The following is a 57,671-nucleotide window of genomic DNA, read 5'->3' on the forward strand; positions in this document are numbered from 1 at the left end:
CACCTCCCGCCTCTCCTCTGCCCAGCCGACCGCTGGCATGGGTTACGAGCTGGACGCCATCGCCGCCGTGGTGCTGGGTGGTACCAGCCTGATGGGAGGCAAGGGCCGCATCATGGGCACCCTGATTGGTGCGCTGATCATCGGCTTCCTGAACAACGCCCTCAACCTGCTCGATGTCAGCTCCTATTACCAGATGATCGCCAAGGCGAGCGTGATCTTGCTTGCCGTGATGGTCGACAACAAAAGTACCCGATAACAACGTAAAACACGCCACACACAAGGAATGAAATGATGAAAAAGCTCAATACCCTGCTCGCTGCCGCCATCATGTCCGTGCTGGGCACCGCCCAGGCTGCTGACCATACCCTGGCGATGGTGGTCTCCACCCTCAACAACCCCTTCTTCGTCACCATGAAGGAGGGAGCCGAAGCCAAGGCCAAGGAGCTTGGCTACGAGCTGGTGGTGCTGGACTCCCAGAATGACCCGGCCAAAGAGCTCTCCAACATGGAAGATCTCACCGTGCGCAAGGTCAACGCCATCCTGATCAACCCGACCGACTCCGAAGCGGTGGGTAACGCCATCCGTCTGGCCAACCGCGCCAACATCCCGGTACTGACTCTGGACCGCGGCGCCGCGCAGGGTGAGGTCAAGGCTCACATTGCCTCCGACAACGTGGCGGGCGGCAAGCTGGCCGGTGACTTTATCACCGAAAAACTGGGTACCGGCGCCAAGGTCATTCAGCTGGAAGGGATTGCCGGCACCTCCGCCGCCCGTGACCGTGGCGAAGGTTTTGCCCTGGCCGTGGCGGCGAACAAGCTGCAGGTGCTGGCTTCCCAGCCGGCCGACTTTGACCGCACCAAGGGTCTGAACGTCATGGAAAACCTGCTGGCGGCCCATCCGACCGTACAGGCCGTGTTCGCCCAGAACGACGAGATGGCGCTGGGTGCCATCCGTGCGGTGCAGGCCGCCGGCAAAGAGGTGATGATCGTCGGCTTCGACGGCACTGACGATGGCAAAGCCGCCGTTGCCAAGGGTAAACTGGCCGCCACCGTGGCCCAGCAACCGGCCCTGATCGGTGCCATCGGTGTCGAGACTGCCGACAAGGTGCTGAAAGGTCAGCCGGTCGAGAAATCCATTCCGGTACCGCTGCAAGTGGTCAGCAAGTAAGTTCTCGAGGGGAGGTTCGCCTCCCCTTTTCCCCTCAATTGCGGTGCCTCCCGGCTTGAGCTCACTCAGTTATTGTGTTCAAGCCAAGATGCATCAGGAGTAGTCAACATGAATCGTCTCGTCGTTCTGGGCAGTGTCAATGCAGACCATGTGCTGCGCGTTCCCCACTTTCCTCGCCCGGGTGAAACCCTGACCGGCCACAGCTATCAGGTGGTGCCCGGTGGCAAGGGGGCTAATCAGGCAGTCGCTGCCGCCCGCCTTGGCGCCCCCGTCTCCTTTATCGCCCGCATCGGTGATGACGCCATCGGCCACCAGATGAAGAGCGGTTTTGCCAAAGACGGTATCGATGTGAGCGCCGTCGAACTCGATCCCAAGCTCCCGACCGGGATCGCCATCATCTATGTGAGCGATGAGGGGGAGAACAGCATAGGTATCTCCGCCGAAGCGAACGGGGCCATCACCCCTGCCGTGGTGAAAAACCACGAAGCGATGATCGCTGACGCCCACACCCTGCTGTTGCAGCTGGAAGTGCCGCTCGAGAGCGTCCACGAAGCTGCACGCCTGGCTCGCGCCCACGGCACCCGGGTGGTGCTCAACCCCGCCCCTGCCCGTCCGCTCTCAAGCGAACTGTTGGCACTGGTCGACCTTATCACCCCCAACCAGACCGAGGCCGAGCTGTTGACCGGCATCAAAGTCACCGACGAAGCGAGCGCCCGCGAGGCGGCTGCCCGTTTCCACCAGATGGGCATTGCGGACGTGATGATCACCCTGGGCGCGCAAGGGGTTTACTGCAGCAACGCCCAGCAACAACAGCTGATCTCGGGCTTTCGGGTCAAGGCGGTGGATACCACTGCCGCGGGCGATACCTTCAACGGCGCCCTGCTGGCGGCGGAACTGGCCGGTGCCGATTTCCACAGCGCGGTTCGCTTTGCCCACGGGGCTGCGGCGCTCTCCGTCACCCGATTCGGCGCCCAGAGTTCTATCCCGAGCAAGCAGGAGGTCGACACCTTCCTGCTTGAGCAGACTGCGCAGGGGCACTGATGGCCAATATCAAGGAGGTGGCGGCGCTGGCGGGGGTGTCGACCACCACCGTCTCCCATGTCATCAACGAGACCCGCTTTGTGGCCGAGGAGACCCGCGAGCGGGTCTTTGCGGCCATGCGTGAGCTCAACTATGCCCCGAGTCTGGTGGCCCGCAGCCTCAAGGTGAAGGAGACCAACAGTATCGGCATGCTGGTCACCACCTCCAGCAACCCCTTCTTTGCCGAGGTGGTGCGCGGGGTGGAGCGTTACTGCTTCGAGCAGGGCTACAACCTGATGCTGGGCAACACCGAAGGTCAGGCGGAAACCGCCCTCTCTTACCTCAAGATGATGCTGCGCAAGCGGGTCGATGGCCTGCTGATCATGTGTAGCGAAGGACAGCAAGAGGTGTTCAACCAGCTCGACTGGCTCAAGAGCCTGCCGGTGGTGGTGATGGATTGGGGGCTGGTCAGTGAGGATGTGGATCTGATCGCCGACAACTCCTTCCACGGCGGTTATCTCGCAACCCGCCATCTGATTGAGCTGGGCCACACCGCCATCGGTTGCATCACCGGCCCCCACAGCCGCGCCCCCGCCAACCAGCGCCAGGCTGGCTTTGAGCAGGCGCTGCAGGAGGCAGGACTCACTGTCAATCCTGACTGGATCCAGGAGGGGGACTTTGACTGCGCCAGCGGCCATCTGGCGATGACCCGTCTGTTGGCATTGCCCGAGCGGCCCACTGCCCTCTTTGTCTGCAACGACATGATGGCGATGGGAGCAATCAGTGCTGCCCATCAGGCGGGGCTGGTGATCCCAGGCGACCTCTCCATTGTCGGCTACGACAATGTGGCGCTGGCTGAATTTATGTCGCCGCCACTCACTACCGTCAACCAGCCCAAAGAGGAGCTCGGCCGCCTCGCCGTCACCCGGCTGCTGGCTCGCATCAACGGCGAAGCGGTGGCTGACCACCTGATCACGGTTGACCCCGACCTGGTGATCAGACAATCCTGCGCCCCCCGGCCGTCGGCGCAAAAGTAGATAACAACAAAAAAGGCGACTCATAGTCGCCTTTCTCTTTGCCGCCGCCTCTAGCGGTCGCGCATCTCCATCCAATTGTGCCCCTCGATCTGCTTGGGCTGATGGATGCCACACACTTCAAGCAACTCATCCACGTAGGCCGGCACCAACAGGGAGGCTGGCCCGTAGCGTTTTTCATCGAACTGGCTGCCCACCTCGCTCGGCTCGAGATTGAGCTCTATGGTGTGAGCACCATTCAACCCCGCCTCGTGCACAAAACCGGCAGCCGGATAGACAGCGCCCGAGGTGCCGATGGAGATAAAGAGATCACACTGGGCCAGCGCACTGTAGATGCGATCAAGCCCGATCGGCATCTCGCCAAACCAGACCACATGAGGACGCAGTGGCTGGGGGAACTGGCAGCAGGAGCAGAACTCCTCCTGATGAAGATCGCCACGCCACTCGATCACCTGACCGGACTCGGGACAGCGGGCCTTGAGCAGCTCGCCATGCATGTGGATAAGGTTCTTGCTCCCTGCACTCTCGTGCAGGTTGTCGATATTTTGGGTCACCAGAGTCACGGTGCCGGGAAAAAGACGCTCGAGGCGAGCCAGCGCATAGTGGGCGGGATTGGGGTGTACCTGGGGTTGCTGGAGCTGTTTGCGGCGGGAATTGTAGAAGCGCTGCACCAGTTCCGGATCTCTGGCATACCCTTCCGGCGTTGCCACATCCTCGACGCGGTGCTCCTCCCACAAACCATCGCAGGCGCGGAAGGTCTTGATCCCCGACTCGGCAGAGATCCCCGCTCCGGTGAGGATCACGATATTTTTGATTGTCTGCCCCATAACATGCTCCGTCTCTCCCTGCGCATTAGGTGTGACCTTAGCACAGGGTAAAAAGTGGCTCTATTCGCCCTTGGTCTTAGTAATGGCGTTGACAACCTCTGCTGGCAGCCACTCGTCCAGCACGCTCAAATCGAGGCGAGCGAAGACCATCTCGCGACCGGTCACCAGAGTCAGCGGCAGCCCCAACCGCTTGAGCATCAGCAACATGGGGCGATTCTGGGCCAGCACTTCGGCCGTCCACTCGGCAATCCCCTCGGCTCTGGCCAGCAGTGCCAATGCCAGCAGGATCCGCCGCCCCGCACCACGATGCTGAAAGTGATCCGCCACGATACAGGAAAACTCAGCCCGATCAGGATGAAGGCGGCGACGAATGGATTGGGCCTGTGCCAGCGGACGTCCCGCCATATCCGTCAGCAACAGGGCAATCTGCTGCTCCGGGTTGTAGTCAAGAAAGTGTGATACCAGCTCTGGCGAGGGGGTTCTCTTGGCCCGCATGAAGCGCAGATAGATGCTCTGGGCGCTGAGATCCTCATAGGCGGCCAGCATCTGCGCCGGCTCGACCCCGAGCTGCTCGCGCAGCAGACAGGCTTCCCCGGAGAGATTCATCTCAATCGGCAGAGCCGAGCGGGCCACCGGATAAGGCCACCCCTCCAGCCCTTTGGCCAGACGCTCCCGCTGCATGGGCCAGCAGAGATAGCGGGGCATGGGCTACCAGCGCCCCGCGATACCGCGCTCTTGCCACATCTCGACATCAAGCAGGTTGTAGGGGTCATCCAGATAGATGTCGACTCCGAGTTCCCGCACCCGCGCCATAAAGCGGCCAAGCAGCGAATCGGCGCTCAACGACTCGATATCGGAGAGCATCCCCTGCCCCAGCAGCAAGGATTGCAGCGGCAGCCGCTCCAGCAGATCGAACGGCAGATGCTGGTTGTTGTCGAGCAGTAGCGCCAACTTGCTCCCCGCCAGACTGGCCTGCAGCACCAGCGCAAAACGATCCGGATTGCTGAGCAGGTGATCACGGCGATGGATAAGCAACGTCAGCTCGGACGGGGTTCGCGACTGCTCCGCCAGCCACTCCTTGAGCCGCTCCCAACGAGGGGGCAAGCCGCTCACGGCCAGCCAGACCGGTGCTGAAGTGGTGGGGCTTGAGAGCAGGCCGAGTTGTCCCAGTACCTGACCCTGCCAGGTCGTGATGGTGCGGCGCTGACCGCTCAGCCGGCGCTGGCGCAGCGGGCCAAGATAGAGACCACGCAACAACCTGAGCAGTTCATCGCAATCGAGCGGTTTGGCCAGCGCCGCCAGAATATTGAAGCCAGCATCGTGCAGCAGGCGACGAGCACCGTCGATCAGGGTCTGCTCATGGGCGGAGAGCAAAATGATCGGCAGCCCGTCTGACTGCAACTGTGGCTGGCCCATCAGCAGGCTGATGGCATCCTGATCCACCAGGCTGAGATCGCAGATGAGCAGACGAGTGCTCCCCTCACCCAGCGCCGCAAGGCAGGCTTGCTCATCCTGCACCCAGTGACAGGTCAGCCCCAGTCCGGCGATGGTTTGCTGCAACTGCATCCCCTGAAACGGGTGATCTTCCAGCAGCAGGATCCGGCTGGCAGCAAGCCAGTTGCTCCACGCCTGATAGCTTGATAGCAAACCTCCCTGCCAATCCTCTTCGATGGCGTAGATACCGTTATGCAACTGGAGCTGGGGAAAGTAATCCGCCGTACGGTGCGAGTCGGGATCATAGAGCGCGATGGCTCCTGCCGAGAAGAGCCCCTCCCACTGCCAGCAGGCATCAGGCTGGGTGCGGTGCAGCGCCACATAATTTGGCAGCGTCGCCTGCTTGGCCATCTCGTAAGAGGCGCAATCGAGAGCATAGAGCGCAATAGGACGAAAACCGGCCAACCCGGGATCTTCCGAGTTAAGCAGCGCCAGCAGTTCTTCATCAGTGATGATCATCTTCAGCCCTCTTGGTCAAATGCTGGCTGACCCCATCCAGCGCCCGGGTTAACCTGACAGCCAATTCGCTGTGCTTCGATTGCTGCCACTCGTCAATGACAGTGACGATGGCGGTTGCTCCTACCATTCTGGCGGCCCCTTTCAATTTGTGTAAAGCGGCATTAACCCCTTGCTCATCCTTATTTGCCAGACACTGCTCCAGAGCCGCCAGATCGGCTCTGGTTGTATCCAGATAGAGCTGTGCCAGCTCTTTTGAGAGCAGCGATGAAGCCGCTGCAGGCTCGGCAATCCTCCCCTCTTTCTTGCCAAGCTGGTGCAGCATGGCGGCCAGCTCCCTTAACGCGACAGGCTTGTCGAGATGCCCGTTGCAACCGCACGATTGCAGTTCGATAGCCGCTTGTTCACTGAGATCTGCAGTAATCACATAGGCTGGCAGAGTGCGCCAGCGAGGCGAGCCACGCAGCTTGCGGCAGAGATCGGCGCCATTCATAACCGGCATCTGCAGATCGGTCAACACCAGATCCACCTCGTGATCGGCCAGTACATCGAGCGCCAGCTGGCCATTGGCAGCGGTCAGCACCTCGGCCCCCAGCTGTCCCAGCTGTAGCTTGATCAGCTCCCGATTGACATCGTGATCTTCTACCAGCAGCACCCGCATACCAAGACCGGGGCGGGTTGCCGAAGAGGGCTCTGTGACATCCAGCCTGGGTTGCAACAGATTGATAACGGTACCGGGCACCCAGGGCTCCCCCTGCCACTCCCAGTAATAGAATCCCTTCTCGTCGACCTGAGCCTGCAACCTGTGGTTTGCCGTGCCAGATACCTCAACCCCGAATCTTGCCAACCAGGGAGCAAGCTGCTTCACCTCATCGGGAGGCAGTGAGAGCGCCAGCTCTCGCACCTTGGGCTGCCAATGATGCGCCTGTTTGAGCAGTTTGAGCGGCAACTCGCAGAAGAAGCGGCTGCCACCTCCCGTTCTGGGTTCGACATCTATGAGCCCCCCCATCTGCTCGATAAGCTGCTTGCAGATGGCGAGCCCGAGGCCGGTCCCCGGCGCCCTCAGCTGCCCGGCCACCGCGAACTGTTCAAACGGCATGAAGAGGGTTGGTCGCATCTCGTCGGTAATACCCGGCCCCTGATCGTCCACGCCAAAACGCAGGGTCGAGCCCACGCTCTCGGCCCAGAGCACTACCTCGCCACGGTTGCTGAACTTGATGGCATTGGAGAGCAGGTTGTGCAGAACCTGCTGAACACGATGGGGATCGAGGGTCTGCAAGGCGGGCATCGCCGGATCAAGCTGCAAACGCAATTGCAGTTGCTTGGCTCTAGCCTTGGTCCAGTGCACGGCCGCCACGTGTTCGCACAGCTCGGTGAAATCTGTCGGCTGGGGCGAGAGCGACAATTTGCTGTTCTCATTGCGGCTGAAATCGAGCACGTCGTTGAGCAGGCCGAGCAACTCGTCCCCGGCCTGACGGATCCGGGCCAGCGCCGAGCCCTGCTCCTGGGAAAGCGGGGTGCTGGCGAGCCACTCCAGCAGGCCGAGAATGGCGTTCATCGGAGTGCGGATCTCGTGGCTGATGGCCGCCAGAAAACGTCCCTTGGCCTGCACAGCCTGCTGTGCCTCTTCATGAGAGAGTTGCAGAGCCTGCTCCTGTTCAACCCGCGCTGTCACATCCTGCATGACCGCATAGATGCGCCACCCCTGTGGCTGGCTGCGACCACGCCCACAGAGCTGCAACCAGCGCAGACCCTGCTCGGGATGGTGATAGCGCAGGGTACAGACGAAGGGCTTGCCCTCATGCAGCATGGCGAACATGGTGCTGCGCGCCAGTTGCAAATCTTCGCGCTCCAGCAGGTCAAGCACCCGAGCCGGTTCACGGCGGATCTGCTGGCTGGCCAGCCCCAACAACTCGTAACAGCCACGGCTGATGAACTCGATGGTGCCCACGTTCTCCTGAACCAGAAGGAATTGCAGCACCACCCCGGGCACGGTATTGGTCAAAGCACGCAGCCGTCGCTCAGCCTGACGCAGGATGCGGGCCTGCTGGCGCAGGGCGCTGATATCGGACAAGGCGATAAGATCGGTTGCTGGCGCCTGCTTCTCCAGTCGCAGCGGATGCTGCACATAGGCAAACACCTGCTCGCCAAGACTCAGCTCCCCTTCGCTCTTTTGTGATTGCACCTCGGGCAGCAGCAGTTCCGTGCCGTAACGCAGTGAAAGCCGGTGCCCCTGCTTGTTGGATTTGATCACCCTTCCCTGTTCATTACGTAAATAAACGGGCACTGGAAGGGCCTGAAACATGGTTTCGCGCAGCTCACTTTCGATGGCCAGCGCTTTTTCAGCCGCCTGCCGCTGAGCGACCTCGCGGGCCAGCTGCTGGCGCGAACGCCAGATCACCCCGATTACGATGCCACTGATCAGCAGCGCCAGCGCGATGGAGCCAAACCAGGCACCATAACTGACTCCGGATTGCTGCATCACAACCAGACGGCGCCAACGCTGGTTAAGTTCGTCGATCTGGGTATTGGTCAGGGCCATCAGGTTTCTGTCTATCACGCCAGCCAGCTCGGTCTGATCCTTGCGAATGGCAAAGCCGAGTCCGAATCTGTCATCCAGCTCCTTGATCTGAAGCCCTTCCAGCAGATGGGTACGCTGCGGATATTGCAACTGGTACAGCTCGCTCAACATGGCGTCAGCCTTGCCTTGCTGCAGCAACGCGATGCCCTGGCTCAGATCATCGGTACGGACCCATTCCTGATCACCCAGCTGTGCCAGCAGAGAGGGATCGTAGAGCGATTCCGGCACCAGGATCCGCTGTTTGCCCAGCTGGGAGAATTTGTCTGCGCTGATGGCGTGCTTGCTGATCAGAGCAAAACGGTTGATGGAGATCATCCGGCTGAAAGTAAAGTCATCGGCAAGCTCGGGAGACTCCGGCAAACCGGCCATCATGTCGGCCTCACCGCTGCGCAGCTTCTCTATCGCCTCGGCCTTGGTGGCCGCCGGCACCAGCATATATTTGAGGCCACTCTCCTGAGTTACCCAATTCAGAATATCTGCGCTCCACCCTTTTGCTTCACCCTGATCGTTGATGCCACTGTAGGGCATCAGCTGCGGGTTCATCACCAGACGCACAACCCGCCTTCTGCCAGAAAGCCAGGCTTGTTCGGCGTCATTGAAATGGAGCCGGTTGATATAGAGCGCCCCCTGATCCATATAGCGGCTCAGGTCGGTATAGAGGGTACCGGCGGGCATATAACGAATGAGCGTATCGACAAACTTGGCCAGCTCGGGATCGTTGCGCATCATCAGGCGATAGCTGACCACCCGCTCATCACCCAGCAGACGGCGCAGACGCAGGCCGTCGGCAGGATATTCGCGCATCAGGTAGCGCAGCTGGAGATAGTCCCCCAGATAGGCGGAGTTCCTCTCCCCCTCAAGAGCTGAATAGATACTCTCCCCTCTCCTCAGGGTTCTGAGCTCAGCCCCCGGATGCAGTTCACGCAAAATTGCGCTGGTATCCGTGGCGGAAGAGACCAGAAAAATTGCCTGACGAAGATCGCCCCGATAGAGAATGGCCGCATCCGTCTCCATCATGGGACGGCTGACCAACAGGCCGGTCTCCTCTCTACCCAGGGTGCCGATATGAGGGATAATGTCGCATGCACCACGCTGCAAGGCGGCGCGGGCAGCCTGCCAGTCGGCCATCTCGGAGAGTTTCAGTGGCACAGGCAACATATCGGCAAGACGGAGCAGGCGATCTTTTAGCAAGCCACCATCAGGAGTGACATAAGGCGGGGGAAGTGCAGCGGGGTAGCACACCTTGAGCTCTTTGATGGAGCGAAGATAGGCCTGAGTCGCCGGATCGAGGGGAAGCATCATGGCCTGCACTGGCATAGCCAGCATGGTTCCCAGCAATAATAGAGATTTTTTTATCATCGATAAGTAAAAGCCAGGCATTTGCCTGGCTTTTTATCACTCGTTGGGTTCAACATTTTCTACCCTGGCCTTGAGTTTCTGGCCAGGCCGGAAGGTCACCACGCGACGGGCACTGATAGGAATATCTTCGCCTGTCTTGGGGTTACGTCCTGGACGCTGATTCTTCTCACGAAGGTCAAAGTTACCGAAGCCTGAGATTTTGACTTGTTCACCACGCTCAAGCGCTTGTCTGATCTCTTCAAAGAAGGCTTCCACCATATCTTTGGCTTCACGCTTGCTCATCCCGAGCTGGGTGAACAGGTGCTCTGCAATGTCGGCTTTGGTAAGCGCCATAGATCAATCCCTCAAGGATGCATTCAACTCTTCACCAAGGGCCCGCACGACATTGTCTACGGTCTCGGCAATCTCTTTCTCCTCCAGGGTGCGCTGGGTATCTTGCAAAACAAGACTGATGGCTAGGCTCTTCTTGTCCTCAGCCATACCAGCACCCTGGTATACGTCAAACAAGTTTATTCCAACTACCTGATTTCCGCCAACTTTTTTAATTACTGCCAGAACATCCCCTGCCAGAACCTGACGATCAACCACCACGGCGATGTCACGACGGTTGGCCGGGAACTTGGATACTTCGGCAGCAACCGGCACTTTGGCCGGGGTCAGCTTGTCCAGCTCCAGTTCGAACATGACGGCGCGGCTCTTCAGACCCAGCTTCTTCTCGAGGCTCGGGTGGATCACGCCGATGTGGCCGATGACCTCGCCATTGCGCAGGATCGCCGCGCTCTGGCCCGGGTGCAAGGCACTGTGCTCGGTACGTTCGAAGGTGAAGGTGGCACCTTCGGCGGTCAGATCCAGCACCGCTTCCAGATCCCCTTTCAGATCAAAGAAGTCGGCTGCGCGGCTCTTGATGTCCCAGTGCTCGTCGCTCTGGTTGCCGGTGATGATGCCGGCCAGCATCGGCTCCTGACGGATGCCGTTCTCGGCATTTTCGTCCTTGATGAAACGCAGGCCCTGCTCGAACAGACGCACCCGCGGCTGCTGACGGTTCTGGTTATAAACAACGGCTTGCACCAGACCCGGGAACAGAGAGACACGCATGGCGGACATCTCGACCGAAATCGGGTTCGGCAGCACGATGGCATCGCTCTGCGGGAACAGGGTTTGCTGGGTCTTGGGATCGACGAAGCTGTAGGTGATCGCTTCCTGGAAACCGCGATCAACCAGCAGGTCGCGCACGCGCTTCAAGGTCACCTGCCCTTCTGCCTGCTCTACCATCGCCAGAGATGCGGCGGGTTTCAGATTCGGGATGTTGTTGTAGCCGTAGATACGGGCCACTTCCTCGATGAGGTCTTCCTCGATGGCGATGTCGAAACGCCAGGAGGGGGCCAACGCGGTCCAGCCGTCAGCGTCAACGATTACCTGCATGCCCAGACGGGTCAGGATCTCGACCACCTGAGCATCTGCCACGCTGATACCGATCACCTTGTCGAGCTTGGTGCGACGCAGCTTGATGGGTGCCGCTTTCGGCAGATGAGCATCGGATTTGACCTCGATGACCGGACCCGCTTCGCCGCCGCAGATATCCAGCAGCAGGCGGGTGGCACGATCCATCACCTTGGCCTGCAGCTCCGGATCCACCCCACGCTCGAAGCGGTGGGAGGAGTCGGTGTGCAGACCGTAGGCACGGGCACGGCCGGTGATGGAGAGCGGTGCGAAGAAGGCGCACTCCAGCAGGATGTCGGTAGTGGTCTCGGAGACACCGGTGCGATCGCCACCGAAGATACCGGCCATGCAGGCAGGTCCTTTGGCATCGGCAATCACCAGAGTAGTCTCTTTGAGCTTCACCTCGTTGCCGTCGAGCAGGGTCATCGGCTCATCGCTATGAGCGCGGCGTACCACCAGTTCCCCTTCCAGCTTGGCCAGATCGAAGGCGTGCATCGGCTGACCATATTCCAGCAGCAAGTAGTTGGTGATGTCGACGATGGCGTCGATGGAACGAATACCGCCACGGCGCAGCTTCTCTTGCATCCAGAGCGGGCTCTGGGTCTGCAGGTTCAGCCCCTTGATGACTCGGCCCAGATAACGGGGGCAATCGGCAGGCGCTTCAACCCGGATCGGGAAGGTAGCGTCGATGGTGGCAACCGCAGGCGCCCAGGTCGGCTCGACCACGTCAACGCTGTTGAGTACGCCAATTTCACGAGCCAGACCCGCGATGCCGAGGCAATCGGCACGGTTCGGGGTCAGATCCACATCGATGCTGACGTCGTTAAGTGCGAGATATTCGCGGATATCGGTCCCGATGGGCGCATCAAGCGGCAGCTCGATGATGCCATCGGCTTCAACGTCGATACCCAGCTCACTGAAAGAGCAGAGCATGCCGTGGGACGGCTGACCGCGCAGCTTGGCTTTCTTGATGGTGAAATCACCCGGCAGGGTCGCCCCTACTTTGGCCACGCACACTTTCAAGCCTTGGCGGCAGTTTGGCGCACCGCAGACAATGTCCAGCAACTCGGCTTCACCCACGTTGACCTTGGTCACCCGCAGTTTGTCGGCATCCGGATGCTGGGCACACTCGACCACTTCACCCACAACCACATTGTTGAACTGGCCAGCAACCGCTTCCACGGCGTCCACTTCCAGACCGGCCATGGTGATCTGCTCGGCCAGTGCATTGTCACTCAACTCGGTGCGGACCCACTCCATCACCCAGGATTTACTGAATTTCATGTTCTCTCGCCCTTACTTGAACTGCTTGAGGAAGCGCAGGTCGTTTTCGAAGAAGGCACGCAGGTCGTTGACCCCGTAACGCAGCATGGTCAGGCGCTCAACGCCCATGCCGAAGGCAAAGCCGGAGTATTTTTCCGGATCGATACCGACCGAACGCAGTACGTTCGGGTGCACCATGCCGCAACCCAGCACTTCCAGCCACTTGCCGTTCTTGCCCATCACGTCTACTTCGGCGCTCGGCTCGGTGAACGGGAAGTAGGAAGGACGGAAGCGAATGGTCAGGTCTTCCTCGAAGTAGTTGCGCAGGAAGTCGTGCAGAATGCCCTTCAGTTCGGTAAAGCTGGCATGCTCGTCGACCAGCAGGCCTTCGACTTGGTGGAACATCGGGGTATGGGTCATGTCGTAGTCGTTACGATAGACGCGGCCCGGCGCGATGATGCGGATCGGCGGCTGCTGATGCTCCATGGTGCGGATCTGCACACCGGAGGTGTGGGTACGCAACATCAGATCAGGATTGAAGTAGAAGGTATCGTGATCGGTACGCGCCGGATGGTGAGCCGGAATATTCAGCGCATCGAAGTTGTGGAAACCATCTTCAATCTCGGGACCACGGGCAACCTTGAAGCCCATCTCGCCAAACAGGCGCTCGATACGCTCGATGGTGCGAGTCACCGGGTGCAGACCGCCATTCTCGATGCGGCGGCCCGGCAGGCTGACGTCGATGGTCTCGGCAGCCAGCTTCTGATTCAGCACAGCGATTTCGAGGGCTTCACGACGCTCGTTCAGGGCATCCTGAACCTGCTGTTTGGCCTGGTTGATCACGGCGCCCGCGGCGGGACGCTCTTCGGCAGACAAGGCACCCAGGCCCTTCATCTGCTCGGTAAAAAAGCCCTTTTTACCCAGATATTTGACCCGGATTTCGTCGAGGGCGGCGATGTCGCTTACTCCCTCAATTTCGGCTCTGGCTTGGCCGACTACTTCTTCAAGCTGTTGCATGTCTTCCTCGTCACCACTCCCGGTACAGGAGCCTTTAGGCTAAATAAGGTCAAGAGGGGAATAATACAAAAAAAGCCCCTTCGCTGACCATAGTTAAGGCCCCCTTTTCTCCCTAGAAATCATTTTGTTATATCAAGTGAGTCTCGAGTTACCCCTACCCTTGTTCCAAATAGTGTTATCAACATCAAGTTTGTTGGCATATTTTGATGTTTGAAGACCCTATAAAATCGTGTTGTATTGACCCATCCGACCTTATGAGCATGAACGTGGAAGCCAACGGATCGCCATCAAACACAAAGAAATACAAAGGTTCCACATACCAGGTAGAGTTCCTCCTACCCTCCACGTTAGCGACATCTGGTCTGCGGTCTTGTATCACGGCTCTGATGCTGGCGCGAGGCACTGCTGATGTCTCCATAGGGCGAACCAGGGTGATAGATACTATACAACCCGACAGTTAACACAATAATCGCTTATAAAGCGCATCAATCCCCCCTCCCCTGTTTGGCTACGGCAATACAATCACGGGAAAGACCTGCTATAAACCACAAAATATCAACGTTGATTATCTGTCGGAGACGCTATGAGATCTACCACCAATAAAAAGAGATGATGCCGATAACTCAACATCATCTCTTGTATTATTTTATTTAAAATAACAAAGTGAATTAATAACTCTCGTTATATCCGAGTGAATTAAATTATGCATCCTTTGCCAAAAGATATTTTATCAATTGGGTGAACTGCTCTTGTGAGTTGATAGACTCAATCTTTATCATATACGTGCCGTTGACAATAAATGTCGGGGTACTACGAATATTATATTTCTCTGTGTGATGATCGAACTGGCTTACCATGGATGAAACTGCAAAGCTATCAACCGTGTTATCAAATGCCTCTACCTGTACACCATTCTCTACAAAGAGCTTTTTAATATCATCACGATTTTGTGGCGCTTGGCGCTGTACCTGGATTTTATGAAAGAGTGATGGAGTTAACTTGCTTTCAACATTAAGTAGTGTTGCGGTTGCATAAGCCCGTTGCATCTCCTGGGCCATATCGCGCCCAAAAAAAGCGACCGGATTCTTCTTGATAGCTACCTCTTTGGGGAGGTCATGTTGTAACTGCTCAACGATGGGTTCAAATTTCGCACATGGCGGGCAGTAGTAAGAGAAAAACTCCAATACTTCTGGTTGAGCAGTAGCTGTTTGCTTGAGGACATCATAGTTGACCCCCTCTTTGAACTCTGGAGCCGCATTAGCGCAGGGAAGCATAAAGATAGCAGCAAGGATCAAAAGAATTTTTTTCATAAAATTTCCAGTTGATGGTCAGACAAAAATTTCATTATAGGAATTTCGACCTTGCTAAAAGCTGAACAAACATCAGCTCTTGTACAAGAATACTATTGCATACGAGGATAATAAATTGTTAATTTAAAAATAAATCTATCCCTGTTTCAATATGATTGCCGAACTCCCGCAGACTCTGGACTTGCAAACCTAGCAGTTATTAAATAATGCAAAGAATAGTTTAGATATAAACTATATATAACCAGAATCGGTACCAAGATGAACATTGATGGGAAAACGCAAATGCAGCGTAACTATAGGTTTTGGAAAAATATTGCGTTATAAAAAACAGATGAAACTTGATTTGGAACTCTGAATTAAAAAATATCAATCTTGATTTAATTTGTTAGAAAATATATAAGTACTGGAATTAAATATTACACCAACAAAAAAGGAGGCCTGAGCCTCCTTTATTTTTTATAACAGAGCTGGATTAGACCAGAGCTGCTTTAGCTTTTTCAACCAGGGCGGTGAAAGCCAGCTTGTCGTGAACGGCGATATCGGACAGGATCTTGCGATCGATCTCGATAGAAGCCTTCTTCAGACCGTTGATCAGACGGCTGTAGGACAGACCGTTCTGACGGGCAGCAGCGTTGATACGCGCAATCCACAGTTGACGGAACTGACGCTTTTTCTGGCGACGGTCACGGTAGGCATACTGACCAGCTTTTGTTACCGCTTGTACCGCTACGCGGTAAACACGGGAACGGGCGCCGTAGTAACCCTTGGCGGCTTTCATTACTTTCTTGTGACGAGCACGAGCAGTCACACCACGTTTAACTCTTGGCATTTTTCACATCCCCCCTTATGCGTACGGCAGACAAGCGACAACACGTTTGTGGTCGGCAGCGGAAACAAAGAACTTCGGTCCCAGCTGACGCTTACGCTTACTGCTCTTCTTGGTCAGGATGTGACGCAGGTGGTTGTGCTTGCACTTGAAGCGACCTGAGCCAGTCTTCTTGAAGCGCTTTGCGGCGCCCCGGTTGGTTTTCATCTTCGGCATTTCATACTCCGCATTGTGAGTGACAACAAAATCGCAAGGCGAACCAACTCATGGAGCGAGCCCCATGAGTCAATTTCTTGTGGGCCTTAAGATTTCTTCTTAGGTGCGAGAACCATCACAGCTTGACGGCCTTCGACTTTCGGGAACGATTCGACTACGGCCAACTCTTCCAGATCGTTCTTGACGCGCTCCAGAACCTTGATACCAAGTTCCTGGTGTGCCATTTCACGACCACGGAAGCGCAGGGTGACCTTAGCCTTGTCCCCGTCTTCCAGAAAGCGAACCAGGTTGCGTAGTTTTACCTGATAGTCGCCTTCGTCAGTGCCAGGACGGAATTTGATTTCCTTAACCTGGACGACTTTCTGCTTTTTCTTCTGTTCTTTGGTGGTTTTGCTCTTTTCGTAGAGGAATTTGCCGTAATCCATGATCCGGCAAACGGGCGGCTCAGCGTTCGGACTGATCTCGACCAGATCCACTTCGGCCTCAGCGGCCAAGTTCAGTGCTTCCTGGATAGAGACGATGCCAAGTGCTTCGCCATCCAGACCAGCCAAACGAACTTCTTTCAGACGGATCTCTTCATTGATCCGGTGAGCGCGGGCTTGCGGTTGCTTGCCCAGTTTTTTTCCGCCTTTTATAGCTTATTCCTCCACTTTCTTTTGTCCGCGGGTCTGAACTTCCTGGGTCAACAGAGCAATGAACTCTTCAACAGGATAAGTGCCCAGGTCAGCCCCTTTACGAGTACGTACTGCAATCTGGCCGGCTTCAACTTCTTTATCGCCACAGACCAGCATGAAAGGTACTCGCTTCAAAGTATGCTCGCGGATTTTAAAGCCAATCTTCTCATTTCTCAAGTCCGCTTTTGCACGAAGGCCCGCATCATTCAATGCTTTGGCTACTTTCACTGCATATTCGGCCTGATTGTCGGTGATATTCATGACCACTGCCTGGGTCGGAGCCAGCCAGGCCGGGAACAGGCCTGCGTACTCTTCAGTCAGGATACCGATGAAGCGCTCGATGGAGCCCAGAATCGCACGGTGGATCATGACTGGCACGTGGCGCTCGTTGTTTTCACCTACATAGGTGGCGCCCAGACGGCCCGGCAGGGCAAAGTCGAGCTGCACGGTACCACACTGCCACGCACGATCAAGACAATCGTGCAGGGTAAATTCGATCTTCGGACCGTAGAAGGCACCTTCACCCGGTTGCAGATCGTATTTCAGACCGTTGAGCTCCAGCGCTTCCGCCAGTGCCTGCTCGGCACGATCCCACATTTCGTCGGAGCCGATACGCTGTTCCGGACGAGTGGAGAGCTTGACCACGATGTTCTCGAAGCCAAAAGTACCGTAGACGTCATAGACCATACGAATACAGCCGGAGACCTCTTCCATGATCTGCTCTTCAGTACAGAAGATGTGCGCGTCATCCTGAGTGAAGCCGCGCACCCGCATCAGACCGTGCAGGGAGCCTGACGGTTCGTTGCGGTGGCAAGAGCCAAACTCGGCCATACGCAGCGGCAGATCGCGGTAGGATTTCAGACCCTGGTTGAAGATCTGGACGTGACCCGGGCAGTTCATCGGCTTGATGGCGTACTCGCGGTTCTCGGACTGGGTGGTGAACATGGCCTGGGCATATTTCTCCCAGTGACCTGAACGCTCCCACAGGACGCGGTCCATCATGAACGGACCTTTCACTTCCTGATAGTCGTACTCTTTGAGCTTGCCGCGGATGAAGGTTTCCAGCTCGCGGAAGATGGTCCAGCCATCGTTGTGCCAGAACACCATGCCCGGCGCCTCTTCCTGCATGTGATACAGGTCGAGCTGTTTGCCGATCTTGCGGTGGTCGCGCTTGGCGGCCTCTTCCAGACGCTGCAGATAAGCCTTGAGCTGCTTCTTGTCAGCCCAGGCAGTACCGTAGATACGCTGCAGCATCTTGTTGTTGGAGTCGCCACGCCAGTAGGCGCCGGACATCTTCAGCAACTTGAAGTGGTGGCAGTGACGCATGTTGGGCACGTGCGGGCCACGACACATGTCGATGTACTCTTCGTGATGATAAAGACCGGGCTGGTCATCACGGGCAATGTTCTGATCCAGGATTTCGACCTTGTAGGTCTCGCCACGGGCAGCGAACACGTCGCGCGCTTCCTGCCAGGAGACCTTTTTCTTGATAACGTCGTAATCCTTGGCTACCAGCGCCAGCATGCGCTCTTCCAGGGCAGCCAGATCTTCATCGGTCAGGGTACGGTCAAGATCAACGTCATAGTAGAAGCCGTTGTCGATGACGGGACCGATGGCCATCTTGGTCTGGGGCCAGAGTTGCTTGATAGCATGACCCAGCAAGTGGGCGCAGGAGTGGCGCAGAATGTCCAGACCTTCTTCGTCTTTGGCAGTGATGATGGCCAGCGAGGCATCGGCTTCGATCAGCTCGCACGCATCCACCAGTTCACCGTTTACCCGACCGGCAATGCACGCCTTGGCGAGACCGGGACCGATGTCCGCAGCCACATCCATGACGGAAACAGAGTGGGCAAATTGACGTTGGCTGCCGTCAGGCAGAGTAATGATTGGCATTATATGTTTCCTTATACAGTGGTGACCCCTACCAAAGGTCACATGCGGGATGGAAAAGAGATTCAAAAAGGTGATGTTCTGGTTCTCCACAGCACTTTGCGAAGACGGCCCGCCATCCGAACGAAAGGTTCAAGGTGACAAACCAAGCCAAAACGGCCCCATGCTACCAGAAGTAACCGTGGCTGTATCGGGTTTGATGAGATTTTCTACAGTTAAATGAGACGCTTGCCGACTATTCACCAAGCAGCGGCTGCCAGTTGAAGTCAAAATCGCTGGCCCCCTCCTCGGCCAGGGCCAGTTGCTGCAGCACGTGCAGCGCCAGTTTGTTGCCCTTTTGCGCCGCCTGATAGAGCCACAGTTTCCCCTGCGAGAGATCGACACGCCCGCTCGCCCCCATCAGATGGAGCACCCCGACTTTCAGCATCGCCGGCACATCGCCATTGCGGGCGGCAAGATCCATCCAGTGAAAGGCTTCGCGCAGATCACGCTTCACCCCGGCGCCACGCAAATAGGCATCCGCCAACCGGTACTGGCCAAAGGGATCGCCCGCCTGCGCCGACTGACGATAGAGTGTGATGGCCCGATTGATATCCTGCTCACTCCCCTGCCCCACTTCATGGCTCCAGCCCATCAGCGCCTGTGCCCTTGGTTGCCCTTGCTCGGCCAGCGGCGACCAGATCCGGGTTGCCTCATCAAAATGGCCGGTTCGCCAGGCACGGTTGGCCGATGCCAGCTCCTGCTCCGTGGTGAGCGGAACAAGCCGCCAGATAACCAGGGCGATCAGCGCGATGAAAAGCCAGCGAGTAGTGGTTGGGGTCATCTTGATTTCCGTGATCCAGTTCGCATTTTGTTTATGTAAACGAAATGTAGCCGCCGGATCAAGCCAGAGATGCCCTACCGATGCAATTTAAAGTCGGGTAGTGACAAAGAGACTTGTCTTTGGTGAGCGATGATCACAGAATAACTGTATGCACATACAGTAAAGATGAAATTCATGGCCGGACGAGGCAGCAACCACAATATCGACCACCGTTTCAGCGGCCCGCGGATCGAGACGGTCGACGATGGCTGGCACTCTTCCGATTGGGATGCCGCCTTCACAACCTCTGCCCCCGGCACAGAAGTACGCGAAATAGAGGCCCGCAGCATTATCAGTTACAACAGCTCGCCGGATGTGCCCTTTGGCCGCTCCATCAACCCCTATCAGGGGTGCGAACACGGCTGCATCTACTGCTATGCAAGGCCGAGCCACGCCTATCTGGAACTCTCCCCCGGCCTCGATTTCGAAACCAAACTGTTTGCCAAGCTCAATGCGGCCGAGTTGCTGCGCCGGGAGTTTGCCAAACCGGCGTATCAGCCACAGAGCATCGTCATCGGCGCCAATACCGACCCCTACCAGCCTGTTGAGCAGCGCTATCGTCTCACCCGTCAACTGCTGGAAGTGATGCTGGCCCATCGCCATCCGGTGGGGCTTATCACCAAAAGCGCCATGATATTGCGCGATCTCGACTTGCTGAGCGAACTCGCCAGAGAGGGCCTCTGTCAGGTGATGGTGTCGGTGACAACCTTGAATGAAACCCTGAGACGCCAGCTTGAACCAAGAGCCAGCACGGGCGCCGGTCGCTTGAAAGTGGTCGAGAAGCTGGCCAGCGCCGGGGTACGGGTTGGCGTGCTGGCAGCCCCGATGATCCCGAGGCTCAATGAGCCGGAGCTGGAGCAGATCATCAAATCGGCTGCCAACGCTGGCGCCTGTTGCGCCGATTACATCCTGCTGCGCTTGCCTCACGAGCTGGCGCCGCTGTTCAGTGACTGGCTGGATGAGCACTATCCCGGCCAGAAGGAGGCAATTCTGAACCAGCTGCGGGCCAGCCGCGGTGGCGGGCTCAACAGTGCAGCCTTTGGCACGCGGATGCGTGGTGAGGGACACTTTGCCGACCTGTTGTCCCAGCGCTTTCGCCTGATCAGCAAGCGGCTGGGTCTTGGCAAGCGCCATGTTCAATTAAGGGAGGATCTCTTTATCCGCCCGGGCGAACAGCTGACACTCTTCTAAAAAACCAAGGGCTGCGATGTAACATGCAAGCCTTCAGGGTGCGCGCTCATCCCTGCCCTGCTCCAACAGTTCTGCCGGGAGTCGTGACGGCTCATGGGCCACTTCCAGCGACTCTTCACCACGGGTTGGCAACTCTGCTTCACCCCATACCCGACTCCACCAGATCTCCCAGGTTATCCAACTGGTCATATGCAGCTCCTGTGCGGTCAATGTGAACCACGCTGAGTGTGATGTCAGGATGCATCACTCGCCGGACAAGATAACGCGCTGTGATGACACTCCAGTGACAAACAAATTACTAAAAAACGTCACCTCGGCAGCATAGCAACCAGAACCATTGAAATCTGAAACTGCTCACAACTTCAGCGAACTCACCTTGAAATCCATCACAAATCCACCGGAATGCGATTGCGATTGACCCTGGTTGTGCCAAAGCTGCTCTGCCCATTTCAGGCATAGTCACAACAACAAGAAAGGGAAATAACAATGAAACACACAGCGGGAATGCTGGCGATCGCAGGTATGCTGATCGCCCCCTTGGCGCACGCCGATGTCATACTGCACGCCTTCAACTGGAAGTACAGTGAAGTGACAGCCAAAGCTGATCTCATCAAGAGTGCCGGCTATAAACAGGTGCTCATCTCACCGCCACTGAAGTCCTCGGGCAACGAGTGGTGGGCACGTTACCAACCCCAGGATCTGCGCCTTGTCGACTCCCCCCTTGGCAACAAGCAGGATCTCGAGCAGCTGATCGCCGCCATGAAGGCGCGAGGTATCGCCGTCTACGCCGATGTGGTGCTCAATCACATGGCCAACGAAAGCTGGAAGCGCAGCGATCTCAACTATCCCGGCAACGAGCTGCTGCAGAGCTACGCCAGCAACCCCAGCTACTTCGAGCGCCAGAAACTGTTTGGCGATCTGGGGCAAAACTTCCTCTCCGGTCAGGATTTTCATCCGGAAGGGTGCATCACCGACTGGAACAATCCGGGCCATGTACAGTACTGGCGGCTGTGCGGTGGACCCGGTGACAAGGGCTTGCCGGATCTTGACCCCAACAACTGGGTGGTGAGCCAGCAGCAAGCCTACCTGCTGGCGCTCAAGGGGATGGGAATAAAGGGCTTTCGGGTCGATGCGGTCAAGCACATGAGTGATTACCAGATCAACGCCATCTTCACTCCCGAAATCAAACAGGGGATGCACGTCTTTGGCGAGGTGATCACCACGGGGGGAGCCGGCAACAGCGACTATGAAAACTTCCTCAAACCCTACCTCGACAGCAGCGGTCAGGGCGCCTACGACTTTCCGCTCTTTGCTTCCCTGCGCGGCGCCTTCAGTTACGGTGGCAGCATGAACCTGCTGGCCGATCCGGGTGCTTATGGTCAGGCGCTACCGGGCAGTCGCGCCGTCACCTTTGCCGTGACCCACGACATCCCCACCAATGACGGCTTCCGCTACCAGATCCTGAACCAGACAGACGAGTCGCTGGCCTATGCCTACCTGCTCGGGCGCGATGGTGGCTCGCCACTGGTCTACTCCGATCATGGCGAAACCCGAGACAAGGATGGCTTGCGCTGGCAGGACTACTACCTGCGCGCCGATCTCAAGGGGATGATCCGCTTCCACAATGCGGTTCAGGGCCAACCGATGCAGCTGATCGGCAGCGACAACTGTTTCGTACTGTTCAAACGCGGCAAACAGGGGCTGGTTGGTATCAACAAATGCGGGCAGGAGCAGGAGTACTGGCTCGATACCACCAAATACGAGCTGAACTGGTATCGCAACTACCGGGATGTGCTCGATCAGAATGCGGTAGTCAATGTGCAGAGTCAGTGGGTACGGCTGGCGATCCCTGCTCGCAGCGCCAGAATGTGGCTGCAGGAGTAATGATGATGCCACGGCATCTCGGGCCAAAGTGAAGAAAACATCCAAACGAAGAAAATAAAAGAGCGACCGCAAGGTCGCTCTTTTTATCTGCTGCAGCAAGGGGGGAACGATTACTCGTCGCCCGGTTCGCCATCAACGGAACTGGCGGCGTCTGCTGCGGTATCAGTGCCTTCGGACACCTCACCCTCAGCAACCACTGCATCGTTCTCGTCTTCATCGCTTTCGGCGATGCGCTGCAAACCGACTACGGTTTCATCTTCACCGGTACGGATCAGACGCACACCACCGGTGTTGCGACCGATAATGCTCACCTCGGCCACACGGGTACGCACCAGAGTGCCGCCGTTGGTGATCAGCATGATCTGATCGGTCTCTTCAACCTGGATGGCATCGATGACCTTGCCGTTGCGATCGTCCACCTTAATGGAGATAACGCCTTGGGTACCACGGCTCTTGGTCGGGTACTCATCGAGTGCGGTACGCTTGCCGTAACCGTTCTCGGTGGCGGTGAGGATGGCACCTTCGCCGCGCGGAACGATAAGGGAAACCACCTTGTCGCCAGCAGCCAGCTTGATACCACGAACACCGGCGGCGGTACGGCCCATCGGACGCACGCCCTTGAAAGTACCCTTGCTTTCAGTGCCTTCGCCGTTGTCGCTGCCATCATCATCGTTGCCGGCATCGTCGTCGGTTTCGACCTCATCGCTGGCATCCGCATCGGCGCGACCGCTGCCTTCAGCGAAGCGAACAACCTTGCCCGCATCGGAGAAAAGCATGATCTCATTGCTGCCGTCGGTGATATCCACACCTATCAGCTCATCACCTTCTTTGAGGTTGATGGCACGGATACCGGAGGAGAGCGGACGGCTGAAGTCGGAGAGGCTGGTCTTCTTCACGGTACCGTTGGCGGTCGCGAAGAAGACGTACTTCTCGGCATCATACTCCTTCACCGGCAGAATGGCGGTGATGCGCTCACCCTCTTCCAGCGGCAGCAGGTTGATGATCGGACGACCACGGGCGCCACGGGACGCTTCCGGCAGCTGATAAACCTTGAGCCAGTAGACCTTGCCACGGGTAGAGAAGCACAGAATGGTGTCGTGGGTGTTGGCCACCAGCAGACGTTCGACGAAGTCCTCTTCCTTGATCCGGGTCGCGGACTTGCCCTTGCCGCCACGGCGCTGGGCTTCGTAATCGGAGAGCGGCTGATACTTCACATAGCCCTGGTGAGACAGGGTGACCACCACGTCTTCCGGGGTGATCAGATCTTCGATGTTGATCTCGGCACTGGACATGCTGATCTCGGTGCGACGCTCGTCGCCATACTGCTCACGCACAGCCAGCAGTTCATCGCGGATCACTTCCATCAGACGAGCCGGGCTCGCTAGGATGTGCAGCAACTCGGCGATGAGATCCAGCAGAGATTGGTACTCTTCCAGGATCTTCTCGTGCTCGAGGCCGGTCAGCTTGTGCAGACGCAGGTCAAGGATGGCCTGGGCTTGCTGTTCGGTCAGGAAATATTGACCTTCACGGATACCAAACTCCGGCTCCAGCCACTCGGGCCGTGCCGCGTCGTCGCCCGCTTTTTCCAGCATGGCGGCCACGTTGCCGAGTTCCCAGCCCTTGGCAACCAGGCCCGCTTTCGCGTCGGCCGGGGTCGCGCTGTGACGGATCAGCTCGATGATGGGATCGATGTTGGCCAGCGCAACCGCCAGACCTTCCAAAATGTGCGCCCGATCCCGCGCCTTACGCAGTTCGAACACGGTCCGGCGAGTCACCACTTCGCGGCGGTGCAGCAGGAACGCATCCAGGATCTCTTTAAGGTTCATCACCTTGGGCTGGTTGTTATCGAGCGCCACCATGTTGATGCCGAACGTGGTCTGCATCTGGGTGTGCTTGTAGAGATTGTTCAGCACAATCTCGCCGGACTCGCCGCGCTTGATCTCGATAACGATGCGCATGCCGTCTTTGTCAGACTCATCGCGCAGGGCACTGATGCCCTCGATCTTTTTCTCTTTGACCAGCTCGGCGATCTTCTCAATCAGTCGAGCCTTGTTCACCTGATAGGGGATCTCGTGAACGATGATAGTCTCGCGACTGGTCTTCTCGTCCACTTCCACTTCAGCCTTGGCCCGCACATAGATGGAGCCACGACCGGTACGGTACGCCTGCACAATGCCGGAACGACCGTTGATAATGCCACCAGTGGGGAAATCCGGGCCGGTGATGTAGGTCATCAGCTCGTCAATGGTGAGGTCGCCGTTTTCGATCAGCGCCAGGCAGCCGTTGACAATCTCGGTGAGGTTGTGAGGCGGAATGTTGGTCGCCATGCCCACCGCAATACCGGAGGAGCCGTTGACCAGCAGATTGGGAACCTTGGTGGGCATGACAGCCGGGATCATCTCGGTACCGTCATAGTTCGGCACCCAGTCCACGGTCTCTTTGTCCAGATCGGCCAGCAGCTCGTGGGAGATGCGTGCCATCCGCACTTCGGTGTAACGCATGGCCGCGGCGCTGTCGCCATCGACCGAACCGAAGTTGCCCTGACCATCGACCAGCATGTAGCGCATGGAGAAATCCTGCGCCATCCGGACGATGGTGTCATACACAGCGCTATCGCCGTGCGGGTGATATTTACCGATTACGTCACCGACCACACGGGCCGATTTTTTATAGGGCTTGTTCCAGTCGTTCCCCAGCTCGTTCATTGCATACAGAACGCGGCGGTGAACCGGTTTCAAGCCATCACGCACATCCGGCAGAGCTCGTCCTACGATCACGCTCATGGCGTAATCAAGATAGGAACTCTTGAGCTCTTCTTCGATGTTGACCGGCGTGATCTCTCTGGCCAGATCGCTCATAGAAAGCCTTAATCCCTAATTAGTTGTTCTTTGGCTTAAACAGCGCGACATGGTAACACACCAAGGCGGATTCCTTAAGCCACAAATCGGGCTGGTTTGACAAAGTCCGTCCGTTATAATGCCCGCCAGGACAATAGATTGCGCGCGAGTCACCCGCTCTGCGCGCCCTGCCACAGGATCTTCGATAAATGAACAGTGACGCCAATGTCGACCTGACCGAAATCGCCAAATTTGAAGCCATCGCCTCTCGCTGGTGGGACATGGAGGGGGAGTTCAAGCCCCTGCACCAGATCAATCCGGTGCGCCTTGACTGGATAACCAACAAGAGCGGCGGCCTGTTTGGCAAGCGCGTGCTCGACATCGGCTGTGGCGGCGGCATCCTCGCCGAGAGCATGGCGCGCCGCGGGGCACAGGTGACCGGTATCGACATGGGCAAGGAGCCCCTTGGCGTCGCTCGCCTGCATGCACTGGAGCAGGGGGTCGAGCTCGAGTACCGCCAGATCACTGCCGAAGCACACGCTAAAGAAGCGCCCGGCCAGTATGATGTGGTCACCTGCATGGAGATGCTCGAGCACGTGCCGGATCCCGCCTCGGTGCTGCGCGCCATCGCAACGCTGGTTCGCCCGGGTGGCCGGGTGTTCGTCTCCACCATCAATCGCAATCCCAAATCCTATCTGATGATGATCCTCGGCGCCGAGTACCTGATGAAGATGGTGCCCAAGGGGACTCACGATCACAAAAAGTTCATCATGCCCGCCGAACTCTGTCGCATGGGTGAAGCCGCGGGCCTGTTGGTGCGCGACATGAGCGGCGTCCACTACGCGCCACTCTCCAACAGCTTCCGGCTCGGTCGCAACGTCGACGTCAACTATATGGTGGAGTTCATCCGCCCGGAGCACGGCTGATGAGCACCTCTCACCCGCAGCCCCTTGGCTGTGTGCTGTTCGATCTGGACGGCACCCTGCTCGACACGGCGCCGGATCTGGGCGCCGCAGTCAATCACGTGCTGATAAGCGAAGGCTTTGCGCCGCTTTCTGACGAGATCATTCGCCAGACCACCTCCCACGGCGCACTCGGGCTGCTCAGGGCGGGGCTCGGCGAGGATCTGCTGGAAGAGCTGGGGGCTACCCGCCTGCGCAGTGCCCTGCTCGACTACTACTCAGCCAATCTCTGCGTCGGTACCCGCCCCTATGAGGGGATGGTGGATCTTATCGATTGGCTCGACGAGAAGCAGCTGCCCTGGGGCATCGTCACCAACAAGCCGGCCTTTCTCACCGAGCCGCTGCTAGCTGCTCTGCCAGTGCTCGCCAACTGCGGCGTCACCGTCAGCGCCGATACCCTGCCGGTACGCAAACCCGACCCTGCCCCCATGTATTTTGCCTGCGAGAAGCTGGGGGTCGAGGCAGCTCACTGCCTCTATGTGGGGGATCATGTGCGCGACATCGAAGCGGGCCGCAACGCCGGCATGCGCACTGCGGTCGCTGGCTGGGGCTATCTCAATGATGAGGAAGATCCTGCCCAATGGGGCGCCGACCTGCACTTTGATACCGTGCAGGCGCTGCACCACTGGCTGCGCTACGAGCTGGGCTGAAACTGCCGGTCGTGACGTTGCAAGAGTTGGGGCATCAAAGGTTGATGCCCTTTTTTACGGCCTTCTCCTGTCCCCGACAGCTAACGAGAAGAGAGCGTAGGTGGATCACCAAGGCAACTTTAACTGCCGCAAAGAATCCATATGACAACCTTGCTCCCGTTTCGCTGAGGCAACTGTCAACAAGCAGACCGAGAAAGTGCGCTTCACATTTTGCAGTGACAACCGAGCGCTGGACAGCTTTTGTCCCTTGTTGGGCAAGGGATAATCAGCAGGCGTTTGCTAGTAAAAAGGCCCCCTTTTCGCAAGCAAAAAAAGTTATTTAAATTTTCCATCTTCGATCGGGAGGCTTGCATTTGACGAAGCGGACGAATGAAAACCCACTCACTGTGAGCAACCACTAACAGAGACAACAACACCCACAATTTATCCACAGCAAGCCAGTTATCCACACATTGCAATGCGCAGTCGACCTCACTATCTTGTAGCTCGACATCAAAATAACACTATATCTTGTGATTCATCGCACAATAGTTACCCAACAACTGCACCGGCCTGTCCTCCTGTGACCGCCAGCAGCCGGGTGGCGTGCGATGGTTTTTCGGGAATCAACTAAAGGTCATCAGCCAATGAACTTGTTTGTGACGAAGCGTAACGGACACAAAGAACCCATCGATCTGGATAAAATTCACCGCGTGCTGGACTGGGCCGCCGAGGGTCTCGACAACGTGTCGGTCTCCCAGGTAGAGCTCAAGTCCCACATCCAGTTCTATGACGGTATCCGTACCGCCGACATTCACGAAACCATCATCAAGGCAACGGCTGACCTCATCTCCGAGCAGACTCCGGACTACCAGTACATGGCTGCCCGTCTGGCCATCTTCCACCTGCGCAAGAAGGCCTACGGCCAGTTCGAACCGCCCCACCTCTACCAGCACGTGGCTCGTCTGGTCGACATGGGCAAGTACGACAAACACCTGCTGGAAGACTACAACCAGGCAGAGTTCGAGGAGCTGAACGCGCACATGGATCACTGGCGCGACATGAACTTCTCCTACGCAGCGGTCAAGCAGCTAGAAGGCAAGTATCTGGTACAAAACCGCGTCACCGGCGAGATCTACGAGAGCCCGCAGTTCCTCTACATCCTGGTGGCGGCCTGCCTCTTCTCCAAGTACCCGAAAGATACCCGTCTGGACTACATCAAGCGCTTCTATGATGCTGTCTCGACCTTCAAGATCTCCCTGCCGACCCCGATCATGAGCGGCGTGCGCACCCCGACCCGTCAGTTCAGCTCCTGCGTACTGATCGAGTGCGACGACAGCCTGGACTCCATCAACGCCACCGCCAGCTCCATCGTGCGTTACGTCTCCCAGCGCGCCGGTATCGGCATCAACGCTGGTCGCATCCGCGGTCTGGGCAGCCCGATCCGTGGCGGCGAAGCGTTCCACACCGGTTGCATCCCCTTCTACAAATACTTCCAGACTGCCGTGAAGTGCTGCTCCCAAGGCGGCGTGCGCGGCGGTGCGGCCACCCTGTTCTACCCGCTGTGGCACACCGAGGTGGAAAGCCTGCTGGTGCTGAAGAACAACCGCGGCGTGGAAGAGAACCGTGTCCGTCACATGGACTACGGCGTGCAGATCAACAAGCTGATGTACCAGCGCCTCATCAAGGGCGGTGACATCACCCTGTTCTCTCCGTCCGATGCGCCGGGTCTGTACGATGCCTTCTTTGCCGATCAGGACAAGTTTGAAGAGCTCTACGTCAAGTACGAGCAGGATCCGGCCATTCGCAAGAAGACCCTCAAGGCAGTCGATCTCTTCTCCCTGATGATGCAGGAGCGTGCCGGTACCGGTCGCATCTACATCCAGAACGTCGATCACTGCAACACCCACAGCCCGTTTGATCCGAGCGTGGCGCCGGTACGCCAGTCCAACCTCTGCCTCGAGATTGCGCTGCCGACCAAGCCGCTCAACAACATTGACGACGAGAACGGCGAGATCGCCCTGTGCACCCTCTCTGCCTTCAACCTGGGTGCCATCGACAAGCTGGAAGACCTGGAAGAGATGGCCGATCTGGCCGTGCGTGCCCTCGATGCTCTGCTCGACTATCAGGACTACCCGATTGCCGCCGCCAAGCGTGGCAGCATGGGTCGTCGCACTCTGGGGATCGGCGTCATCAACTACGCCTACTACCTGGCCAAGAACGGTGCCCGCTACTCTGACGGCTCCGGTCTGGCGCTGACTCACCGCACCTTCGAGGCGATCCAGTACTACCTGCTGAAAGCCTCCGTGCAGCTGGCCCGCGAATTCGGCCCCTGCCCGCTGTTTGGCGAGACCACCTATGCCCAGGGCATCCTGCCGATCGACACCTACAAGAAGGATCTGGATGCGCTGTGCAACGAGCCGCTGCATCTGGATTGGGAAAGCCTGCGCGAAGAGATAAAGTCTGTGGGCCTGCGCAACTCCACCCTGACCGCCCTGATGCCGAGCGAGACCTCCAGCCAGATCTCCAACGCCACCAACGGTATCGAGCCGCCACGCGGTCTGGTGTCGGTCAAGGCATCCAAGGACGGCATTCTCAAACAGGTGGTGCCCGAGTATGATCGCCTGAAAGATCAATACGAACTGCTCTGGAAGCAACCGAGCGTTGACGGCTACCTGCAGCTGGTCGGTATCATGCAGAAGTTTGTGGATCAGGCGATCTCCGCCAACACCAACTACGACCCGGCCCGTTTCGAAGGCAACAAGGTGCCGATGAAGCAACTGCTGAAGGACTTGCTGACCGCCTACAAATACGGCCTCAAGACCCTCTACTATCACAACACCCGTGATGGTGCGGACGATGCCCAGACCGATCTGCAAGATGACGGTTGTGCTGGCGGGGCTTGCAAAATCTAAGTTACGGCAAGAACTGATAACCGGGCGGGAGCGACAAGCTCCCGCTCTCCTGTTTTCTCCATACAGACATTCTGGTAACCATGGCCTATTCAACTTTCTGCCAAACCCAAAACGACCAGCTCAAAGAGCCGATGTTTTTTGGCCAATCGGTCAACGTAGCCCGTTATGACCAGCAAAAGCACGAAGTGTTCGAGCGGCTGATCGAAAAACAACTCTCCTTCTTCTGGCGCCCGGAAGAGGTGGATGTCTCCCGTGATCGCATCGACTATCAGGCCCTGCCCCCCCACGAGCAGCACATCTTCATCTCCAACCTGAAGTACCAGACCCTGCTGGACTCCATTCAGGGTCGCAGCCCCAACGTGGCGCTGCTGCCGCTGGTCTCCATTCCGGAGCTGGAAACTTGGATCGAGACCTGGGCGTTCTCCGAGACCATCCACTCTCGCTCCTACACCCATATCATCCGCAACATCGTCAACACCCCCGCCCAGGTGTTCGACGACATCGTGACCAACGAGCAGATCCTCAAGCGCGCCGGCTCCATCAGCCACTTCTACGACGATCTGATCGAAGCGACCGCCCTCTACAACCTGCACGGTGAAGGAACCCACACCGTTGCTGGCCGCGAAGTGACCATCACCTTGCGTGAGCTCAAGAAGAAGCTCTATCTCTGCCTGATGAGCGTCAACGCGCTGGAAGCGATCCGCTTCTACGTCAGCTTCGCCTGCTCCTTTGCCTTCGCCGAGCGCGAGCTGATGGAGGGCAACGCCAAGATCATCAAGATGATCGCCCGCGATGAGGCACTCCACCTGACCGGTACCCAGCACATGCTGAACCTGATGCGCAGCGGTCAGGACGACCCCGAGATGGCCGAAATCGCCGCCGAGTGCGAACAGGCCTGCTTCGAGCTGTTCAAAGAGGCTGCCATTCAGGAGAAAGAGTGGGCCGAGTACCTGTTCCAGGGCGGCTCCATGATCGGCCTGAACAAGGACATCCTCTGCCAGTACGTGGAGTACATCACCAACCTGCGGATGGCCGCCGTCGGTCTGCAACCAGCCTTTGCCGGCACCAAGCAGAACCCGATCCCCTGGATCAACACCTGGCTCTCCTCCGACAACGTGCAGGTCGCCCCGCAAGAGGTAGAGGTAAGCTCCTATCTGGTGGGTCAGATCGACAGCGAAGTGAATGCTGAAGACCTGGGTGATTTCGAGCTGTGAGTGACGCCACCAACACGCTGACCCCTGCCCCGCACTCGCCTGCCGAACAGCAGGCGGTGCTGGCACCACGGGTACATACCCGGGATGGCGTACTGCACGCTCATCCCGGCGAAAGCGTGCTGGAAACCCTGGAACGCCACGGCCATCGGGTCGAGTTCCAGTGCCGCAGCGGCTATTGCGGTGCCTGCCGCACCCCGCTCATCGCGGGCAAGGTGCACTACCCCAATGTGCCGCTCGCTTTTGTCTCCCAGGGGGAGTGTCTCCCCTGCTGCTGCAAGCCGGTCGGCGCCATCAAGCTGGATATCCAGAAACGCTGATCCCGCTTGTAGCACCTCGTGCACGCAGCCAAAGAGAACAAAACAAAAAGCCGCCGGATTGCTCCGGCTGCTTTTTTACATCTATCTCGATGCCTGAGTTGGCTGGCGGCTGATACGCCCCACCAGCACAGACATTACAGCCAGGGCGCGGCAGTCGGCCCATGGTGCAGACCCAGCTTCCAGACCCGGCCGAAGTGCTTGTAGTGACCCGCTGCGACACCGGCCTTCTCGCCCATGCCGTGATAGAGGTCGAGATGGCCCTTCTTCACCGCTCCGCCCACATCCAGCGCAATCAACAGCCGCAGCTGATGTTTGCCGGTCCAGTTGCCCTCTTTGTCGAGCAAGGGAACTTCGGCGAGGATCGGGGTGCCCATCGGCAACAGAGTCTTGTCGGCAGCAACGGCCGCCATCGGCAGCAGCGGAATACCGGCGGCGCCGATCACGTCGTTGGTCGGGCGGCGCTCGAAGAATACATAGGAGGGGTTCTGCTCCACCAACTCCTTGACGCTCTCCTCCGGCTGGCGGCTCGCCCAATCCTTGATGGCTTTCATCGACATCTGCTCCTTGGGCACTTCGCCGCGGTCGATCAGCACCCGGCCGATACTCACGTAACCGTGGCCGTTCTTGCCGCTGTAGCCCAGATATTGCAGCCGATCCTCATCGCCATAGTGCACAAAGCCGGACCCCTGCACATCCATCAGGAAGTTGTCGATAAGGGATTTGCTGTAACCCAGCTCCAGCCCGCGGTTGGCCAGCGCCCCCTGATGGATCTGGGCCCGGGTCGGACAACGGCTGCCACAGTTGGGCATGGCATAAATTGGATATTTGTACTTGGCATCGGGGCGACGACGCACCTCCAGCACCGGCGAGTAGTAGCCGGTGAAGAGCACGTTACCCATCCGATCCGCCCCGCCCAGCTGGGCCAGGCTGATACCGTAACGGGTGATGTCGGCAGGGTTGCCGCCATTGGCCACCCAGCGGGAGAGCTTGTGGTAGAGCTCGCCATAGCGGCGATTCATCTTGCCGGAGCGCTCCAGTACCAGTCTGCTCTGGGGGCCAAACTTGCTGTAATCGGCTCGCGCACGGCTATTGACCCGCTCAACCCTGACCAGCTCCCCCGGCAAGGTGCCGTCCAGATACTGCTTGCCCAGATTTACCGGCACCTCGCAGTTCAGGAAACATCTGTTGTCGGTCTGTTTTTTGGGCACCTGATTTTGCTCAGAGTTGCCTGCACACCCGGCCAGACCCAGCACCACGGCGGTCAGCCAGTACGCGTGTTTGTTCATATGTCCTCATATAACGCCAATAGCCATGCTCGGCGGGGAAGATGCCAAATTTGCAGGGGGAAAGCAAACGACATCAATCACTTGAAGGGGGATTTCGCCAAAGGTGACAGCTGGGTTATAACAAGGTGACAGGATGTGCGAGGTGATGGATGGAACAGCTCGAGATCTTCCCGCTGCAGAGCCCCTGCATCGGGGTCTGCGAAGTGAACAACAAGGGCTACTGCAAAGGGTGTTTGCGCAGCCGCGAAGAGCGTTTCAACTGGCTCGCCATGACCCCCGCCCAGCAGCAGGATGTAATGCGTCTGTGCCGCGCCCGCAAGGCGCGGGTTGAAGCCGCCCGCCGCAAAGCACAGGAAGGAGCTCAACCCGAGCAGCAAGAACAACCGGGCTGGGATTTTTGACCCTGCCTACCAGCAATCCTCCTCATAGATCATCAATTCCCCAGCAAAACAAAAAGCGGCCCGCAGGCCGCTCTTGGTTATGACGTGTTGCCGGGTGGCGAGGCTTATGCCGTGGCCAGCTTGGCCTGCTCTTCGCCGCGCTTGAGCATGGCGTAGGAGACACCGGTCAGCAGCGAGCCTGCTGCAATCGCCACGATATACATCATGACGTTGCTGATGGCGTGCGGGATGAACAGCACGAACAGACCGCCGTGGGGCGCCATCAGTTCGCAGCCAAACAGCATGGAGAGCGCACCGGTCAGGGCGCCACCCACCATACAGGCCGGGATGACGCGCATCGGATCCTTGGCGGCAAACGGAATGGCACCCTCGGAGATAAAGCACAGACCCAACACGAAGGAGGCCTTGCCCGCTTCCTGCTCCGCCTTGATGAACTTGGTACGGGCCAGGAAGGTGGCGATCCCCATACCCAGCGCCGGCACCATACCGGCGGCCATCACGGCTGCCATCGGGGAGTAGGTTTTGGAGGCCAGCAGGCCAACCCCGAAGGCGTAGGCTGCCTTGTTGACCGGGCCACCCATGTCGAAGCACATCATGGCACCGATGATGACACCGAGCAGCACTGCGTTAGCAGAGCCCATGTTGTTGAGGAAGGTGGTCATGGCATTCATGATGCCGGCCACCGGGCCACCCACCACGTAGATCATCACCAGACCGGTAAAGAGGCTGGCAAAGAGTGGAATGATCAGGATGGGCTTGAGCGCTTCCAGGGTCACCGGCAGGCGCACCTTGTCACTCAGGTACTTGGCGCTGTAACCGGCCAGGAAACCGGCAACGATCCCACCGAGGAAACCGGCGCCCAGCGAGCTTGCCAGCATGCCGCCGATCATGCCGGGAGCGAGACCAGGGCGGTCAGCGATGGAGTAGGCAATGTAACCGGCCAGCACCGGGATCATCAGGGCAAAGGCGGAGCCACCACCGATCTTCATCAGGGCGGCGGCCAGAGTGCCTTCCACCTTGAACGCCTCGATCCCGAATACGAACGAAAGCGCGATGATAAGGCCACCCGCCACCACCATGGGCAGCATAAAGGAGACCCCGGTCAGCAGGTGCTTGTAGGGGCCTGCTTTTTCCTCTTTCTTGGGCTGGCTGGCGCCGTTGTGGCGATAGATTTTCGCCTCACTCCACGCCTTGTCGAGCTCGGCGCGGGTTTTCTTGAGCGCCGCCCCCGTGCTGGTGCGATAGACCGGCTTGCCGTCGAAACGGGCCATGTCCACCTCGATATCGGTGGCGAGGAACACCAGATCGGCAGATGCAATCTCCTCGGCAGTCAGGGCATTCTGGGCACCGACCGAGCCTTGGGTCTCGACGCGGATCTGATAACCCAGCTGTTTGGCCATGGTCTCCAGCGCTTCTGCCGACATAAAGGTGTGGGCCACCCCGGTCGGACAGGCAGTCACCGCCACGATGCGCTTGCCTGCGGCGGCCGGTTTGGCGGCAGCATTGGCAACGGCGGAGACGGCTTGATGACGATAGACACTGGCGCCGCTGGCGGCTGCCTCCAGCAAGGCGGCTGGATCCTGCAGGGCGAGATCCATGCTCCCCTGATAGACCCGTTTGCCATCATAGGCAGCGAGATCCACCGGAGCACTGGCGACAACCAGCACCAGGTCGGCCGCAGCAATCTGCTCTTTTGAGGGGATCTGGCGCGGTTGCACACTGGAGCCGACGTCGAGGGTGAGCTCCCAGCCAGCCAGTTTGGCCTGCTGTTCTATCCGTTTTGCAGCGAGAAAGCTGGTGGCAATGCCCGCCGGGCAAGCCGTAACCAAGATTGCTTTCATTGGGCATCTCCTGAGTTTTCCATTGAGGGGGTATGGCACTGAACCGGTGCCAGCGCATCCAGACGCTCTACTCGCACCTGTTCAAGTAAGGGGTTGAGCACATTGATATCGTCAAAGCCGACCGCGACCTGACTGACCGCCAAGGCCGAGACGGCGGTGGCCAGCCGCAGGGTTTGCTCCGGCGCCCAGCCAAGGCTCAGACCATGGGCGAGGCCGGCCACCAGCGAATCGCCGGCACCCACCGTGCTGACCACCTGCATCCGCGGCGGAATGGCCTGCCAGACGACATCCGGGGCAAACCAGATGAGGCCATCGGCACCGTTGGAGATCACCACGTTGGGGATCCCGCTGGCCTGCAGCGCGCGGGCACACTCGGCCTGCTCGCTCAGCGTCTTGATGGGGCGGCCCGCCCACTGGCCGAGCTCTTCCAGATTGGGTTTGACCAAGGTCGGCGCCGCCTTGATCCCTTCGCTTAGCGCCGCACCGCTGCAATCGAAGATCACCTGCTTGCCCTTGGCCTTGAGCAGGCGGATCAGATGGGCGCAGTAATCGGGGGCCACCCCTTTGGGCAGGCTGCCCGCCAGCACAAACCAGTCTGCGTGAGGGGCCAATTGGTCGATGGTCTGCTCCAGCGCGCTCACCTCCCCTTGCTGGATAGTGAGCCCCGGCAGATTGAGATCGGTGACCCGACCGGATTGCTCGGAGATCTTGACGTTGATGCGGGTGCTGCCCGCGACACGGACAAAGTGATCATCCAGCGCCCGCTCTGCAAACAGGGAGACAAAGCTCTGCTCATTGTCTGCGCCCAGCCAGCCGGTGACGCCTACCTCGCGGCCCAAATCCTTGAGCACCATGGCGACATTGATCCCCTTGCCCGCCGCACGCAGGTTGGCCTCGCTCACCAGATTGACCTCGCCAAGGCTCATCGCCTCGAGACGGGTGGTGAGATCAAGGGCGGGGTTGAGGGTAATGGTGACAATCTTCATCAATGAGCCCCCTCACCGAGACCAGCGGCGATCGCCTCACCGATCCCCTTGAGGGCCGCTTCGGCATCTGCCCCTTCGGCGCGAAACGCCAGACGGTGCCCGCATTTGACCCCAAGGCCGATCACCTTCATCAGGCTCTTGGCGGAGACCGCCTCGCCGCTGCCATCCAGATTGGCAACCCGGATGTCGGATGCAAACTCTTTGGCCACCTTGACCAGCATGGCGCCCGGACGGGCATGCAGGCCGTGGGGGTTGATGATGGTGAAGGTTTCGGAAAGACCGCTCGCGGGACCTGCCTGCAACATGGCCAGCCCCTCGCCGCCCGCCAGCGTCGCCAGCTGACCGGCATCTGCCAGTTTGGCCAGATTCTCCAGTTGCGGCAGATGGCCGCTATCTGCGGCGCACAGCAGCAGCATGGCACTGACCGGCAGATCCCCTGCGCGAAGTTCGCTGCTCGGGGTGGCCAGTACCCAGCCAGTCTGGGCCGATGCTGTTTGCTGAACATGGGCACGGGCCAGCCAGATGCCCTCGCCCAGATAGGCAGGTTCGCTTGCCAGCAGTGCGCTTACCATGGCGGCATCGCCCCAACCGGCGGACTTGGCGCGGGCAGCCGCACCCAGCAACAGCTGGTCGCGATCATCGGCCGGGAAGTCGGCCAGGGTCAGGTATTGCACCTCTTTGGCGGCAGTGGCGCCGGTCAGGATATTGATGATGGTGTCGGCGTCGGTGGCTTCTTTCAATTGCGTTGCCGCCTGCTCGTCACCCAGCACATGGGTGAGCTGGCGCAAGATGCCCAGATGCTCGTCTGACTTGGCGGCGATACCGATGGCGACGTAGGCGATCTGCCCCTCGTCCCACTCGATGCCGTTGGGGAACTGGGCCACCATGACGCCGGTGATCTTCACCAGATGCCGGGTGTCGGTGGTGCCGTGGGGAATGGCGATGCCGCTGCCAAGGTAGGTGGCATGCTGCGCTTCACGGGCCAGCATGCCATCGACATAGCCCGCCTCCACCAGACCGGCCTCGGTCAGTTTGCCTGCCAACAGGGCAATCGCCTCGGCCTTGGTCGCCACCGACTGCCCCAGCAAGATCTGCTCTCGCACCAACTTCAACATAGCCACTCTCCATCAGATCCCGGCATCGCCGGGTCAAGACAATTGAACATTCGGTTTGCCTGCCAGCTGACGATAGTCGGGATACCTCGAAATGTGATCCTGACCGGGTTTTACCACCCTGCTCTACATCTCTGCGAAGCGCTGCTGCTGACAAGCTGAATCGTTTCACTTACACTCAGACTGAATCGTTTCAGCGAATTGATCAAGTACCCACAAAGAGCGGTTTTCAATGATATGATCCCGCGCACACTTTTCGGTGCCCTTACCAGGCAGTGCCCGTGGGCCTAGCAACTCAAACAGAGCCAATATGATGAAACTGGATGAAATCGCCGCCCTCGCCGGTGTCTCGCGCACCACGGCCAGCTATGTGATCAACGGCAAGGCCGACCAATACCGCATCAGTCAGGCCACCCGCGACAAGGTGATGGCCGTCGTCACCGCCCACAACTACCAGCCGGACAGCCGCGCCGCCTCCCTGCGCGGCGGCCAGACCAAGACCCTCGGCTTTATCCTGCCCGACCTTGAGAACGCCAGTTACGCCAAGCTGGCCAAACGGCTGGAACAGGGGGCGCGGGCGCAGGGCTATCAGCTGCTCATCGTCTGCTCGGAAGATGATCCCGCCACCGAAAAAGAGCTGGCCCAGATGCTGGTGAGCCGCCATGTGGATGCCCTGCTGGTGGCCAGCTGCCTGCCGCCGGACGATCCCTTCTATGGCAACCAGCAGGCACAAGGGGTGCAGATCCTCGCCATCGACCGGAGTATGGCGGCCGATCGCTTCGTCACCGTCGCCAGTGAAAATGAGAAGGCGAGCCATGACCTCACCGCCTCCCTGCTCACCCCGGCCATCCGCCATATCGCCTTGATCACTGCGCTGCCTGCACTCACGATCAGTCAGGAGCGAAAAGCAGGCTTCGAACAGGCCATTGCCAGCCACAGTGCGACCTGCCACCTCTGTGAAGGGGCCCACTTCTCGCGCACCGAGGGGTATCGCCTGATCAAACATCTGCACCAGCAGCTGGGCCAGTTGCCCGAGGCGCTGATCACCACCTCCTACATCCTGATGGAGGGGGTACTGGACTACCTGCTGGAACAAGAGACCGATATGAGCCAGCTTGCCATGGCCACTTTCGGCGACGATCGGCTGCTCGACTTCCTCCCCTTTGGCATCAACTCCCTGCCCCAGCAGCACGACGCGCTGGCGAGCCAGGCGCTGGAGCTGGCGCTCAAGGCGGTCAATGGCGACTACCAGAGCGGGCTGCACTATGTAAGCCGCACCCTCAAGCGCCGCCGCTAAGCCGCCAGCAACAACCACCCACAACCGCACAGGCTGCCGGCACAAACTGCCTGCATGGGCAGCCAGAACTGACAGCCTGTGCGACTTCTTTTCTCAACGCCCACCTTTGCACGCGTCTGTTTGACCGGCGGAAGATCGGCCAACCGGCCGACAGGGCTTGCAACCCCTGCTCAGGGCCCGTTTATCGGCCCATCGGCTCGCTATAAATTGAATTTATGGCTTTTGGCCATATGACCCTATTTTTACTTATGCCGAGCCATCCGGGCCGCTAGCGCCCCGTTTTGCCCTCTGCCGCCCCTTCCAAGCGCCTGTAGCAACCCCCTCCGATCCCGAGGGTCGGTTCAAGCGGATTGGCATCAACACCTCAAGGCGCACATTTTTTCGGCGGATAGCGCTGAGTGTCATTTTTTATTTCCACTTAAATGCCTTCTACAGCACAAGATCCGCTTTTTAGGGGTTGTCTCCGCTATTTCGATCCGTTAACGTGGCAACCATCTTTTACAACCGACAGGTTTCAGGTACAGATGTTTCCACGCCGATATTGCTAGCCTCCGGCTTTTCCCCCGGAGGCGCCTCCCGACACAGCCAACTGGCTCTCTCTTGTTTGCAACATCTCCGCTCACTTTCGGATGGATAACATGAACACCAAGACTCTGGGTTGTACCCTGTTGATTGCCGGCACCACCATAGGCGCCGGTATGCTGGCCCTGCCGCTGGCCTCCTCGTCCCTCGGCGGCCCCGCCACCCTGCTGCTGATGATTGGCCTGTGGGCCCTGATGGCCTTTACCGCCATGCTGCAGGTGGAGGCCAGCCTCAATACCGGCAAGTGGTACCTGCACCAGCTGGCAGATCACCTGCTCGGTCCCTGGGGCAAGCGCATCGCCTCCTTCTGCATCCTGATGCTGTTCTACGCCCTCGCCTCCGCCTACATCAGCGGTGGCAGCAGCCTGCTGGCACAGGCGCTGGCCGATGCCGGCATCACCCTGAGCCAGGAGCAGGCTGCCTGGGCCTTTACCCTGCTGTTTGGCGGCATGGTCTGTGTCGGCACCCGCTCGGTGGATTACCTCAACCGGCTGATGTTCACCGTCAAACTGGTGATCATGGTGGGCGTGCTGGCGCTGCTGCTGCCACGCGCCCAGGGCGAACACCTGCTCGCCATGCCGCTCGGGGAAGGGCTGCTGCTGGCGGGCCTGCCGGTGATCTTCACCTCGTTCGGCTTTCACGGTTCGATCCCGAGCGTGATGCTCTACCTCGGCGATTGCCCCAAGCAACTGCGCCGGGTCTTTGTCTGGGGCTCCGCCCTGCCGCTGATCCTCTACGTGCTGTGGCAGGTGGCCATTCTGGGGCTGCTCGGCCAATCCTCCCTGCTGGCTAATGGCGGCGCGCTCGACAGCCTGCTCGCCAGCGTCGGCAAGCTGGTGAGCTGGCCCGCGTTTAATCAGGCGATGCACCTGTTTGCCGATCTGGCGCTCGCCACCTCCTTCCTCGGGGTGACGCTGGGACTGTTCGACTTTATGGCCAAGGTGACCCGCCGCAAGGACAACTGGCAGGGCCGCAGCCAGACCGGCCTCATCACCTTTGTGCCGCCGCTGCTGTTTGCCCTCTACTTCCCGCAGGGCTTTATCATGGCCCTCGGCTACGCCGCCATTGCGCTGGCCATCCTCGCGGTACTGCTGCCGGTGGCGCTGGTATGGCAGAGCCGCAAACAGGCCCCCGCCCACCACTACCGCGCCCCGGGTGGCGTGGTGGCGCTGGGAGTGGCCGGTGCCATGGGGGTGCTGATCGTTGGCGTCCAGATCAGCGTCAGCATGGGACTGCTGCCCGCGCTGTAATCCCCGATACTGAATGCCCCAAATAACAAAGCCCCGCCAATCTGATTGGCGGGGCTTTGTTTTATCACCACGACACATACCGCTGCTCTGCCCATTCCCGCCTCGCACCTGCGGGATGGAGAACCTTTCAACTACGCTTTTTCCATACGCAATGGAGTGGGGAGCAAGGTATGAAGTGGGCTGGCTGGTGGCTGCTGTTTTGTCTGAACCCGATTGCCCAGGGCACGCCCTTGTCGCTGGCGGCGCCCGTGGAATATATCCCCCTGCTGCGCCCCTTCTATGAGGAGTGGTTTGGCAAGGCCAGGGTCGATTTCACCTTTATCCCCTGCACCCTCGCCCGCTGCCGCAAACTGGTTGACTCCGATAGCACCATCGATGGCGATATCGCCCGGATCAAGGGCTTTGAGCAGACTCACCCGCAGATGCTCCCGGTCGGTACGGCGATTGGCGAAATCACCATCTATGCCCAGAGCAAGCAGGACGCCAGCTGGCCCCCCGCCAGTCAGGAGCGGGTTGGCTGCCTGCGCGGCATTCAGTGGTGCAACCGCTATCTCGACAGTCGGCGCATCGTCTGGTTCAACGATGAGAAGCAGGGTCTCGCCCTGCTCCAGCGCGGCAGAACCGACTGGGTGATCCGGCTGCTGCCCACCAATCAATCCCCCCTTGCCGCGCCATGGAAACGGGTCTCCGATATCGAGGTCTATCTCTACCTCAACAAGAGCCGCCAGGCCGATATTGCCGCCCTTGTCCAATCCCAGCAGCAGCTGATAGCGAGCGGCCGCTGGCAGCAAATGCAGGAGCGCTACTTCTCGGCCCTGCTGACCCCCGTCCGCTGATCAGGGCACCACCGAACAAACCGCCAAGAACCGTGTTTTATACAGTCTTTTTTGCCACCAAAACCTGAACGAACAGTTCAAAACCCGTTCATGCCCGCTCGCTACACTGCCCCCTCGTTTATCGCTTTCAGGAGTTTGAAAACAATGATGTTGCATCTCACGAAGAGTTCCCTTGCCCTTGTTCTGCTGGCTGCCAGCGGCGCCCTCAGCGCGGCCGAAATCACCAACAACAATATCACCGAGGCTGACATCAAGGCGGCGCAGGATGCCTGGGGCGCGGCGCTCATCAAGATCAGCGATGACTATCGGGCCGGCGGCATTGAGCGCGCCAAAGCCACCGCCGAGGCGGTACTCGACAGCGCTTACGGCTACCAGCAGGGGCCGGTGCTGTTCAAACCCACCCTCGCCAGTGGCGAGCAGACCTTTCGCACCACCCGCGAGGGGGCGCTGGCCTATTTTGTCGGCAACAACAGCGCCTATCCGGCAGACAGCGGCTTTGCTCTGAAAAACTGGCAGAGCTACCGCTATGACAATGCCGCCGTCTATATCAACGGCAACATGGCGCTGACCATGGGCAAGGTGCATCTGGTGGATCGCGACAACAAGGAGACCACGGTCGACAAGAGCTGGGGTTTCAAGAAGGGGGATGATGGCAAGGTGCGCATCGTGCTGCACCACTCCTCTCTCCCCTACGGCGCCTGACTGGCGAAGTGCAGCTGATTGCGCTGCACGCAACCTAAAACCCGACAACAAGCCCTGCCAGACTGGCGGGGCTTTTCTTTATCTGGCAAGGGCGCTCAGGACGCCATGGCCGAGCCCTCTTTACTGCTACCCTCAAGGGCAAGCCATTGAGTGCACAACAGATCCATGCTTATCCATCACCTCGGGAGCCCTACACCATGACCATACTGCCCATCTATGCGGCCCTGCTTGCCCTGCTCTTTGTCCTGCTCAGCGTGCGTACCATTCGCACCCGTCACCGCCAGAAAGTGGCGCTCGGCCATGGCGATGATCCCGCCATGCTGCGGGCCATGCGGGTGCACGCCAACTTTGCCGAGTATGTCCCCTTCGCCCTGCTGCTCATCTATTTCGTCGAAACCGGCAGCCATGCCCCCTGGCTGGTTCATCTGCTGGGGAGTGCCTTGCTGCTTGGTCGCCTCTGTCACGCCTTCGGCATGAGCCGCACGCCGGAGAATTTCCGCTATCGAATAGTGGGAATGGGGCTGACCTTCACCGTCATTTTGCTGAGTGCGGCCTGCCTCCTGCTCACCGCCCTGCTCTCCTGACCAGAGCGGGTCAACCAAACGCGGAGCCGCAGAAGCAGAAATAGAAAAGCCCTGCCGATATGGCAGGGCTTTTCGTTTAACCGTTCAGAGCGGGAGAGTGGCTATCCTTGCCCTTACTGGTTGTGGCTGGCGCGACGGGGACGACGGGCCTGAGCCGGCTTGGCGGCGCCATCAGCCGGACGCTGACCACCCTGGGGCTTGGGCTTGCCGCCGTTGCCGGAGCGGCTAGCGCCTGCGTTGCCACCGTTGTTGCCGGAGCGAGCGGCACCCTGACGCTGGCCTTGACCTTGCGGACGCGGCGCACGGCGCTGCTCGCTCGGATCACGGGGCTCTTTGCGCAGCGGCGCGCCGATACCACGGGCGATGTTGTCGAGGGTCTCGCGGGACGCTTCGAAGCCGGGCACCTGCTCGCAGGGGATGTTCTGCTTGGTCAGACGCTCGATGGCCTTGATCAGTTTCCCTTCATCGGCCGCAACCAGGGAGATGGCGTGACCGGCAGCGCCGGCACGACCGGTACGACCGATACGGTGCACGTAATCTTCCGCCACGTTCGGCAGCTCGAAGTTCACTACCTGCGGCAGCTTGTCGATATCGAGGCCACGGGCCGCGATGTCGGTCGCCACCATCACGCGCACGCTGCCATCCTTGAAACCGGCCAGCGCGCGGGTACGGGCACCCTGGCTCTTGTTGCCGTGAATGGCGGCGGCACTGATGCCGTCCTTTTCAAGCTTCTCGGCAACACGGTTGGCGATGTGCTTGGTACGGGTAAAGACCAGCACCTGCTGCCAGTTATTGCTGGAGATCAGGTGGCTCAGCAGGGCAATCTTGTTGGCCTTGTCGCACGGGTGCACCAGCTGCTCGATACGCTCGGCGGTGCTGTTGCGCGGGGCGACTTCGATCACAGCCGGGTTGTCCAGCAGGCCAGTGGCCAGCTCGCGAATTTCATCGGCGAAGGTGGCGGAGAAGAGCAGGTTCTGGCGCTTCTTCGGCAGCAGGGTCAGGATGCGGCGGATGTCGCGGATAAAGCCCATGTCGAGCATGCGATCCGCTTCGTCCAGCACCAGGATCTCCACCTCGTCAAACTTGACGGCATTCTGGTTGTAGAGATCGATCAGACGGCCCGGACAGGCCACCAGCACGTCCAGACCACGGCGGGTCGCCATCATCTGCGGGTTGATGCTTACGCCACCAAATACCACGTGGCTGCGCAGGGGCAGATGCTTGCCGTAGTTGCGCACGCTCTCGCCCACCTGGGCGGCCAGCTCGCGCGTCGGGGTCAGTACCAGCGCACGGACGCGGTTCGGAGAGACCTTGCGCTTGCTCTCCATCAGACGTTGCAGCATCGGCAGGGTAAAGCCTGCGGTCTTGCCGGTCCCTGTTTGGGCCGCCGCCATCAGATCGCGGCCAGCCAGAACGGCGGGGATCGCTTGCTGCTGAATGGGAGACGGGGTGTCGTAGCCTTGTTCGGCAACGGCACGCAACAAGGGTTCGGCCAGACCGAGGGAAGTAAAACTCATAGTTACCTGCTAGGGATAGGGGCGCCGACAATCCGGGATGGGGCTCCTCTGCTGAGCCGATGCCATCTCGCCAGACTCGGGCCTGTTGAGAACACAACGATTTCCCCGGGGAGCAGAGCAAAGGGGAAAGAATAGGGGCGCAGTCTAGCGGAGTTATTGAGGAGAAACGAGAAAAATGTGATGTTCCTCCCAGCACGAGGAGAAAATCCCGCCTTCCCTGCCCCAATTGCTCCCGTTTACCCGATCTTTTACTACCGCCCTATTAACATCAAACACAATAAAAACACTCTGTTGTCAGCAAGGCACGGAGATCAAAAAGATCAGGGATGATGAGGTTTATATGAAGAGGCAATCAGGCTTTCCCATCAGATGGCCACTCTGGCTTGCCCTGCTGCTGTTGTGGGCGATGCCGGCACATGCCGACAAGCAGGTTCTCACCGTGGCCTGGAGCCACTGGCCCCCCTTCAGTCAGCTCAACAATAAAGGGGAACTGGCAGGGCTCGATATCAGCCTGACCCGCCAAATCCTCACCAAAGCGGGTTTCACCCCCAAATTTCGTGAAATTCCCTGGGCCCGGGCACTCCATCTGGTAGAGCATGGCCAGCTGGATGTGGCGATGGGCGCGCTGGCGCTGCCGGAGCGCGAGCAATATGCCCGCTTCTCCGCCCCCTATCGCCACAGCGCCTACGTGCTGCTCAGCAACGATCCCATTCCCGGCCAGCAGGATCGCTGGGCCGGTTACCCGACCCTCTCTGCGCTGTGCAACGCCAAGGGGCTCAAGATCGGCAAGCTGCGCGGCACCCGCCCGATGCAGCAGTTGGAAAACTGCCCGGCACTCAAGGAGGTAACCGAGTACAACGCCGACGACCGGCTGATCGATCTGCTGCTCGCCCGCCGCCTCGACGGTGTCATCATGGAGTGGCAATACGCCCGTTATCGCCTCGACCAGCTCGGCGCCACCGGCTTTATCAGCTGCCAGTTGCTGCTCCACCACCAACCGGTCAGCCTGATGTTTGCCAAAGAGAGCATCAGCGATGAGCAGCTCGTCAGCATCGACAAGGCGATCGCTACCCTGCCCAAAACCGATCGCAACTTTCCGCCCCCCACATGCCGCCTGAGCGCCGCCCCCGATGGCGATGAACCCCCGCTGCATTAACCCGAACAGAGAAAACAAAAAGGCGACCCAAAGGTCGCCTTTTTCATGCTGGCCAATAATAAGAGTTGATCAGCCAGTGGGTCGTTATGCCGATCAGCGCAGTTGCGGCGTCTGGGTCAATACGCCCTGATTCTGGGCGCGGTGACGCAACAGATGATCCATCAGCACCAGCGCCAGCATCGCCTCGGCGATGGGCACGGCACGGATGCCGACGCACGGATCGTGGCGACCCTTGGTGATCATCTCGGTAGCCTCACCCTCGGTGGTGATGGTCTTGCCCGGCACCGTGATGCTGGAGGTAGGCTTGAGCGCCATGCTCACCACGATATCCTGACCCGACGAGATGCCGCCCAGAATGCCGCCCGCATGGTTGCTGGCAAAGCCGGCCGGGGTCATCTCGTCACGGTGCTCGGAGCCTTTTTGCTCCACTACCGCAAAGCCGTCACCGATCTCCACACCTTTTACCGCATTGATGCCCATCATGGCGTGGGCGATGTCGGCATCGAGGCGGTCGAACACCGGCTCACCGAGACCCACCGGCACATTGCGCGCGATGACCTGTACCTTGGCACCAATGCTGTTGCCCTCTTTTTTCAGGTCACGCATGTATTGATCGAGCGCTTCCAGCTTGCCCGCATCGGGGAAGAAGAAGGGATTCTGCTCGATCTGCACGGCATCAAACGCCTCGGCCTTGATGGGGCCAAGCTGGGAGAGAAAACCGGTGATCTCGATGCCGTGCACCTGTTTGAGGTACTTCTTGGCAATAGCACCCGCCGCCACCCGCATCGCGGTTTCGCGGGCGGAGGAGCGACCGCCGCCACGATAGTCGCGCTGACCATACTTCTGGTGGTAGGTGTAGTCTGCATGGCCCGGGCGGAACAGATCCTTGATGTCGGAGTAATCCTTGGAGCGCTGATCGGTATTCTCGATCAAGAGCCCGATGGAAGTACCGGTGGTTCTCCCCTCAAACACCCCGGAGAGGATCTTCACCTCGTCCGGTTCACGGCGTGGCGTGGTGTAACGGGAGGTGCCGGGCTTGCGCCGATCGAGATCTCCCTGCAGATCCGCTTCGCTGATCTCCAGCCCCGGCGGGCAGCCATCGACCACGGCGCCCAGCGCCAGACCGTGGCTCTCGCCGAAGGTGGTTACCCGAAAGAGTTGGCCAAAACTGTTCCCTGCCATAGGCGCTCCTGCTTAGTTCTTGTAGATGGCAAAATGATCCTGATACTGCACCAGCTCGTCGCGCGTCATCACGAACACACCGTGGCCGCCGTTCTCGAACTCTACCCAGGTAAAGGGGATCTCGGGGAACTGGGACTCCAGATGGATCATGCTGTTGCCCACCTCGACCACCAGCACGCCGTCATCCTTGAGGAAGTCGGCCGCATTGGCCAGCAGGCGCTTGGTGAGCTTGAGACCATCGCTGCCGGAGGCGAGCGCCAGCTCCGGCTCGTGACGGAACTCGTCCGGCAGATCCGACATATCTTCGGAATCCACGTAGGGCGGGTTGGAGACGATGAGATCGTACTTGTCGCCCGCCGGCAGATCGCGGAACAGATCGGAGCGGATCGGGATAACCTGCTGCTCCAGCCCGTGATCGTTGATGTTGCGCTCGGCCACATTCAGGGCATCGACGCTGATGTCGATGGCGTCAACCTCGGCGTCCGGGAACTCGTGAGCCATGATGATGGCGATGCAACCGGAGCCGGTGCAGAGATCCATGATCCGGGTCGGCTCCTGTTTGAGGAACGGCGCAAAGCGGTTGGCCACCATCTCGGCGATGGGAGAACGGGGAATGAGTACCCGCTCGTCAACGTAGAACTCCCAACCGGCATACCAGGCCTTGTTGGTGAGATAGGGCGCGGGAACACGCTCCTGCACGCGGCGCACGATCAGTTCGGCAATCCGGTGACGCTCGCTGCTGGTGAGACGGGAGTGGCGCATCGCCGGATCCACGTCCGGCGGCAGATGCAACGCGGGCAGTACCAGCTGCACAGCCTCATCCCAGGCGTTGTCGGTACCATGTCCGTAGAAGATACCGGCGTCGTTGAAACGACTCATGGCCCAGCGCAACATGTCCTGGATGGTGTGCATCTCGGCAACCACCTCATCGATAAATATCTTGTCCAAATCCACCTCCAAGTCGAGTAATATCCGGCCCGAGAATTTTATACAGCGAGCAAGACGAGTACCTGATGAAAAAAACGCCCTCACCGACAGACGAGGAAACCCAGCTGTTCCGCGATGCGATAAAAGGTACCCGGAAAATCAAGCAAGATACCATAAGGGCCGAGTTACGCCCGGTCAAGCAGAAACGCGAAATGCGCGAAAGCCGCGAATCCCTTGGGGTTGACCACTATTTCAGCGATGAGTATCAGCCCCATCTCGAGGACGATGGTCCGACCCGTTACGTGCGCGAAGATGTGTCGAAATTCGAGCTGAAAAAGCTCAAGCGGGGCAGTTATCCGCCGGAGATCTACCTCGATCTGCACGGCATGAACCAGCATCAGGCCAAACAGGAGCTGGCCGCCCTACTCACCCTCTGCCAGAAAGAGAACATTCACGTCGCCTCGGTGATGCACGGCATCGGCAAACATATCCTCAAACAGCGCATTCCGAGCTGGCTGGCCCAGCACCCCAACGTGCGCGCCTTTCATCAGGCTCCGCGCGAATGGGGCGGCGACAGCGCCATTCTGGTCTTGCTGGATATCGAGGAGTAGCTCGTAAAATCGGCAACCTATACTGAATATCAATACGTTATTGACAGTGGAGGTTGCATGTTTACACGAGGCTCCCATGCCGACATCAAGTCATCCCTCGACGCCATCGGTGCCGCCGTGGCGGTATTCAGCCTCGACAAGGATGACCACTTTGTTCTGGTATCAGCCAACGACACCTTCGCCAAAGCCTTCGAGATCGAGGTGCTTGGCTGCATTGGCAAACGGCTCAACGAAATGTTTCCCCGCTACATCACCAGCAGCATCGAGCAGCCGATGCACGAGTGCGTGAGCCAGCAGACAGGGGTGGAGAGCGAACTGCCCATCGATAGCCTGTCGCGCACCAGCTGGTGGCGCTTTGTCCTCTCCCCCATCATTCCCGAGCAGGCACGGATCAACAGGATCATCGTCACCGCCATCGACATCACCGCCAAGAAGCAGCTGGAAGATGCGCTCACCACCAGCCGCCGCCGTTTTGAAGCGGTCGTCAACTCCGCCTATGACGGCATCATCAGCGTCAGCAGCGAATCGCGGATCGAACTTATCAATACCGCTGCCTGCGAGATGTTCGGCATCGACGAGAGCTATCTTGGCAAACGGCTGGAGACCCTGCTGCCGCAACGGTTTCGCGCCAACCATGACAGCTACTTCAAGGCGTTCAGCAACTCCCCCATCAATTCACGCCCCATGCATGCCCGCGCCTCCGTGGTAGGGCTGCGCCGCGATGGCAGCGAATTTCCGCTGGAGGTCACCATCGCCAAGATCAATATGGGCCAGACCACCGAGATGACCGCCATCCTGCGCGACATCTCCGAACGGGCGCGCCTGGTGGAAGAGCTGAAAGTCGCCGCCACCACGGATCCCCTGACCGGTATTGCCAACCGGCGCCGTTTCGATGAGCTGGTCAACGCCGAGATGCAACGCTGCCAGCGCTTTGGTCACACCATGAGCCTGCTGCTGATCGACATCGATCACTTCAAGGAGGTCAACGACAACTTTGGCCACCAGCAGGGGGATCAGGCGATCCTGAGTCTGATCAACCGGATCGGCAAACAGCTGCGAGAGGTGGACATGCTGGGGCGCTGGGGCGGCGAGGAGTTTATCGTGCTGCTGCCGGAGACCTCGTTAGAATTGGCCTGGGCCAGCGCCGAGCGGATCAGACTGGCGGTGGAGTCGACCCGCCATGCGCTATCCGGAGCGCTTGAGGTCTCACTCACCATCAGCATCGGGATCAGCGCCAGCAAGGGTCCCCTCGACAGTGTGGAGAAGATGGTCAGACGGGCCGACACCGCCCTCTATATGGCCAAGAAACAGGGGCGCAACTGCTGTCGCAAGGAGGAGCCGGAGCCGACCTGATGGCTCGGCCCCTTCTTCAGTCACGACGGCTTGTCCCTCGATCAGCAACAAAGAACCATTCATTTGTTATCACAGCCAGTTCGGAGCCACGCCACCTTGAGTGGCGTGGTGCTTTTTACCCGTCCCCATACATAGATTGCTTCACTGGCGTAACAGAGCTAACCATCACTTTTGCACAGGTGCAATAATGGAGCTCGACCAGCACGGCAGGTCTATTTTTGCGATAGCGCTTTGCCGCGACAATGCCCCCTCCGATCACCCTTAGATAGCGGTCAAGCAGACTCCGAATGACCAGCAAACACGATGCAAAGTGAGCACAACAGGATTAAGGATGATCGGGAGTCACAAAGGTCGGTTCACTCATAGTCCACCGGTTGAGGGGGGTCGGCAAAATGGCAGAGGTTTATCCGGCGTTAAAGGTACCGGAAAATACACCGTCAGCATGCCGCCGTTGGCCAACTGCCAATCGAAAAAGTCATCAAATCCGGCACTTGTCACGGCACGGATCACCTTGGCGACGACCCCATGTGCGACCAGCAGCACGCGCTCCCCTTGCGCGTTCGAGGTCAGTTCGAGCAGCCCTTGCGACACTCGGGCAACTACCTCATCCAGCGTTTCACCACCGGGTGGTGCCTCTGCCCAACGCCGGGTAATATTGCGCGCCCACAGCTCGGGATAACGCGATTTCGCCTCTGCTTGTGTCAACCCCTCAAACAGGCCGACATGCCGCTCACGAAAGGCTGGCGCAAGTTCCACTGGCAAATCCAACTGGCGAGCGAAGATCGCAGCGCTCTCTCTGGTTCGCTGCAGCGGCGAAGCCAGCAGCCGATCGAACGGGGCCTGAGCGGCCGCGATCTCGTCAGCCAATCGGGCAATGTGCTTCAGGCCACTCTCATTAAGCCCGATATCCAGCGCGCCCTGATACCGTCCTTCCGCATTGGCTTGCGTCTCGCCATGGCGGATAACGACCAGCTCCATGCCAACCTCCTTTGTTGGGGTTACCCTGGTTTTACTTCCCTTTGGGATAACGGGGATGCTCGTCCCGGATCGGCAACCAGGGCAGCTGGCTGTCGGTATGGATGTGGTAGGTTGGCGCAACAGCATCCGGATTATCGAGGGAGGCGATAGCCAATGTGAGATATTCAGGGTACTGGGTGCTGCGATACGTAAGGGAGGAGCCACACTCGGCGCAAAATCCCCGGCGGATAAAGTCTGAAGACGCATACTCGGTCGGTTTGCCGCATAACCATTGCACCTGTTCGGCGTGAAAGTCCATCCAGGCCCCGACCGGTGCCCCCGTGGTACGCTGGCAATCCCGAGAGTGACAAAAATCGGCCGCAAAAGGTGCAGTCAGCACCTCATAGCGGATCACCCCGCAATGACAACCGCCCTTCATCTTGCCCCCTTTGTTGCAATTTTGCACAAGCCAAAGAGCTTACCAATATAAACCGATCGTTCACATCAATTTTCTCAATGGAATAAGCGAAAAAGTGCCGAGATAAAAATGCGCTATATAGCAAGACCTCACCATTTTGGTGATAAATGACAGTTTACCAATAGGAGAATTACTCCCCTCACGTGCAATGAGAGGATTCATTTAATGATGAAGAATGAATTAGCCCGCAGTGTGTAAAAATTATCAGTTGACGCCAATTTATGGAGCTAACCAATCGACATGTAAAACAGCTACCCCTCACTTCTCCCAACACCATTTTATTTCAATTTTCAGATAAAAATCGTTCTATAAACCAAGACTAAAGCACCATTGAAAATACAAGATAATATTCGGCGATGTAATTTTTGAATTAACGAGGAGAGGGAGCCCCCCTCTCCTCTCTAATTGTCAATATCACGCCACCTTATTTGGCAGGCACCACAACCCAGGGGCCACCTTTGGCGGGATCATCCCCCTGCGTCCACCATTTGGCCTGATAGACAACACCTTTGTAGCTCACCTTGCTACCGGCGGTATAGACCTTGGTCGCTTCCCAGGCCGGGTTGCCGCCGATGGGCGGTTCGCTCGGATCGACCGGCGGCGGGGTCAGTTTGTCCACGACCCGTACTTTCGGCCAATTGGCGTGGGAGCCGTAGAAGTTGGTCACGCACTTCTGGTAATCGCCCGGCACCAGCGCCGAGTAGGCGGTCTGGAAGCCAACCAGCTCACACTCGAAGGAGTAGCCGCCCGGACGATCCGGGTAGTATTTCCAGTTGCCATCCCAGTTGGTGTAGAGCACGTCGGTGGCACCGTTGAGGTTGAGGCTGCCATAGGGCGTCTGCTGCCAGCAGGTATTCTTCTCATCGGCCTTGACCGGGATCTGGTAGTGATTGGCCAGCCCTTCCCAGTAACGAATACGGTTGACCGGCTGCCCCTTGTCCTTGTTCTGTTCGCCACACTCGATGCCGCCATTGATGACGTTGATGGTGGTGCCAAAGCCATAGCCGATACCGGCATCCACTTCCCGTTTGGAGGGTACCCAGGTGCGGTCAATCACGTGCAGCATGGCCGGCTTGGGCGCCTGTGGCGTCAGGAAGAACCAGATGGCCGAGGCGAGGTTGAGCCAGGAGTCGGCCACCAGCCCCGGGTTGTTGAGCAGCACGGAGGCATCGCCATCGAACATCGCCTCGGAGAAGGCGCCGTAGTTGAAGTGGTAGGAGAGCTGCTTGGCACCGCGGCCAAAGTAGCCTTGTCCGGTACTGCAGGGCCACTTCTTGTTTTGCCAGTCGTTCTGACCGCAGCCGGTGGTGTAGCCAGTCTGTCCCTCTGACCAGCCCATCTCGCGCACATGCACCAGCGCCTGCTGCCACTCTTCCAGCCCCAGCGGGTTGTCGGAGACATTGTCCTTGGAGATATGCCCCCCCGTCTCCTGAGAGAAGTGGGCAAAGGCGGTCACGATGGATTTTTTACAGATCGCATCTGAATCACGCCCGTCAGTATATTCCCCGCAAAATGCCGGAAATTTACCGATAGCACGCAAGAACCGGACATAGGTGTATTCCGGCGCTGCCATCTGGGTTAAATAATCCCATTCCGACTGGGGAAATACCCGTTCAACCCGTTTTACGTTGTCAGGGTTGCTTGCCAACCCGGGTTCAATGGCATCGACTATTTTATTGGATCGGGTCGCCAACGCCTTGGCCCAAATTGCATACATGGGATTGGCTGTCTTGGCTTTTTCCACGGCAGCCACATCAGAGGCAGCAATAACATATCCACCGGGGTTCTGCGGATCGGGTTGAATATTCATGGTTGCGCTCATTGCACTATAACTTGGCAATGCGCAGGCAGCCGCAATCAACCAGGCACAACGCTTGGGTTTGAACATAAATCACAGTCCTTGTTTGAATATAGGGCGCTACAAGAGTAGGTGTTTTATTAACTAAATTCACGATGAGAATTAAGAAATAAAACAGATTTGTGAGCCATTTCACCTTGTCAGAAAAATTAGCCATTAACCGACACAAAGAACTCATACGAAACAATTTTTGACAAGGTGGCACCAGTAAAACTGGATCCGCGCGAGTGGATGGAGTGGCTACCACCCGTACATTTTTTTAGACGCAAAAAATGGCTGACAAGAGGAGCTTGTCAGCCATTCGAAACCATCAGGCGGCAGGGAGGCTAGCGACTCAGGCTTGTGCCTTCACCGCGCGGATCAGGATATTGCGCGGCGTCATCGGTTTGGCACAGAACTCCCCCACCTCGACCCGATAACCCTGCTCTTGCAGGAACAAGGCTCTATCGAGGGCAAGCCAGATCTCGAGGGGACGGCGAAACAGGTGACGCACCAGCTCCATCCTAGCGACAGCGCCAAAACGCGCCTCCCCTTTGGCCACAAAGGCGTCGTAGTCCAGTCCGCTCGGCAACGGGATCCCCTTGCGCTCGGCAGCCCAGTCGCAAAATGCCGCGAAACTGCCGGTCAGCAGGCTCTTTTGCATATTGGGCACCGGCAGATACTCATCGACCCCGCGCACTTCCCGTTGCAGGCAATCAAAGGCGAGTCGCCACACCACCTCCTGCTCGCGCAAGCGGGTGATCCGCGCGCCACCGGTCACCGTCTCCTGCAACGGCAGTTTGAGATCGGCCTTGACCAGACGCAACGCACTACCCTGAGCAGCTTGAGAGAGCGGACGGTAATCCGGGGTGCGGATCAGATGGTAACAGCAGGGGGAGATGGTCACCCCGCGGGCACTGCGCTCGGCCACTTGCGCCAACAGATGAGTGTGCAACTCGCCACAGGCGTGCAGTGCCATGGCATGGTGCTCGGGCGCAATAAGCTCGGCAGACTCGGGAGCAAAGGCATCGGCGCAGCAGAAGGTCATGGTGGCGCCATCACGCTCAGCCAGCTGACGACCCTCTTCACAGAGCTGCTCTTGCAATTCGAGGCTCAATACCGACGCGTGACGATGACGTGACACCAGTCGCCCAAGATGCCCCTTGCCGGCACACCACTCCAGATAGGGCCCATGATGCACAGGCAAGCAGGCAGTGAACGCCTCGATTTGCGCCTGCTTGCGCCCCGGCATATGCAGCGCCATCTCCTTGCTGCAATTGATTGGCTCGGGGGTAAAAGGCTCAAGCTGACTGAGTTGCAGCAACACCTCGCCATCGGCAATCCAGGGGGAGAGCAACGAGCCAAGGGCCGCCATGTCGCCATCAAGTTCAGCCAGTTGCTCCAACGTGAGAGCATCGAGCTGTGCCACCAGCTCCGGTGCCTCGTTGGCAAAGGGCATGGTCAGGTGGTGATAGGGCTGATATTGCCACCAGCGCCGATGGAGGATCAGCAGCTGATCCAGTTGTTGAAAGCGTTGCGCCAGCACAGGAGCCTCTATCCGGTAGTCAAAAGGAGGCTCATTCTAGCGATCCCGCTTCAAATTGCACTCCTGCTGCGCAGTAAAGTGCCGCTCAAGGGAGTAGCCTGACCCGGCTTGCTACCCGACCTGACAAAATGCGGGGTTTTATGCTATATTCCGCCCCCTCTTTGATGCGCCCCGCCCGATGCGGGTCGTTTTACTACCAACCAGGGGATCAATAACATGACCATCAACGCCATCCTGCAAGCGCGCGCAGGCGCCAAGTGTGAACTGTGCGGCGCCGAGCAGGCACTGACCGCTTTCGTGGTACCCCACTCCCCCGCCAGCGACGATGATCACAGCGTGGCCATCTGCGATACCTGCCGTGGCCAGCTGGAGCAGCCAGAGACCGTGGTTGTCAACCACTGGCGCTGCCTGGGCGACAGCATGTGGAGCCAGGTGCCGGCCGTTCAGGTCATGGCATGGCGCCAGCTGAAAGGCCTCTCCGCCCAAGGCGAAGTGTGGGCTCAGGACATGCTGGACATGATGTACATGGAAGAAGAGACCAAGGCCTGGGCCGAAGCGGGCATGGCTTCCGAAGATGACGACAGCGTGCCGACCGTTGACTCCAACGGTGCCGTGCTGCAAGAGGGCGACTCCGTCACCCTGATCAAGGATCTGGACGTCAAGGGCGCCGGCTTTACCGCCAAGCGCGGCACTCTGGTCAAGGGCATCCGCCTGACCAACAACCCGCTGCATATCGAAGGCAAGGTCAACGGTGTGCAGATCGTGCTGGTCGCCGCCTACCTGAAAAAGGCGTAATACCGCTCGGCAACTTGTGCCGACGACAATAAAAGGATGGCCAACCGCCATCCTTTTTTATTTGCCGCCGCTTTATGGGCCGCGCTGTTATCAGCTGCACAGAAGTAATTTTCAGCCATCGCCAAGCCACATACTTTCGCCAATACGACATGTTGCAAACCAGCCATACACCTGACCCATATTTGTACGCTGTGGTGTGCAACTATGTGGCTCCCTCCCCTTTTATCCTGCAGCACACCTCCCCAGAGCCCCTGCTGCGCCGGTTTGATTACGCCAACATATTCACAATTACTATCACGCTGGCCTTGACCACTATTGGCTGATAACAGCAAGGCTTTGCTCGACTGCTCGTGTAGGTTCCCAAACGGGATGCTCTCGTCCAACAGGACTCTTATCAGATAGCGGTAATATATTGGTGGCCAAGCTCTTTTTCTCAATGGCTGGCAAGCGCGTCTCGCAAGGCTGCTCGCGCGGGAAATTGGCTAGAAACAGCTGGGCTATTTTGTGAGCAAGGACAAAAATTGACTAAAAGCAGGTCATAGATGCTTGACTTTATATTTTAAAAAAAGAAGGGAAAACGAGGTAAGGCGATAAGAAAATAATGGTGTAAATAACCCCTCCCCCAATCGATGGAACTGCTCGAAAAAAATTGGCACAAGTGTTGTGCTCGCTGTTGTGCTCGCCAAAAGTAACTCCGTGGACAAGCCGGCAATATATCGGGCAGATGACCAATATTGTCCGGTTAAGCACCCCCGTTAATTTATCATCAGTTGTTCAGGCACTGAACATAAGCGATGAATCGCAAGGTAGAAAATGGCGATAACCGGATAAAAAAACAGCCCCGTTACACGCTCTGTTGCGACGGGGCCATCTCGATGGTTTCAGGCGGGAGAGGTCACGCGCCCTTTTTCTGGCGGGCCTTGTGCTCTTCCAGCAGGTTCTCCGGCGGGGGCGGCACCTGCAGGTAGAATCCCTGCATGGTCAACGCCTCCATCACCTTGCCGACATCGGCCAGCCCGAGGGGTTTGGCCGGGTCCAGTTTGGTCATCAGCACCAGCTCGGGACGACCAAAAACCGCCATCAAGGGGGCCGGGACGCGGGAAAAGTCCTCTCTTCTTTCAACAAAAAGGTAGGTCTCGGCTTTTTTGCGACTTTTATAGACTGCACACAACATGGAAATTGATATAATCCGACGAGTTTATTGCCTCTGATGGGGGCAAACTATAACATCAGGAATTGAATAACAATAACGGATTAGCATCTCTGCCTCGGGGAAGATTCATGGTTGAGCGCGATAACGAATTGAAAGGGACCACCTTCACTATTTCTGTGTTGCATATCAGCGATGGCGAGCCAGAGCGGATCCGTCAGTTGTTGGCGGAAAAGGTGGCTCAGGCGCCCTACTTCTTTAATTGCGCACCGCTGGTGATCAATGTTTCCCGACTGGAACAGATCCCCGACTTCGAACAGCTCAAGGAGCTGGTGGAGTCGGAAGAGTTCGTGCTGGTCGGCATCACGGGCGCGCGAAGTGAAGAGATGAAGACGGCGGCCAAGGCCGTGGGCCTTGCCGTAATGGCCTCGGGCAAGAGCCGCAAGAGCGATCCCCAACCTGAGCCAGAGCCAGTGGTGGCACCTGCCGCCCCCGTTACGCCCCCTGAGCCGGAGCCGGCCCCCCTCATCCCGACCCGGGTGCATGTGGGCCCGGTGCGCTCCGGCCAGCAGATTTATGCTGCCGGCACCTCGCTTGTGGTGCTGGGTTCAGTCAGTCCGGGGGCCGAAGTGCTCGCCGATGACAGCATTCATATATATGGCACCCTGCGTGGCAGAGCCATAGCCGGAGCCCGCGGCAATACCCGGGCCCGGATCTATTGCCAGCAATTACAGGCCGAGCTGCTCTCCATCGCTGGCACATTCCAGCTCAGCGATGCATTGTCGGCAGGCCTCATCCAGCAACCGGTCCATATCCGGCTGGATAATGAACAACTCCGTATAGACCGTATCAAATAGAGTTACAAGGAAGCGAGAATGGCGCGAATCATAGTCGTTACATCGGGTAAAGGTGGCGTTGGCAAGACCACAACCAGCGCGGCCCTGAGTACCGGTTTAGCCCAGCGTGGCCACAAAACTGTGGTCATCGATTTTGACATCGGTCTGCGAAACCTGGACCTCATCATGGGCTGCGAGCGCCGCGTGGTGTATGACTTCGTTAACGTCATCAACGGTGAGGCCAACCTCAATCAGGCCCTCATCAAGGACAAGCGCAGCGAGAACCTCTATATCCTGCCGGCGTCCCAGACCCGTGACAAAGATGCCCTGACCAAAGAGGGTGTCGAGAAGGTGCTGGAGCAACTGGCCGAGATGAAGTTTGACTACATCGTCTGCGACTCTCCGGCGGGGATCGAAGCGGGCGCCCTGATGGCCCTCTACTTTGCCGACGAGGCGATCGTCACCACCAACCCGGAAGTCTCTTCCGTGCGTGACTCCGACCGGATCCTCGGCATCCTCTCCTCCAAATCCCGCCGTGCCGAGCGTGGTGAAGATCCCATCAAGGAACATCTGCTGCTGACTCGCTACTGCCCGACCCGCGTCAATCGCGGCGACATGCTGAGTGTGCAGGATGTGCAGGAGATCCTGGCCATCCCGCTGCTCGGGGTGATCCCGGAGTCACAGGCTGTGCTGCGTGCCTCCAACTCGGGCGAGCCGGTCATTCTGGACAAGGAGTCCGATGCCGGTCAGGCCTATGATGATGCGGTTTCCCGTCTGCTCGGTGATACCAAGGAATTTCGTTTTCTGGAAGAAGAAAAGAAGGGCTTCTTTAGCCGACTGTTCGGGAGTTAAACATGTCATTATTGGATTATTTTCGTTCCAACAAGAAACAGAACACCGCACAACTGGCCAAGGAGCGGTTGCAGATCATCGTTGCTCACGAGCGTTCATCCAGAGGGGGGCCGGATTACCTGCCCCAGCTCAAGCAGGATATCCTCGACGTGATCCGTAAATACGTCAACATCGATCCGGACAAGATCACCGTCCAGATGGATCAGAAGAGT

Annotated in this window: 52 protein-coding genes (1 of these 52 running past the window's edge); 24 read left to right on the plus strand and 28 right to left on the minus strand. The window is 58.5% G+C overall.

What is annotated here, in order from left to right:
• The 4 genes from AAHA39_RS18160 to AAHA39_RS18175 all read left to right on the plus strand — a co-directional run.
• A partial coding sequence (locus AAHA39_RS18160; protein ID WP_446699616.1) for an ABC transporter permease subunit occupies window positions 1-256 on the plus strand: 256 nt, incomplete at its 5' end.
• A 35-nt stretch (window positions 257-291) separates the two neighbouring features.
• Window positions 292-1,167 (plus strand): ribose ABC transporter substrate-binding protein RbsB, encoded by an 876-nt coding sequence (gene rbsB, locus AAHA39_RS18165; RefSeq protein ID WP_041207819.1) that lies wholly within the window; start codon window positions 292-294, stop codon window positions 1,165-1,167.
• Window positions 1,168-1,275: 108 nt separating this feature from the next.
• Window positions 1,276-2,208 carry a ribokinase gene (gene rbsK / locus AAHA39_RS18170; protein ID WP_320654700.1) on the plus strand — a complete coding sequence of 311 codons (933 nt, stop codon included), beginning with the start codon at window positions 1,276-1,278 and terminating at the stop codon, window positions 2,206-2,208.
• A complete protein-coding gene (locus AAHA39_RS18175) occupies window positions 2,208-3,224 on the plus strand; it encodes a substrate-binding domain-containing protein (RefSeq protein ID WP_320654698.1) in 1,017 nt (338 codons plus the stop codon). The genes rbsK and AAHA39_RS18175 overlap by 1 nt, the downstream gene beginning before the upstream one ends.
• Window positions 3,225-3,274: 50 nt before the next feature.
• On the opposite strand, the gene cobB is transcribed toward AAHA39_RS18175, so the two are convergent.
• The 13 genes from cobB to AAHA39_RS18240 form a co-directional block, all read right to left on the minus strand.
• On the minus strand, window positions 3,275-4,048 hold the full coding sequence (gene cobB / locus AAHA39_RS18180) for a Sir2 family NAD+-dependent deacetylase (protein WP_041207823.1): 774 nt from the start codon (window positions 4,046-4,048) through the stop codon (window positions 3,275-3,277).
• A 60-nt stretch (window positions 4,049-4,108) separates the two neighbouring features.
• Window positions 4,109-4,753 (minus strand): GNAT family N-acetyltransferase, encoded by a 645-nt coding sequence (locus tag AAHA39_RS18185; protein ID WP_320654694.1) that lies wholly within the window; start codon window positions 4,751-4,753, stop codon window positions 4,109-4,111.
• Between the two features lie 3 nt (window positions 4,754-4,756).
• Window positions 4,757-6,001, minus strand: a complete 1,245-nt coding sequence (locus tag AAHA39_RS18190) for a response regulator (protein ID WP_042031024.1) — start codon at window positions 5,999-6,001, stop codon at window positions 4,757-4,759.
• Window positions 5,988-9,959 carry an ATP-binding protein gene (locus AAHA39_RS18195; protein WP_320654692.1) on the minus strand — a complete coding sequence of 1,324 codons (3,972 nt, stop codon included), beginning with the start codon at window positions 9,957-9,959 and terminating at the stop codon, window positions 5,988-5,990. Before AAHA39_RS18195 ends, AAHA39_RS18190 begins: the two co-directional genes overlap by 14 nt.
• A gap of 15 nt (window positions 9,960-9,974) precedes the next feature.
• Window positions 9,975-10,271 (minus strand): integration host factor subunit alpha, encoded by a 297-nt coding sequence (gene ihfA, locus AAHA39_RS18200; RefSeq protein WP_005300715.1) that lies wholly within the window; start codon window positions 10,269-10,271, stop codon window positions 9,975-9,977.
• Window positions 10,272-10,274: 3 nt separating this feature from the next.
• Window positions 10,275-12,662, minus strand: coding sequence for a phenylalanine--tRNA ligase subunit beta (gene pheT / locus AAHA39_RS18205; protein ID WP_320654690.1), 2,388 nt, complete (start codon window positions 12,660-12,662; stop codon window positions 10,275-10,277).
• A gap of 12 nt (window positions 12,663-12,674) precedes the next feature.
• On the minus strand, window positions 12,675-13,658 hold the full coding sequence (gene pheS, locus AAHA39_RS18210) for a phenylalanine--tRNA ligase subunit alpha (RefSeq protein WP_011706167.1): 984 nt from the start codon (window positions 13,656-13,658) through the stop codon (window positions 12,675-12,677).
• 701 nt (window positions 13,659-14,359) lie between these two features.
• Window positions 14,360-14,968 (minus strand): thiol:disulfide interchange protein DsbA/DsbL, encoded by a 609-nt coding sequence (locus tag AAHA39_RS18215; RefSeq protein ID WP_320654686.1) that lies wholly within the window; start codon window positions 14,966-14,968, stop codon window positions 14,360-14,362.
• Window positions 14,969-15,440: 472 nt separating this feature from the next.
• On the minus strand, window positions 15,441-15,797 hold the full coding sequence (gene rplT, locus AAHA39_RS18220; RefSeq protein ID WP_005300683.1) for a 50S ribosomal protein L20: 357 nt from the start codon (window positions 15,795-15,797) through the stop codon (window positions 15,441-15,443).
• 15 nt (window positions 15,798-15,812) lie between these two features.
• Window positions 15,813-16,010 (minus strand): 50S ribosomal protein L35, encoded by a 198-nt coding sequence (gene rpmI, locus AAHA39_RS18225; RefSeq protein WP_005300673.1) that lies wholly within the window; start codon window positions 16,008-16,010, stop codon window positions 15,813-15,815.
• Window positions 16,011-16,096: 86 nt separating this feature from the next.
• Window positions 16,097-16,645, minus strand: a complete 549-nt coding sequence (gene infC, locus AAHA39_RS18230) for a translation initiation factor IF-3 (protein ID WP_041207833.1) — start codon at window positions 16,643-16,645, stop codon at window positions 16,097-16,099.
• Between the two features lie 3 nt (window positions 16,646-16,648).
• Window positions 16,649-18,577 (minus strand): threonine--tRNA ligase, encoded by a 1,929-nt coding sequence (gene thrS / locus AAHA39_RS18235; protein WP_320657227.1) that lies wholly within the window; start codon window positions 18,575-18,577, stop codon window positions 16,649-16,651.
• A gap of 232 nt (window positions 18,578-18,809) precedes the next feature.
• Window positions 18,810-19,397 (minus strand): tetratricopeptide repeat protein, encoded by a 588-nt coding sequence (locus AAHA39_RS18240; RefSeq protein ID WP_320657226.1) that lies wholly within the window; start codon window positions 19,395-19,397, stop codon window positions 18,810-18,812.
• A 174-nt stretch (window positions 19,398-19,571) separates the two neighbouring features.
• Here AAHA39_RS18240 and AAHA39_RS18245 point away from each other — a divergent pair, with 174 nt between their 5' ends.
• Window positions 19,572-20,627, plus strand: a complete 1,056-nt coding sequence (locus tag AAHA39_RS18245) for a PA0069 family radical SAM protein (protein ID WP_320657225.1) — start codon at window positions 19,572-19,574, stop codon at window positions 20,625-20,627.
• 33 nt (window positions 20,628-20,660) lie between these two features.
• Here the strand turns inward: AAHA39_RS18245 and AAHA39_RS18250 are convergent, their stop codons facing one another.
• Window positions 20,661-20,816 carry a hypothetical protein gene (locus tag AAHA39_RS18250; RefSeq protein WP_185227164.1) on the minus strand — a complete coding sequence of 52 codons (156 nt, stop codon included), beginning with the start codon at window positions 20,814-20,816 and terminating at the stop codon, window positions 20,661-20,663.
• Between the two features lie 297 nt (window positions 20,817-21,113).
• On the opposite strand from AAHA39_RS18250, the gene AAHA39_RS18255 reads away from it, so the two are divergent.
• Complete coding sequence (locus tag AAHA39_RS18255; protein WP_320657224.1) at window positions 21,114-22,511, plus strand: alpha-amylase family protein; 1,398 nt, start codon at window positions 21,114-21,116, stop codon at window positions 22,509-22,511.
• Window positions 22,512-22,621: 110 nt separating this feature from the next.
• Here the strand turns inward: AAHA39_RS18255 and gyrA are convergent, their stop codons facing one another.
• Entirely contained in the window at window positions 22,622-25,369 is a 2,748-nt protein-coding gene (gene gyrA / locus AAHA39_RS18260) for a DNA topoisomerase (ATP-hydrolyzing) subunit A (protein WP_320657223.1), read from the minus strand.
• A 188-nt stretch (window positions 25,370-25,557) separates the two neighbouring features.
• Here gyrA and ubiG point away from each other — a divergent pair, with 188 nt between their 5' ends.
• From ubiG to yfaE, 5 genes are all read left to right on the plus strand, one after another.
• On the plus strand, window positions 25,558-26,274 hold the full coding sequence (gene ubiG / locus AAHA39_RS18265) for a bifunctional 2-polyprenyl-6-hydroxyphenol methylase/3-demethylubiquinol 3-O-methyltransferase UbiG (protein WP_320657222.1): 717 nt from the start codon (window positions 25,558-25,560) through the stop codon (window positions 26,272-26,274).
• A complete protein-coding gene (locus AAHA39_RS18270) occupies window positions 26,274-26,960 on the plus strand; it encodes an HAD family hydrolase (RefSeq protein WP_320657221.1) in 687 nt (228 codons plus the stop codon). The genes ubiG and AAHA39_RS18270 overlap by 1 nt, the downstream gene beginning before the upstream one ends.
• Window positions 26,961-27,586: 626 nt before the next feature.
• The gene (nrdA, locus tag AAHA39_RS18275) at window positions 27,587-29,854 is read left to right on the plus strand and encodes a class 1a ribonucleoside-diphosphate reductase subunit alpha (protein WP_320657220.1); all 2,268 of its coding nucleotides are present in this window, start codon (window positions 27,587-27,589) and stop codon (window positions 29,852-29,854) included.
• 80 nt (window positions 29,855-29,934) lie between these two features.
• On the plus strand, window positions 29,935-31,068 hold the full coding sequence (gene nrdB / locus AAHA39_RS18280; RefSeq protein WP_042031036.1) for a class Ia ribonucleoside-diphosphate reductase subunit beta: 1,134 nt from the start codon (window positions 29,935-29,937) through the stop codon (window positions 31,066-31,068).
• Window positions 31,065-31,385 carry a class I ribonucleotide reductase maintenance protein YfaE gene (gene yfaE / locus AAHA39_RS18285; RefSeq protein ID WP_017785309.1) on the plus strand — a complete coding sequence of 107 codons (321 nt, stop codon included), beginning with the start codon at window positions 31,065-31,067 and terminating at the stop codon, window positions 31,383-31,385. Before nrdB ends, yfaE begins: the two co-directional genes overlap by 4 nt.
• A 134-nt stretch (window positions 31,386-31,519) precedes the next feature.
• On the opposite strand, the gene mltA is transcribed toward yfaE, so the two are convergent.
• Window positions 31,520-32,671, minus strand: coding sequence for a murein transglycosylase A (mltA, locus tag AAHA39_RS18290; protein WP_033112478.1), 1,152 nt, complete (start codon window positions 32,669-32,671; stop codon window positions 31,520-31,522).
• A gap of 149 nt (window positions 32,672-32,820) precedes the next feature.
• Between mltA and AAHA39_RS18295 the strand changes: the two genes are divergently transcribed.
• Window positions 32,821-33,072: a DUF1289 domain-containing protein gene (locus AAHA39_RS18295; RefSeq protein ID WP_156852825.1), complete on the plus strand. Its 252-nt coding sequence runs from the start codon at window positions 32,821-32,823 to the stop codon at window positions 33,070-33,072.
• Between the two features lie 104 nt (window positions 33,073-33,176).
• Here AAHA39_RS18295 and fruA read toward each other — a convergent pair whose 3' ends face one another.
• From fruA to fruB, 3 genes are read right to left on the minus strand one after another with little or no spacing between them, the layout of a single operon-like run.
• Window positions 33,177-34,913, minus strand: coding sequence for a PTS fructose transporter subunit IIBC (gene fruA, locus AAHA39_RS18300; protein ID WP_320657219.1), 1,737 nt, complete (start codon window positions 34,911-34,913; stop codon window positions 33,177-33,179).
• Window positions 34,910-35,899, minus strand: coding sequence for a 1-phosphofructokinase (gene pfkB, locus AAHA39_RS18305; RefSeq protein WP_320657218.1), 990 nt, complete (start codon window positions 35,897-35,899; stop codon window positions 34,910-34,912). The genes fruA and pfkB overlap by 4 nt, the downstream gene beginning before the upstream one ends.
• Window positions 35,899-37,014 (minus strand): fused PTS fructose transporter subunit IIA/HPr protein, encoded by a 1,116-nt coding sequence (gene fruB / locus AAHA39_RS18310; protein WP_320657217.1) that lies wholly within the window; start codon window positions 37,012-37,014, stop codon window positions 35,899-35,901. The genes pfkB and fruB overlap by 1 nt, the downstream gene beginning before the upstream one ends.
• 307 nt (window positions 37,015-37,321) lie before the next feature.
• On the opposite strand from fruB, the gene cra reads away from it, so the two are divergent.
• From cra to AAHA39_RS18335, 5 genes are all read left to right on the plus strand, one after another.
• Complete coding sequence (gene cra, locus AAHA39_RS18315; RefSeq protein WP_320657216.1) at window positions 37,322-38,308, plus strand: catabolite repressor/activator; 987 nt, start codon at window positions 37,322-37,324, stop codon at window positions 38,306-38,308.
• A 638-nt stretch (window positions 38,309-38,946) separates the two neighbouring features.
• Window positions 38,947-40,140 carry an aromatic amino acid transport family protein gene (locus AAHA39_RS18320; protein ID WP_041207855.1) on the plus strand — a complete coding sequence of 398 codons (1,194 nt, stop codon included), beginning with the start codon at window positions 38,947-38,949 and terminating at the stop codon, window positions 40,138-40,140.
• A gap of 170 nt (window positions 40,141-40,310) precedes the next feature.
• Window positions 40,311-40,976 (plus strand): hypothetical protein, encoded by a 666-nt coding sequence (locus AAHA39_RS18325; protein ID WP_320657215.1) that lies wholly within the window; start codon window positions 40,311-40,313, stop codon window positions 40,974-40,976.
• Between the two features lie 144 nt (window positions 40,977-41,120).
• Window positions 41,121-41,678: a hypothetical protein gene (locus AAHA39_RS18330; protein ID WP_320657214.1), complete on the plus strand. Its 558-nt coding sequence runs from the start codon at window positions 41,121-41,123 to the stop codon at window positions 41,676-41,678.
• A 197-nt stretch (window positions 41,679-41,875) separates the two neighbouring features.
• Entirely contained in the window at window positions 41,876-42,262 is a 387-nt protein-coding gene (locus AAHA39_RS18335) for an MAPEG family protein (RefSeq protein WP_201966520.1), read from the plus strand.
• 113 nt (window positions 42,263-42,375) lie between these two features.
• Here the strand turns inward: AAHA39_RS18335 and AAHA39_RS18340 are convergent, their stop codons facing one another.
• Window positions 42,376-43,779: a DEAD/DEAH box helicase gene (locus tag AAHA39_RS18340; RefSeq protein ID WP_320657213.1), complete on the minus strand. Its 1,404-nt coding sequence runs from the start codon at window positions 43,777-43,779 to the stop codon at window positions 42,376-42,378.
• A 340-nt stretch (window positions 43,780-44,119) separates the two neighbouring features.
• Between AAHA39_RS18340 and AAHA39_RS18345 the strand changes: the two genes are divergently transcribed.
• Window positions 44,120-44,935: a substrate-binding periplasmic protein gene (locus AAHA39_RS18345; protein ID WP_407707142.1), complete on the plus strand. Its 816-nt coding sequence runs from the start codon at window positions 44,120-44,122 to the stop codon at window positions 44,933-44,935.
• 93 nt (window positions 44,936-45,028) lie between these two features.
• Here AAHA39_RS18345 and aroC read toward each other — a convergent pair whose 3' ends face one another.
• Window positions 45,029-46,117 (minus strand): chorismate synthase, encoded by a 1,089-nt coding sequence (gene aroC, locus AAHA39_RS18350; protein ID WP_320657212.1) that lies wholly within the window; start codon window positions 46,115-46,117, stop codon window positions 45,029-45,031.
• A gap of 12 nt (window positions 46,118-46,129) precedes the next feature.
• Window positions 46,130-47,065, minus strand: coding sequence for a 50S ribosomal protein L3 N(5)-glutamine methyltransferase (gene prmB / locus AAHA39_RS18355; RefSeq protein ID WP_104015044.1), 936 nt, complete (start codon window positions 47,063-47,065; stop codon window positions 46,130-46,132).
• Between the two features lie 65 nt (window positions 47,066-47,130).
• Here prmB and smrB point away from each other — a divergent pair, with 65 nt between their 5' ends.
• Together smrB and AAHA39_RS18365 are read left to right on the plus strand one after the other, a co-directional pair.
• A complete protein-coding gene (gene smrB / locus AAHA39_RS18360; RefSeq protein WP_041207861.1) occupies window positions 47,131-47,655 on the plus strand; it encodes an endonuclease SmrB in 525 nt (174 codons plus the stop codon).
• A 57-nt stretch (window positions 47,656-47,712) separates the two neighbouring features.
• Window positions 47,713-49,008: a sensor domain-containing diguanylate cyclase gene (locus AAHA39_RS18365; RefSeq protein ID WP_320657211.1), complete on the plus strand. Its 1,296-nt coding sequence runs from the start codon at window positions 47,713-47,715 to the stop codon at window positions 49,006-49,008.
• Between the two features lie 360 nt (window positions 49,009-49,368).
• On the opposite strand, the gene AAHA39_RS18370 is transcribed toward AAHA39_RS18365, so the two are convergent.
• From AAHA39_RS18370 to AAHA39_RS18385, 4 genes are all read right to left on the minus strand, one after another.
• Entirely contained in the window at window positions 49,369-49,986 is a 618-nt protein-coding gene (locus tag AAHA39_RS18370) for a histidine phosphatase family protein (RefSeq protein ID WP_320657210.1), read from the minus strand.
• A 31-nt stretch (window positions 49,987-50,017) separates the two neighbouring features.
• Window positions 50,018-50,404: a GFA family protein gene (locus AAHA39_RS18375; RefSeq protein ID WP_320657209.1), complete on the minus strand. Its 387-nt coding sequence runs from the start codon at window positions 50,402-50,404 to the stop codon at window positions 50,018-50,020.
• Window positions 50,405-50,867: 463 nt separating this feature from the next.
• The gene (locus AAHA39_RS18380) at window positions 50,868-52,331 is read right to left on the minus strand and encodes a chitinase (protein WP_201966528.1); all 1,464 of its coding nucleotides are present in this window, start codon (window positions 52,329-52,331) and stop codon (window positions 50,868-50,870) included.
• A 304-nt stretch (window positions 52,332-52,635) separates the two neighbouring features.
• Window positions 52,636-53,826 carry a methyltransferase gene (locus AAHA39_RS18385; RefSeq protein WP_320657208.1) on the minus strand — a complete coding sequence of 397 codons (1,191 nt, stop codon included), beginning with the start codon at window positions 53,824-53,826 and terminating at the stop codon, window positions 52,636-52,638.
• 216 nt (window positions 53,827-54,042) lie between these two features.
• On the opposite strand from AAHA39_RS18385, the gene AAHA39_RS18390 reads away from it, so the two are divergent.
• The gene (locus AAHA39_RS18390; RefSeq protein WP_201966531.1) at window positions 54,043-54,621 is read left to right on the plus strand and encodes a PhnA domain-containing protein; all 579 of its coding nucleotides are present in this window, start codon (window positions 54,043-54,045) and stop codon (window positions 54,619-54,621) included.
• On the opposite strand, the gene AAHA39_RS18395 is transcribed toward AAHA39_RS18390, so the two are convergent.
• Both AAHA39_RS18395 and AAHA39_RS18400 read right to left on the minus strand, forming a co-directional pair.
• Window positions 54,603-55,004 (minus strand): hypothetical protein, encoded by a 402-nt coding sequence (locus AAHA39_RS18395; protein WP_203976115.1) that lies wholly within the window; start codon window positions 55,002-55,004, stop codon window positions 54,603-54,605. The two genes, AAHA39_RS18390 and AAHA39_RS18395, sit on opposite strands and share 19 nt — an antisense overlap.
• Before the next feature lie 512 nt (window positions 55,005-55,516).
• Window positions 55,517-55,795 carry a YcgL domain-containing protein gene (locus AAHA39_RS18400; RefSeq protein WP_041207867.1) on the minus strand — a complete coding sequence of 93 codons (279 nt, stop codon included), beginning with the start codon at window positions 55,793-55,795 and terminating at the stop codon, window positions 55,517-55,519.
• Window positions 55,796-55,902: 107 nt separating this feature from the next.
• Between AAHA39_RS18400 and minC the strand changes: the two genes are divergently transcribed.
• The 3 genes in view from minC to minE are tightly spaced (at most 18 nt apart) and all read left to right on the plus strand, a layout consistent with a single transcriptional unit that may run on beyond the window.
• Window positions 55,903-56,628 carry a septum site-determining protein MinC gene (gene minC / locus AAHA39_RS18405; RefSeq protein ID WP_342690030.1) on the plus strand — a complete coding sequence of 242 codons (726 nt, stop codon included), beginning with the start codon at window positions 55,903-55,905 and terminating at the stop codon, window positions 56,626-56,628.
• An 18-nt stretch (window positions 56,629-56,646) separates the two neighbouring features.
• Window positions 56,647-57,459, plus strand: coding sequence for a septum site-determining protein MinD (minD, locus tag AAHA39_RS18410; protein WP_033112499.1), 813 nt, complete (start codon window positions 56,647-56,649; stop codon window positions 57,457-57,459).
• Between the two features lie 2 nt (window positions 57,460-57,461).
• Window positions 57,462-57,671, plus strand: partial view of a cell division topological specificity factor MinE gene (gene minE / locus AAHA39_RS18415; RefSeq protein WP_033112500.1) — the 5' portion only. 60 nt of this gene lie beyond the right edge of the window; only the first 210 of its 270 coding nucleotides appear in the window; the start codon lies at window positions 57,462-57,464; the stop codon falls past the right edge of the window.

The sequence above is a fragment of the Aeromonas sp. SE22 genome (assembly GCF_038739755.1).
GTDB classification, from domain to species: domain Bacteria; phylum Pseudomonadota; class Gammaproteobacteria; order Enterobacterales; family Aeromonadaceae; genus Aeromonas; species Aeromonas jandaei.

Bases quoted from the DNA above. Each gene is read 5' to 3' on its own strand.
- AAHA39_RS18250 (WP_185227164.1), bottom strand. From the start codon at position 20,816: ATGACCAGTTGGATAACCTGGGAGATCTGGTGGAGTCGGGTATGGGGT.
- AAHA39_RS18245 (WP_320657225.1), top strand. From the start codon at position 19,572: ATGGCCGGACGAGGCAGCAACCACAATATCGACCACCGTTTCAGCGGC.
- rplT (WP_005300683.1), bottom strand. From the start codon at position 15,797: ATGCCAAGAGTTAAACGTGGTGTGACTGCTCGTGCTCGTCACAAGAAA.
- AAHA39_RS18375 (WP_320657209.1), bottom strand. From the start codon at position 50,404: ATGAAGGGCGGTTGTCATTGCGGGGTGATCCGCTATGAGGTGCTGACT.
- AAHA39_RS18320 (WP_041207855.1), top strand. From the start codon at position 38,947: ATGAACACCAAGACTCTGGGTTGTACCCTGTTGATTGCCGGCACCACC.
- fruB (WP_320657217.1), bottom strand. From the start codon at position 37,014: ATGTTGAAGTTGGTGCGAGAGCAGATCTTGCTGGGGCAGTCGGTGGCG.
- AAHA39_RS18255 (WP_320657224.1), top strand. From the start codon at position 21,114: ATGAAACACACAGCGGGAATGCTGGCGATCGCAGGTATGCTGATCGCC.
- gyrA (WP_320657223.1), bottom strand. From the start codon at position 25,369: ATGAGCGATCTGGCCAGAGAGATCACGCCGGTCAACATCGAAGAAGAG.
- minC (WP_342690030.1), top strand. From the start codon at position 55,903: ATGGTTGAGCGCGATAACGAATTGAAAGGGACCACCTTCACTATTTCT.
- AAHA39_RS18295 (WP_156852825.1), top strand. From the start codon at position 32,821: ATGGAACAGCTCGAGATCTTCCCGCTGCAGAGCCCCTGCATCGGGGTC.
- nrdA (WP_320657220.1), top strand. From the start codon at position 27,587: ATGAACTTGTTTGTGACGAAGCGTAACGGACACAAAGAACCCATCGAT.
- AAHA39_RS18335 (WP_201966520.1), top strand. From the start codon at position 41,876: ATGACCATACTGCCCATCTATGCGGCCCTGCTTGCCCTGCTCTTTGTC.
- AAHA39_RS18390 (WP_201966531.1), top strand. From the start codon at position 54,043: ATGACCATCAACGCCATCCTGCAAGCGCGCGCAGGCGCCAAGTGTGAA.
- AAHA39_RS18185 (WP_320654694.1), bottom strand. From the start codon at position 4,753: ATGCCCCGCTATCTCTGCTGGCCCATGCAGCGGGAGCGTCTGGCCAAA.
- AAHA39_RS18195 (WP_320654692.1), bottom strand. From the start codon at position 9,959: ATGCCTGGCTTTTACTTATCGATGATAAAAAAATCTCTATTATTGCTG.
- AAHA39_RS18175 (WP_320654698.1), top strand. From the start codon at position 2,208: ATGGCCAATATCAAGGAGGTGGCGGCGCTGGCGGGGGTGTCGACCACC.
- AAHA39_RS18345 (WP_407707142.1), top strand. From the start codon at position 44,120: ATGAAGAGGCAATCAGGCTTTCCCATCAGATGGCCACTCTGGCTTGCC.
- ubiG (WP_320657222.1), top strand. From the start codon at position 25,558: ATGAACAGTGACGCCAATGTCGACCTGACCGAAATCGCCAAATTTGAA.
- AAHA39_RS18370 (WP_320657210.1), bottom strand. From the start codon at position 49,986: ATGGAGCTGGTCGTTATCCGCCATGGCGAGACGCAAGCCAATGCGGAA.
- AAHA39_RS18190 (WP_042031024.1), bottom strand. From the start codon at position 6,001: ATGATCATCACTGATGAAGAACTGCTGGCGCTGCTTAACTCGGAAGAT.
- rbsK (WP_320654700.1), top strand. From the start codon at position 1,276: ATGAATCGTCTCGTCGTTCTGGGCAGTGTCAATGCAGACCATGTGCTG.
- smrB (WP_041207861.1), top strand. From the start codon at position 47,131: ATGAAAAAAACGCCCTCACCGACAGACGAGGAAACCCAGCTGTTCCGC.
- pheT (WP_320654690.1), bottom strand. From the start codon at position 12,662: ATGAAATTCAGTAAATCCTGGGTGATGGAGTGGGTCCGCACCGAGTTG.
- AAHA39_RS18365 (WP_320657211.1), top strand. From the start codon at position 47,713: ATGTTTACACGAGGCTCCCATGCCGACATCAAGTCATCCCTCGACGCC.
- AAHA39_RS18240 (WP_320657226.1), bottom strand. From the start codon at position 19,397: ATGACCCCAACCACTACTCGCTGGCTTTTCATCGCGCTGATCGCCCTG.
- aroC (WP_320657212.1), bottom strand. From the start codon at position 46,117: ATGGCAGGGAACAGTTTTGGCCAACTCTTTCGGGTAACCACCTTCGGC.
- nrdB (WP_042031036.1), top strand. From the start codon at position 29,935: ATGGCCTATTCAACTTTCTGCCAAACCCAAAACGACCAGCTCAAAGAG.
- cra (WP_320657216.1), top strand. From the start codon at position 37,322: ATGATGAAACTGGATGAAATCGCCGCCCTCGCCGGTGTCTCGCGCACC.
- thrS (WP_320657227.1), bottom strand. From the start codon at position 18,577: ATGCCAATCATTACTCTGCCTGACGGCAGCCAACGTCAATTTGCCCAC.
- ihfA (WP_005300715.1), bottom strand. From the start codon at position 10,271: ATGGCGCTTACCAAAGCCGACATTGCAGAGCACCTGTTCACCCAGCTC.
- AAHA39_RS18330 (WP_320657214.1), top strand. From the start codon at position 41,121: ATGATGTTGCATCTCACGAAGAGTTCCCTTGCCCTTGTTCTGCTGGCT.
- pfkB (WP_320657218.1), bottom strand. From the start codon at position 35,899: ATGAAGATTGTCACCATTACCCTCAACCCCGCCCTTGATCTCACCACC.
- pheS (WP_011706167.1), bottom strand. From the start codon at position 13,658: ATGCAACAGCTTGAAGAAGTAGTCGGCCAAGCCAGAGCCGAAATTGAG.
- minD (WP_033112499.1), top strand. From the start codon at position 56,647: ATGGCGCGAATCATAGTCGTTACATCGGGTAAAGGTGGCGTTGGCAAG.
- AAHA39_RS18215 (WP_320654686.1), bottom strand. From the start codon at position 14,968: ATGAAAAAAATTCTTTTGATCCTTGCTGCTATCTTTATGCTTCCCTGC.
- rbsB (WP_041207819.1), top strand. From the start codon at position 292: ATGAAAAAGCTCAATACCCTGCTCGCTGCCGCCATCATGTCCGTGCTG.
- AAHA39_RS18400 (WP_041207867.1), bottom strand. From the start codon at position 55,795: ATGTTGTGTGCAGTCTATAAAAGTCGCAAAAAAGCCGAGACCTACCTT.
- fruA (WP_320657219.1), bottom strand. From the start codon at position 34,913: ATGAAAGCAATCTTGGTTACGGCTTGCCCGGCGGGCATTGCCACCAGC.
- AAHA39_RS18325 (WP_320657215.1), top strand. From the start codon at position 40,311: ATGAAGTGGGCTGGCTGGTGGCTGCTGTTTTGTCTGAACCCGATTGCC.
- AAHA39_RS18380 (WP_201966528.1), bottom strand. From the start codon at position 52,331: ATGTTCAAACCCAAGCGTTGTGCCTGGTTGATTGCGGCTGCCTGCGCA.
- AAHA39_RS18270 (WP_320657221.1), top strand. From the start codon at position 26,274: ATGAGCACCTCTCACCCGCAGCCCCTTGGCTGTGTGCTGTTCGATCTG.
- AAHA39_RS18340 (WP_320657213.1), bottom strand. From the start codon at position 43,779: ATGAGTTTTACTTCCCTCGGTCTGGCCGAACCCTTGTTGCGTGCCGTT.
- cobB (WP_041207823.1), bottom strand. From the start codon at position 4,048: ATGGGGCAGACAATCAAAAATATCGTGATCCTCACCGGAGCGGGGATC.
- rpmI (WP_005300673.1), bottom strand. From the start codon at position 16,010: ATGCCGAAGATGAAAACCAACCGGGGCGCCGCAAAGCGCTTCAAGAAG.
- mltA (WP_033112478.1), bottom strand. From the start codon at position 32,671: ATGAACAAACACGCGTACTGGCTGACCGCCGTGGTGCTGGGTCTGGCC.